Here is a 57,347-nt window from a genome sequence, read left to right on the forward strand (position 1 = left end):
TCAACGGTCAGCTGTCCGAGGGTGTGGCCTACCGCGCTGCGAAGCTGGAGCTGGTGGGGGAGGCCAAGTGACGCCGCAGGAGGTGATGGAGTTCGCCCCGGTGGTGGCCGGGGCGGCTCTGGCCCTGATCGTCATATGGGCCGTGTGGCTGCTGGTGCGCTATGTGCGTGCCGACAAGATGACGCGCGAAAGCATGCGACAGGCGGTGCGGGTGCGCCGTCGCTGGCGTCGGCTGGCTCCGATGGCCGGTCTGTCGGTGACCGACCGGACCCCTCCCGCCGTGGTGGTCTCGCCCGACGGGAAGGTGCCCAAGCCCCGAGTGCTGGTGCCCAAGATCAAGGTCAGCGCCGATCGGTACGGCGTGCTGGTCCGCGCGGGATGCCTGCCCAAGGTGGGCTTGGCCGAGTTCCAGAAGGCGGCCCCGTATCTGGCCGACGATTGGAGGTGCACGCGGGTCTCGGTGCAGCCGGACAAGCCGGGGCAGCTGATCATCCGTGGTGTCCGCGTTGACCCGCTGATCGTGCCCACCGAGCACACGCCCACCGGCTCCGCCCCGGAGACGCTGACGGCGTGGAACCTGGGCTTGGACGAGTACGCACAGCCGGTGAACGTCAGCCTGTCGGATGTGCCGGGCGTGACGGTGGCCGGTCTCCCGGGGTACGGCAAGACCTCGCTGATCAACAAGTTCATCTGCGACACCGCTCCCTCGGCGGCGATTCAGTACGCCATCGCGGATGGCAAGGTGACCGCATCCCATGAGGGCGACTATGCCGACCTGGCACAGCGGGCGTTCGCGTTCGTCGGCGATGACCTGGCCGAGGCGAATGCGTTGTTCAAGCGGCTGGTGAATCTGCGGCGGGCCCGGTCGGCGGCCATCCGTGATGTGCTCGGGGCCAAGAACATGTGGCACGTCGGCCCCTCTGCCGACTGGCCGCTGACCGTGGCGATCGTGGATGAGGCACATACCTACTTCCGCGAGTACAAGGGCGCAGACCCCCAGACCAAGAAGCTCGCGGCGCTCGCTGCCGAGAACGCCCGGTTGGTCGAGGACCTGGTAAAGAAGGGCCGCAGTGTCGGAATCCTGGTGATCATCGCGACCCAGAAGGCCACGGGAGACGCCATCCCCACCTTCATCCGGGACGTGTGCCCGGTGGGCATGTCCTTCGCGCAGAAGACCGCTGAGGCAGCCGTGGTCGCCCTGGGGGAGGACATCCGGAACTGGCCGGACGCCAACCCGACCGCACTTCAGGACCCGGTCTACGTCGGCGTGGCCTCGATGGCCCATCAGGGCCGTCCCGGCTTCGCCCGCATCCGCACCCCGTACGTGGCCGACGCGGACGCGGCCCGCATCGCCACCGACACCGCCCCCTTGACCCGAGACCCTGTCGAGCTGCTGCTTCGGCGGCTGCCCGGTGGTCACAGCGGACGAGTCCTGCTCGAAAAGGCGGCCTGAGCCCCCTGGCCGCTTTGTACGCCACAACGCTCCGAAAGGAGGTGAAACGTTTTGTCTGAGGACCGGATCACTCAGCGCACGGTGACCGTGATCATGGGCATCATCGCTGCCCTGGCGTTCGTCTTCTCCTTCGGCAACGTCTGGGCCTTGGCCCGCCGCCTCGGTGTCCCCGGACCGATCGCGCCGCTGATCGCCCCGATGGTGGACCTGTCCGTCGTCGGTCTCCTGGTGGCCCTGCGCTACCTGTCCCTGCGCGGCGTCCCCGCCGAGCACATCAAGGCCGCCACCCGGCTGATGCACCTGTCCGGGCTGCTGACACTGGCCCTCAACATCGCCGAACCCATCGTCGCCGGGCACTACGGCCGCGCCGCCGTGGATGCAGTGGCCCCGCTCCTCCTCCTGGGCTGGGGAGCAGTCGGCCCCCAACTCCTGCGCCACTTCCACGCCGTGGCTCACAGCTCCCCTGAGGCAGACCCGGGCCCGATCCCGGTGGCTCCGGCCCTGGACACGCCTGCGGATCAGTCCCCGGCGGAGCCAGAGAGGGACCCGGCGCTGGTCGCCCGGAGTGAGCCTGTCCCCGCTCCTGCACCGGTGGCCACTCCTGTCCGGCCAAAGCCGGACACGTCTCCGGCGGTCACGGTGCCCGCTCCGCTGATGAATGCGGCCCGCACCATCGCCGACACCTACCAGGCCGAACACGGCGAGCCCATTACCGCCGCCCAGCTCCGGGACCGCCTCGGCGTCGCGCTGCCGCTGGCCACCGCCGCCCACGCCCAGCTCTCCGCCTGAGTCCCCCGCCGGCCGTTCCGGCAATCCGCATCCCTGCCCACCCGGGCTTGGTCCGTCATGCCCCGAGCGGCACCCGCCCCAAGTCGAGTGCCGCTCGGGGCCCTCTCTCCCGGAAGGACGCGTCACCCGTGAAAGCCCCCCTGGACCTGCGCCACGTGGCGAGCCTGGCCCTGCGGGACCTCATCCACCTCGCCCACCACCCCAACTTCGACCGCATCCAAGACCAGATCAGCCAAGTCCGCGGCTGCACCCGACCCGTGCAACTCGTCGGCTCCACCGAAACCCGCGACGCGGCGACGGACACCGTGCTCCGCTCGTACAGCACCGCCAACGAACCCACCGGGCGCCTGCTCACCGCCTGCGGCAACCGCCGCTCATCCCGCTGCCCCTCCTGCTCCCGCCTCTACGCCGCCGATACATACCACCTGATCCGGGCCGGACTCTCCGGCGGCAAGAACGTGCCGGAGACCGTCCGCACGCACCCTCGCCTGTTCGTCACCCTCACGGCCCCCTCGTTCGGGCCGGTTCATAACCACCGCACCACCGACGCGGGCGAAAGTCGGATCTGCCGCTGCGGCGAACACCACCTCGCCGACGACCCGGTGTTGGGCACCCCGCTGTTCCCGGCCGCCTACGACTACACCGGAGCCGTGCTGTGGAACGCCCACGCCGGAGCACTGTGGGCCCGCTTCACTACCTACCTCCGCCGCGAACTGGCCGCACACCTCGGCATCACCCAGAAGGCGCTGAACGCCTCCGTGCGCGTCTCCTTCGCCAAGGTCGCCGAGTACCAGCAGCGCGGCCTGGTCCACTTCCACGCCGTGATCCGCCTCGACGGCCCAGAAGGCAGCAATCAGCCTCCACCCGCGTGGGCGACCGCTGATGCCCTCACCCTCGCGATCAAGGAAACGGTAGAGCGCGCCGTAGTCACCGTGGACTCCGACGCCGTCGGCGAACGCGAACTCAAGTGGGGCAAGCAGCTCCGAATCCGCGAGATCCCGGCCTTGGGCGACGGCGAGCTGACCGACCAGAAGGTAGCCGCCTACGTCGCCAAGTACGCCACCAAAAGCGCCGAGGACTCCGGCACCGTGGACCACTCCCTGCGCTGCGCCCACTGCACCGGACGCGGCTACCAACGCGGCCCGGACGGCTTCCGGGACCTATGCGACCAGTGCGACGGCACCGGACAGTCCGAACCCATCGCGGACCTGCGCGTGCACAGCCACGTCCGCCAGATGATCCGCACCGCCTGGGACCTCGGCCACCTGCCCGAGTTCGCCGACCTCAAGCTCTGGAAGTGGGCCCACATGCTCGGCTTCCGGGGCCACTTCTCCAGCAAATCGCGTCGCTACTCCACCACCCTCGGCGCACTGCGCGACGTCCGCCGGGCCTGGCGGACCGAGCAAGCCCGCGCCGCAGACGACGCCCCCGAGATCAGCGACGAGACCACCCTCGTCGTCTCCCACTGGCGCTACCTGGCGTCTGGCTACAGCCCTGGCGAAGAACTCCTCGCCGCCCAGGTACGCCACGACATCGCGCAAGCCCGCGACGAAGCCGAACGCCGCAAGACCGAAGGAGACCCGTGGCCGTCAACACGTCACGCCCGATCCGCTCCAACACCCTGACACTGGGGGAAGTGCTCGCCGAGATCCAGATGTCGCGAGCCGCCTTTTACCGGATGCGCGCTCGTGGTCTCGCTCCTCGGTGCCTCAAGCTGCCCAACGGGCAGATCCGCGTCCGGCGTTCGGACCTCAATCGCTGGCTGGACGACTGCGAGGTGCCCGCGTGCTGACGTACGACGTTCAGGTCTGGAGCATCCGCAAGCGAGCGAATCGAGCCAAGCCGTACCAGCTCCGGTGGCGGGTCGGATACAAGCCGCACTCCAAGAGCTACACCCTCAAGGCTCAGGCGGACGGTCGCCGTGCCGAGCTGCTGTCAGCGCTGCGGCAGCGCGAGCAGTTCGACGTGGAGACCGGGCTGCCCGCCTCGGAACTGACCGAACGGAACTCCCCGACCTGGTTCGTGCACGCCTGCGCCTACGCGGCCATGAAGTGGCCCGACGCGTCGGCTAAGCATCGTGCGGGCATAGCCGACGCGCTGGCCACGATCACGCCCAAGCTGGTGACGGACGAGCGCGGGGCTCCGGACAAGAGGGTTCTGCGACGGGCCCTGTACTCGTGGGCCTTCACCTTTCGGGGCGATGGGGACGCGCTCAAGCCCCGGAACGAGGTGGAGGAGCCGCCAGCAGAGATCACAGCGGCGCTCCGGTGGATCGCGCGGAAGTCCGTGAAGGTGACCGACCTCGACACGCCTTCGGTACTCCGCACCGCCCTGGAGGCGCTGACGCTCAAGCTGGACGGGAAGCGGGCTGCTGAGAACACCATCCATCGCAAGGAGACCGTCTTCAGCAACGCCCTGCGGTACGCGGTGGAGCGTGGCGTGCTGGGGTCGCTGCCGCTGGGCAAGGTGGACTGGAAGGCGCCGGAGACAGACGACGAGATCGACTTCCGGTTCGTACCCGGCCCACGCCTGGCCAAGAGGCTGATCACAGCCGCTGGCGAGCAGGGCGAGCGAGGGAAGCACCTGCGCGCCTTCTTCGGGTGCCTGTACTACGCGGCCATGCGGCCAGCCGAGATCACCTACCTGCGAAAGTCAGCCTGCAAGCTCCCCGAGGAAGGCTGGGGCGAACTGGTGCTGTCCGGCAGTACTCCCCGGGTCGGCTCGTCCTGGACGGACAGCGGAGAGTCCTTCGATACCAGGGGCCTCAAACGACGCGCCCGGAAGGCCACCCGCACTGTGCCCATACCTCCGGTGCTGGTGCGCATGCTGCGGGAACACATCGAGACGTACGGCACAGCGGACGACGGTCGGCTGTTCCGGGCCCACCGTGGCGGTCATATCCTGTCCAAGGAGTACGGCGAGGTCTGGCAAGCTACGCGCCTCGTCGTGCTGTCAGAGGAAGAGGCCCAGACTCCATTGGCCGAGAAGCCGTACTCGGCCAGGGCCGCTGGCGTCTCGCTCTGGCTCGAATCGGGCGTGCCTCCCGCCGAGGTCGCCCGGCGGGCCGGGCACAGTATCGCCGTCCTGTTCCGGTTCTACGCAAAGGTCATCCAGCGCAATCAGCAACGCTCGAACGAGCAGATAGAACGGTCGTTGGAAGCGGCGGAGGACGAGTAGAGAGGGCACGCTGCCGACGCTGTTCCGGCCGGGCAAGCCCAAAGGAAACCTGGGCCAGCCCGGCCGGTTTGGCGCTGCCAGACGGTGCATCCGCCCCTGGGACCACGAGGGCTCAGCGCGGCGGGGCCTCTGACGGTGGTTTTGGGGTTTTACGGCTCCGGGTCCAGAGGAATGTTCAGGGTCACGAGTACGCCTGCGCGCTTGACGACGACCGGGTAGGTGGCGCCCGACCTCTTACCGCTGAGGACCGCATCGAGGTCGTTGATGGTGGGGGTGAGGATTCCCGCGACTTCGGTGATGAGATCACCGGGCAGGAGCCCTGCGGCCTCGGTGCTGCTGCCCGGATCAACGGCGAGCACTCGTACGCCTCCGCCAGGAGGGCTGGTGTTCTTGAGGTTGCCCGCGATGATGCCCTGGATGCCGGGGGTGATGTGCACGGTGAGCGGCTGGGTCGCCCCGTTCAGGGTGAAGGTGCCGCTGAAGGTCCCCCCGGCCAGCGGAGCATCAATGTCGGCGACGAGGTGGACGGTGTAGGGCCGGAGGAAGTCCCACGTGCTGGCCGAGCCCTGAGCCGTGGCAGACCTGCCGTCGGCGGCGATCTGCACGGGACACGACATCCCCGTGCATCGCAGGTCCAGCCCGGTGATGCGGGTGTACGGCGGGGCCTGGATCTGGATGGAGCTGGGCTGGTTGTACCGCTGTCCGTCCGGCGGATAGTCGACAGTCTTCTCCGGCCCGCCTGCGTCCAGGTCGGGGACGTTCTGCTGAGGGGGCAGGGAACGCACCTGAGAGGGGGCGGACGCCGCTGCCGACGCGGAGAACGCGGTGGCGGGCACAGCCGCTCCGGCTGCGAACAGGGCGGTGCCCAGGGCGAGAACACCGCATGCTCTACGGAACTTACGGATCATCAGGAGCCTTCCTGGTCGTAGGGGCCCAAATGTCCCAGCCCGAACCAGAGCGCAACTTGAGTTTCGGGCTCGGCCCACTCAACGGAGGAGGAACCATGTCCTGAGGTCCTTGATTTGGTCCACGCCTGGTCCACACGCGCTGGTCAGCGGTGGGATTCCGGCGGCACAGGGTGAGACAGCGGACATGCAGAAGGGGTGCCCCTCGACTCGGGGCACCCCTTCTGACCAGCTAGTTCGCTGACCTGCGCGGAGGCTGAGGGATTTGAACCCTCGGTGACATCGCTGCCACGACGGTTTTCAAGACCGTTCCCTTAGGCCGCTCGGGCAAGCCTCCCCGCGCCGCCCTTGGGGGCGCGGGGATCAGCCTAGCGTGTCAGCTGTCTCCCTTGCGCTGCCCCAGGGTGACGTCGACCGTCGAGGTCTTGCCGTCGCGCTTGTAGGTGAGGGTCACCTTGTCGCCCGGCTTGTGGGTCCAGATCTCGCTGATCAGGGTCGGGCCGCTGTCGATCACGGTGTCGTCGAGCTTGGTGATCACGTCGCCGGACTTGAGGCCGGCCTTGGCGGCCGGGCCGCCGGGGACGACGGCGGGGCTGCCGCCGGCACCGTTGGCGGCGATCGTGGCGCCGGCGCCGGAGTCCTTCATGCTGACCGTGGCCTCGATCACCGGGTAGACCGGCTGGCCGGTCTTGATCAGCTGCTGGGCGACGGTCTTCGCCGTGTTGATCGGGATGGCGAAGCCGAGGCCGATGCTGCCGGACTGCTGGGACTCGCCGAGGCCGCTGCCGCTGCCCGCGGACTGGATGGCCGAGTTGATGCCGATGACGCCGCCGTCCGCGTTGAGGAGCGGGCCGCCGGAGTTGCCGGGGTTGATGGAGGCGTCGGTCTGCAGGGCGCTCATGTAGGAGGCGTTGCCGCCGCCGCCGTCGCTGGAGGCGACCGGGCGGTTCTTGGCGCTCACGATGCCGGTGGTGACGGTGCCGGAGAGGCCGAAGGGGGCGCCGATGGCGACCGTGGCGTCGCCGACGACGACCTTGTCGGAGTTGCCGAGCGGCAGCGGGTTGAGCTTGGCGCCGGAGGCGTTCTTGAGCTTGATGACGGCGACGTCGTAGCCCTGGGCCTTGCCGACGACCTCGGCGGTGTACCGCTTGCCGTTGGAGAAGGTGGCGGTGAGCTTGCCGTTGTCGGCGGCGGAGGCGACGACGTGGTTGTTGGTGAGGATGTGGCCCTGCTTGTCGTAGACGAAGCCGGTGCCGGTGCCGCCCTCACCGTTGTTGCCCTGCGCCTCGATGGTGACGACGCTGGGCAGGGTCTTGCCCGCGATGTTGGACACGGAGCCGGGGGCGCGGCTCTCCGCCTTCGGGTTGCCGGCGGCGGAGACGGTGGTGGTGTCGCCGCTGTCGTTCTCCCGGTCGGCGGCCCAGAAGCCGACGCCACCGCCGATGCCGCCCGCGACCAGGACGGCGGCCAGGACGGCGGCCACGAGCCCGCGGGGCTTGCGCTCCGGCGTCGCGGGAGGGGGCGGTACGGGGCCGGTTCCCCACGGGCCGCCCGGTCCGCCGGGCCCGCCGCCCTCGGCGCCGGAACCCGGGCCGTCCGGCTGTCCGCCGTCGGAGGGCCACGGTCCGGATCCGGAGCCGGGGGCGCCGTAGCCGGGGGCACCGCCGGGGTCGCCCGCGCCGGTCGACGCGAACGCCGCCGGGGGCTGGCTGGGGGCCGGGGGCTGGGCCGGCGGGGCGGGGGACGGCGCCGGGCCGCCCGCCTGCGCCGTCTGGTCCGGGGCCGGACCTATCGGCGCGTCCGGCGCGGCCGGCTTCGCGCCCGCGGTGGGCTCGAAGTCCGGCGCGGGCGGCACCGCGGGGTTCGGGTGCGGCGCCGGAGGGGCCGGTTGCGGCCCGGCCGCAGGCGGTACGGCAGCGCCCTCGTTCTCGGTGCTCACAGCTGTCTCCTCAGGTGCACGACAGTTTTCCATGACGGCCCACGCGTACGTATTACCGTTGTCAGCTTTTCCCACAGCGCGTCAGACCGCCGTAAGGAGCGGCGGCCGTGTGGACTACCACCCTTTATCCCGGACAATTCGCCCTATCGCCATTCCGGGCAACGACAGGAAGCGGAACCTTCCACCGATGGACACCGGGCGGTGGCACCATAACTCGGTGACCTATGCGCGTTCTGACCGGGACATCCGCCCGGGTCCGCACACCGTGTCCGTCGTGGCCCACCGCGGGGCCTCCGAGGACGCGCCGGAGCACACCCTGGCCGCGTACCGCAGGGCGCTGGAGGACGGTGCCGACGCCCTCGAATGCGACGTCCGGCTGACCGCCGACGGCCACCTCGTCTGCGTCCACGACCGGCGCATCGACCGCACGTCCAACGGCCGCGGCGCGGTTTCCGGGCTGGAGCTGGCCGATCTCGCGGCCCTCGACTTCGGGTCCTGGAAGGGTCAGGCCACCGACAAGGAGGCGCCGGACCGGAACAGCCGCGACAGCACGTCCGTCCTCACCCTCGAACGGCTGCTGGGGCTGATCGCCGACGCCGGACGCCATGTCGAACTGGCTATCGAGACCAAACACCCCACCCGGTGGGCGGGCCAGGTCGAGGACCGGCTGATCCGGCTGCTGCGCCGGTACGGGCTCGACGCGCCGCCGCCCGGCGAGCCGCCGCCAGTGCGCGTCATGAGCTTCTCGGCGCGCTCGCTGCACCGGGTGCGGCTCGCGGCGCCCGCCATCCCCACCGTCTATCTGATGCAGTTCGTCCTGCCGCGCCACCGGGACGGACAGCTCCCGCCCGGGGTACGGATCGCCGGGCCCAGCATCCGGATCGTGCGCAACCACCCGGCGTATGTGACACGGCTGCAGCGCGCGGGGCACCGAGTGCACGTGTGGACCGTCGACGAACCGGCCGATGTCGAGCTGTGCGTGCGACTGGGGGTCGACGCGCTGATCACGAATCGCCCTAAACGGGTGCTGTCCCAACTCGGGCGCTCATAGTGGGCATTACAAGGCGTGCACCGGCGCGTTCGTTACGTATTCGATCGTGACGAGTGCGTCACACGATGCCACTTGGCCGGTTTCCGCTCCAGCCCGTCGGGGCATCCATCCCCTGGCGTGGGGCTAAGGAGGTCTCGGGGGTGGCGTTGGTGGTGGCACAGAAGGTGCCGACGTCGTCGACCATGGCCGTACCCCATGGTCCTGCGGGCGTCCACGTGGCAAGACAGTGGATGCGCAGTGATCTGGGCAGGACTGGGGTATCGGATTCGGTCATAGACGACGCAGTGTTGATCCTTTCGGAACTGCTCAGCAATGCGTGGCGGCATGGCAGCCCATGGCGCTCCGACCCTGGCGGCGGGACGGTTCGCGCGGCGTGGAGCGTCGATGAAGACGATCGGGTGATGGTCGAAGTCACGGATGGCGGTGGCCCTACAAGGCCACTTCCAGCCAAACCTTCCGTCACGGCTCGCGGGGGCCGGGGGCTGAACATCATCAGATCCCTGTCCGACGACTGGGGCGTGCGCGACGGCACGGGCGAGGTCACCGTATGGGCCCTCCTGCCGGCCGACACCGGCTTCTCCGGCCGGGTCATGCTGTCCACCGATCTCGGCGCGGGCCTCGGCGCCGGTGCCGGAGCAGGCCTCGTGGCGAATCTCGACCCGCACATCGACCCGGTTATCGATACGAACATCGACACGAACATCGACACGAACATCGACACGAACATCGATCCCGACTTCGACCGCGAGCTGGGCTTCGCCGATCTGGACGAGTCGGCGTGAGCGACGCGGCGCATCTCGCCGACGAGGTTCGGCCGACGGGCTAGGCTCCCGCCCGTACGTGTAGCCGTACGACTACGACGACGTACGCGCCGATACGGGCCCGTATGCGAGCCGTACGCACAAGCCCTGAGCCGCCACGATCGGGAGACAGCCACACCATGGCCAAGAAGCGCCGCCCCCAGACGAAGGCCGCAGGAGCACGGGGCGCCACGGGCGACATCCCCGTGGTGAGTGCGCGGGAGCCCTGCCCGTGCGGTTCGGGCCGCCGCTACAAGGCCTGCCACGGCCGGGAGGCCGCCCACTCCGTCACCGAGCTGGTGCAGCGGCCCTTCGAGGGGCTTCCCAACGAGTGCGACTGGGTGGCGCTGCGCGAGCTGGTGCCCGCCGCGACCGTCCGGCTGGCCCTCGCCGAGGGCCAGCCCGAGGGCGTGCCGTCGGTCACCCTGGCGACCGTGCTGCCGATGGCCTGGCCCGCGCTGCGCCGGGACAGCGGTGCCGTGCTGGTCGGTCTGCAGAACGACACGGCCTCCGGCGACCTCAGCCGCGATCTGGCCGACACGCTGCGGCGCGCGCTGACCGCCGAGCCGGGCACGCCGGTGTCCGCCCAGCGGGTGCCCGGAGACGGTCCGCGCCTACAGGATCTGCTCGACCCGAAGGGCGCTTTCACGCCGACCCTGCACGAAGGGTTCGAGTTCTGGCTGGAGGACGCCGCGAACGCGACCGGGGAGGTCGCCGCGTCCCTGGAACGGGCCAACGCCGCCGCGATCCCCACCGCCCGGCTCACCGGTGTGGAGGCCGCCTACTGGTGCGAGACGCCGGAGAAGAACCACCTGCGCTGGGTGATGTCCCACCCGGAGGAGAAGCTGCTCGACGCGCTCGCGCGGCTGCATGCGGCGGGGGCGTCCTCACTGGGCGACAACACCCGTCTGGTGGGCTCTTTCCGGGCCCACGGGCTCACCGTGCCGGTGTGGGACCTGCCCCGCGGCATGGGCGCGGAGGAGACCGAGAAGCCCGCCGCGGAGCTGGCGGAGCGGCTGGGCGAGGCGCTCGCCTCGGACGAGCCGCTCACTCCCGAGCAGCGGCGTGCGCGGGGCGGTCTCACCAACCGTCAGGTGACGCTCAGCTGAGGGTCCGGGCGGGGCCGTCCGGGCGCCCGGACGGCGTGACCCTGCTCACAACTCGCGGGTACGGCCTGGAAATACACGTCCGGAAATCCGCGATCGAATTTGCTTAGGGCCGATCTCTTGTTACGGTTCTAAAAGCCCGGTCGCTGGTGCATCCCCCGTCGCCAGCGACCGGGCGTTTGCATGTCCGGAACCGGAACGTACGGGTCCGGTACGGGCCAACCGGCCGCGGTGCCGCGGGAGTTGCCCCCGGCCGCAAGGTACGCAGGCGGGCCTCGGGCCGACGCCACCAGGCCGCCGAAGATCACCCGAACGCACCACACGCGGCGAGGCCGGTGGCCGCGCCGCGTGCGCCGTTGTCGTATGTGGTTGACAAATTTCGCCGACGCATGTGACGAGGGCGGCGAACGCCGGGGTCAGTGGCGGCGAACGCCCGGGTCAGTAGGCGAGCCGGCTGCCCCCGTCGGGCGCGCTGCTGCTCGCCTCGACGAGCGCGTCCACCACGGTGGCCACCTCCGGCAGCCAGGGCCGCCCGCGGCGGCGCTGCGGCGCCCGCTCCCAGCGCACCCGGCCAAGACCCGTCTGCGACGGCGGCAGCGCCAGATAGCCGCCCTCGCCGTGGAACCGCAGCGAGCTGGGCACCCAGTCCTGGCGGTTGAGGAGTTCACCCAGCTCTTCGAGGGAGTACGGGGCCACCAGCAGCGACCAGCGGGTGGGCGTGGCGACCACCGGGCCGAGCCGGATGCCCGCCCGGTCGAAGGCGGCCAGCGCCCGGGCCCCGGCGACCGCGGGCAGGCTGAGCGCGCACGGGGCCGTGCTGCCGGTGGCCAGCAGGAGCGGCGCACCGGGGCGGTTGGTCCACCACCAGCGCACCATGCGCGGATCGGTGGTGGCCGCGAGGAGAACGGGGTCGAAGGGGTGCCCGCCCGGCACCGCACACTCCGGGTCGGGACAGCCGCAGACCCGCATACGTCCGCCGCCGGACTGGAGGCCGATACCCGGCAGGACGGGCCACTGCCACTCGGTGGCGCAGGTGAGCGCCGCGCGGAGCAGCGGCGAGCGTGCGCCGCGCCGCAGCGAGAACTTGCGTCGCCTTCCGAGGATCTCGCGCATGAGCGCTCGTTCCTTTCCGTTAACGCCGAGGGCTGTATCCGTTCGCACTACATGGCACTTCACATGGCACTACGTGGCGCTGTGGGGCATCGTTCGGCCACTCACAGCACATGGATCACAAGTCACTGCGCGTACAAGGCAGCGCATCACGCCGCGGGCCGAGCGTGGAACGTGGCGAGGGGTGGCGCGCGCATGGCGCTTACCGTCCTGGGTGGTGCGTTTCCTCGCCACTCGGGGAGGGGCGCGGCCGTTGTGGTCTATGACGCCTGGACCGGCCACGGGGTTCCGGGGCGGTCCGAACTGCCCCAGGCCCTCTCCGAATGTGTACCCGCCGCGATGGAGACGACGCGCTGTCGAATGACGTCAGTCGACCTCAAATTGGCTGCGTAGCGACTCTTTTTCGGCCAAGTTCAATTCCCCACAGACACTAACAAGACCACCGGGACAATGCTGGACATCGCCTCTCCCGTACGTGTACATCTGGAGACAGTAGCGGCACAGTAGCGGCGCAGCATGACAGGGGGTTTGCGATGCTATTGAGCAAGCTGGGCGCGGCGGGTGAAGGCAGTGGTCCATGAGCTCGCCCCATCCGCCGAAAGTGGCTGAAATCGATTCTTCCCTCCCCGCACCCACGCAAACTGCCGATCCCATCAGCCCACCCCTCGCCGCGCCGGAACCCGGGGTTCAGGACCGGCTCGCCGGGTGGGTGTCGGATCTCACGACGCTTCACGAACTCACCGAGCGGCTGGTCCATACCAGCACCCTCGATGACGCGCTGCGGGAGCTGCTGCGCGCGGGCGCCGCGCTGGTGGGCGCGCAGCGCGGGCTCGTCGCGCTCGAACCGGCGGACGGGCAGGGCCCGGTGACCACCGTCGGCCTCGGCCTCGGCCGCGCCGACCTCGGCCAGATCGAGACGATCCCGGGCAGCTCCGCGCCCGGCGGCCATCTCCTCGACGGGCTGCCCGAGCCGGGCGGCAAGCGGCGCGCCGAGGTCACCCACCCCGACATCGCGGGCGAGGCGGGTCTCCCTCCGCTCCATCGCGCGGTCGCCGCCCGCCTGGGGTTCGCCGCCAGCTACGCGGTCCCGCTGGACCCCTTCCCCGGCCCCGGGCCGGGACTCGCCATCGTCCCCGCCCCCGCCGCCGAGGACGCGTCCCCGGGCGCGGGCGGCCGTACGCCGCCGGGCGCGGGGCAGGGCGCCGCGCAGGGCTCCGCACCGGCCGGTGTCCCCGGCGCGGCGGGCGTGCCCGCCGGGCGGCTCGGCGCGGTCGCCTGGCTCTACGACGAACCGGCCGAGCCCGAGGAGCACCAGCGTCATCTGGTGGCGCTGTACTGCCGTTACGCCGCCGCCCACCTCATCCGGCTGATCGAGCTGACCCGGGCCCGCGCCACCGTGGCGACCGTCCGGGAGGAGCTGCTGCCCACCCGGCTGCCGCGGCTTCCCGGGGTGCGCCTGGCCGTCCGTCACCGCCCCGGCCCGCGGGGCGGCGGGGACTGGTACGACGCGCTGGCGCTGCCGGACGGCGCCCTTGGCCTCTCGGTCGGCGCGGTCACCGGTTCCGGGCCGAGCACCATCGTCGCGACGGGGCGGCTGCGGGCCTCGCTCCGCGCGTACGCCGTGATGGAGGGCGAGGATCCGGTCGCCGTGCTCTCCGATCTGGAACTGCTGCTGCGGCTCACCGAGCCCGCGCGCTCCGCGACCGCCCTGTTCGCGTACTGCGAGCCCGGGGTGCGCCGGGTGCTGCTGGCCGGGGCGGGGCACTGCCCGCCGCTGATCACCGGGGAGCGGCGTACGGAGTTCGTGGAGACCACGCTGTCCGCGCCGCTGGGCATGCTGTCCTGCTGGGAGGCGCCGAGCGTGGAGATCGAGCCCGGCTGCGGGGAAACGCTTTTGTTCTACAACGACGGGCTGCTCCACCGCACCGGTGAGCCGATGGACCGGGCCTTCGCCCGGCTGCACGCGGCGGCCGCCGGTGCCCCCAGGGCGGTGCGCGCCGACCCGGACGCCTTTGCGGACCATGTGCTGCTGGCGATGTTCCCCGGGGCCCCCGGCGACCAGGCCGAGGGGGACGCCGGCCCCGGGCCCGACGCGGGGGACGGCGCGGAGGACCTCGTCCTGCTCGTCGCCCACTTCGACTGACCGGCGGCGTCGGGGGGGCCGGCGACTGATCGGCGGCGCCCATGACGTCTCCCGGGCGTCGTACCCCGGATCTACCATGGGAGAGGTCCAGTTCGAGGAGGATGACGTGACCGAGGAGCCCACTCCTGACGCCCCGGAGACCCCGGAGGCCGAGGAGCAGCCCATCAAGCAGCGGAAGAACGGCCTCTACCCGGGCGTTTCCGACGAGCTTGCCGAGAGCATGAAGTCCGGCTGGGCGGACACCGAGCTGCACGACCTGAGCCCCATCGAACAGGCTCCGGACACGGCCCGCCGCCGTGCCGCGCTCTCCGCGCGGTTCCCCGGCGAGCGCCTGGTCATCCCCGCGGGCAACCTCCGCACCCGCTCCAACGACACGGAGTACAGCTTCCGTGCCGCGACCGAGTACGCGTACCTCACCGGCGACCAGACGGAGAACGGCGTCCTGGTGCTGGAGCCGGACGCGGGCGGGGGCCACAAGGCGACGGTGTACCTCCTTCCGCGCTCCAACCGGGAGAACGGCGAGTTCTGGCTGGACGGCCAGGGCGAGCTGTGGGTCGGGCGGCGGCACAGCCTCGGCGAGGCCGAGCAGCGCTTGGGCCTGCCCGCCAAGGACGTACGGGAGCTGGCCGACCAGCTCGGCACCGCGACCGGCCCGGTGCGCGTCGTGCGCGGGCATGACGCGGGGATCGAGGCGGCGCTGACCGACAAGGTCACCGCCGAGCGCGACGAGGAGCTGCGGGTCTTCCTCAGCGAGCAGCGCCTGGTCAAGGACGAGTTCGAGATCGGCCAGCTGCAGCGGGCCGTCGACTCGACCGTCCGGGGCTTCGAGGACGTGGTGAAGGTCCTCGACAAGGCGGAGGCGACCTCGGAGCGCTACATCGAGGGCACGTTCTTCCTGCGCGCCCGCGTCGAGGGGAACGACGTCGGCTACGGCTCGATCTGCGCCGCCGGACCGCACGCCACCACCCTCCACTGGGTGCGCAACGACGGCCCGGTCCGCTCCGGCGACCTGCTGCTCCTCGACGCCGGGGTCGAGACCACCACCCTCTACACCGCCGACGTCACCCGCACCCTGCCGGTGGGCGGCAGCTACACCCCGCTCCAGCGGAAGATCTACGACGCGGTGTACGAGGCGCAGGAGGCGGGCATCGCCGCGGTCAAGCCGGGCGCGAAGTACCGCGACTTCCACGACGCCGCCCAGCGCGTCCTGGCCACCAAGCTGGTCGAATGGGGCCTGGTCGAGGGCCCGGTCGAGCGCGTCCTGGAGCTGGGCCTGCAGCGCCGCTGGACACTGCACGGCACCGGCCACATGCTCGGCATGGATGTGCACGACTGCGCCGTGGCCCGCACCGAGACCTATGTCGCGGGCACGCTGGAGCCCGGCATGTGCCTCACCGTCGAGCCCGGCCTCTACTTCCAGCCGGACGACCTGACCGTGCCCGAGGAGTACCGGGGCATCGGTGTCCGGATCGAGGACGACATCCTGGTGACGGAGGACGGCAACCGCAATCTGTCGGCCGGGCTGCCGCGGTCCGCCGATGACGTCGAGGCGTGGATGGCCCGGATCATCGCCCAGCGGAGCTGAGGCCGAAGGCGAGGCGGGGGGAGCGGCGGGCGCCGCTCCCCCCGCTGTCATTGACCGCCGATAGAGTCCGTGCCCATGGCGGAGTCATGGGTCGATTCGGCGGAGGCCCTGGGCAGTGACCTGCATCTGGAGCTGACCGGGGCGGGCGGCCGCCGGGCCGCCCTGATGCGCGCGCTGCGGGACGCCATCCGGAGCGGGCGGCTCGCCCCTGGCACCCGGCTGCCGCCCTACCGCTCGCTCGCCGCCGACCTCGGGGTCGCCCGCAACACGGTCGCCGACGCGTACGCCGAGCTGGTCGCCGAGGGCTGGCTCACCGCCCGCCAGGGCTCGGGGACGCGCGTGGCGCCCCGGGCCGACCCGCCCGCGGCCCGGCGGACCGGCCGTCCTGCCGTACGGACCGACAGCGCCCGCGGCGTCAACCGCGCCGACGGTGGCCGGGAGACCGCCCCGCGCCCCGTCCACAGCCTGCTCCAGGGCCGGCCGGACGCGGCCGCCTTCCCGCGCACCGCCTGGCTGGCCTCGGCCCGGCGCGCGCTGACCGCCGCGCCCAGCGAGGCGTTCGGCCCCGGCGATCCGCACGGCCGCCCGGAGCTGCGCCGCGCCCTGGCCGACTACCTCTCCCGGGCCCGCGGCGTGCGCACCGCCCCGGACCGGATCGTGATCTGCTCGGGCTTCGCGCACGCCCTGCGGCTGCTGAGCGGAACCCGCGCACTGCGCCACAAGGCGGCCGTCGAGGCGTACGGCCTGGACTTTCACCGTTCGCTGCTGGCCGCCGCCGGAATCCGGACGGTGCCGCTCCCGCTGGACGAGGACGGCGCCCGCACCGAGGAGCTGGCCGCCCGCCGGGACCTGCGGGGCGTGCGGGCCGTACTGCTCACCCCGGCCCATCAGTTCCCGACCGGCGGGCCGCTGCACCCGGAGCGGCGCGCCACGGCCGTCGACTGGGCGCGGGCGGGTGGCGGGTTGATCGTGGAGGACGACTACGACGGGGAGTTCCGCTACGACCGGCGGCCGGTCGGCGCCGTCCAGGGCCTCGACCCCGACCGGGTGCTGTACGTCGGCTCGGTCAGCAAGAGCCTTTCGCCCGCCCTGCGGCTGGGCTGGATGGTCCTCCCGGACGCGCTGGTGGACGAGGTGCTGGCCGCCAAGGGCGAGCGCGAGGGGTGGGCGAGCGCCCTCGATCAGCTGACGCTCGCGGACTTCCTGGAGTCCGGCGGCTACGACCGCCACGTACGCCGGATGCGCCGGCGCTACCGGCGGCGCCGCGACCAGCTGGTGGCCGCGCTCGCCGAGCGCGCCCCGCACATCCGGGTCTCCGGCATCGCCGCCGGGCTGCACGCCGTCCTGGCGCTGCCGCCCGGAACCGAGCGCTCCACCGTGCGGGCCGCCGCCTCGCACGGGCTCGCCCTCGACGGGCTGGCCGGCTACCGCCACCCCGATGCCACAGGACCGGCCCATGACGGCCTGGTGGTGGGTTATGCGACCCCGCCCGATCACGCGTTCGCGAAGGCGCTGGACGCGCTGTGCCGGGCGCTGCCGCCCGGTGAAAACCCCCGGTGAGACCCTCGCGGACCCCGGGGAGTCCGGTGGGAACCCCCGGTGAGCCCGGTGAGGGGTGACGCGCGGCTACGACGCTCTGAGCAGAGAGTCCTCGCGCCACTTGAGGATCTTGTCGAAGCTCACCACCACCCCGCCGCGGCCCGGTCGGTCGCGATAGCGGACGTGATCGGTGAGTGCCTCGATGAGAAAGAGCCCCCGCCCGTGCTCCGCGTGTGCGGGAGCCGGACTGTGCGGGTGCTGCGGCCTCGGCGCCACTGCCGGACGCCGCTCGCTCCGAGTGCGCGCCTCACGGCGCACGGTGCCACGGCCGGAGAAGCCGGGGCCCGAGTCGGTGACCTCGATACGGCAGGTGTCGCCGTCGATGAAGGCCGTGACGCGGTAGTCCCCGCCCGTACCGTCGCTGCCACCGTGCTCCACCGCGTTCGCACACGCCTCGGAAAGGGCGACCGACAGATCGTAGGAGATTTCCGGATCGACTCCGGCCGTCTCCATGGTGCCGAGGAGCAGTCGTCGTGCGAGCGGAACGCTCGCCGCCTCGCGGGGCAAATGGAGTGACCACCAGATGCTCATGCTCCAGCCTCCCGGCCGCGGCTCGACATACCGTTACGTATTGCCTGGGTCCATGGTCCGTAAGCGTCCGATTGACGTGACTCCGCTCATTCGGCGGACGCGCGCGGTAGGCGCATCGGTGTATAGGCCTGTCCCGGTGTGCGCCGGTACGCCCTACCCGCCGTAGGGAACGCGTTTACCCGGTGGGATGATGGCGCAGCCATGGCTTCCCCTGTCGCCCGTGCGGGTGCCGATCTGCGCATGCTGCGGGCCGCGGTGTTCACCGCGGTCTGTGTCGTGCTGTCCGCGGCGGGGCATGTGCTGGCGTCCTGCGCCACCGTGCCGCTGTGGACGCTCGGCGCGGGGGCCGCGGCGATGTTCGCGGTGGCGCTGCCGCTGGCCGGGCGGGAGCGGGCGCTGCCCGGGATCGCGGCGGTGCTGGCCCTGGGGCAGCTCGCGCTGCACTCCCTCTTCGGCTACGGGCAGCAGCAGGCGGCCGCCGCCGCGGAGGCCGCCCACCGCGTGGACGCCGGTGAGGGCCGCGTCATCGGCATGGCGGCGAAGCTGCTGTGCACCACGCTCCCCGGCCGCCTCGACGCGGCCACGGCGCACCGGATCGTCGCCCGGTCGGGCATCGACCCGTCGACCCTGCACTCCGCACCCGGCACCGCGGCGCCCGGCCCCGAGCACCAGATGGGCCTGACGGCCCTGCTGCCGTCGCTGCCGATGACCCTGGGCCATCTGCTGGCCGCGCTCGCCGTCGGCTGGCTGCTGCGACGCGGCGAGATGGCCGTGTGGCGGGCGGTACGGCTGTCGCTGGACGGGGCGCGCGGGGTCGCGGAGGCCGCGCTCGTACGGTCGCTGCGCGCCGCGCTGGGCCTCGGACGGACGCTGCTCGCCGGGCTCACGGACGCCGCGTCCGGCGCCGCGCCGCCCCGCCCCCGTACGGACGGGGCCGACGAGGGCGCGACGACGGCCGTCGTCCTCCAGCACAGCGTGATCAGGCGGGGACCGCCGGCTTGCGAGCTCGCGGCCTGACGCGACACTCCTCCAGCGGGACCGGAGGGTGGCCGTGCCGGCGCCGCACGCACGCCAACCCACCGATCACTCCTCATCTGGAGCGTTTGCATGAACGCCATGCGTCTTCGCCGTCTGCCGGTTCTCGGCGGCCTCACCGCGGGCGCCCTGGTGCTGCTCGCCGCGGGCCCCGCCTTCGCGCACGTCAGCGTGCAGCCGGGGCAGGCCGAGAAGGGCGGCTACAGCACCGTGGACTTCAAGGTGCCCAACGAGCGGGACGACTCCTCGACCGTCAAGCTCGAGGTCAACCTGCCCACCGACCATCCGCTCGCCTCCGTGATGCCCCAGCCGGTGCCCGGCTGGGACGTGAAGGTCACCAAGTCCAAGCTCGCCAAGCCGATCGAGACCGACGACGGCAAGGTGACCGAGGCGGTCACCAAGATCACCTGGACCGGCGGCAAGATCGAACCGGGCATGTTCCAGCAGTTCCCGGTCTCGGTCGGCCCGCTGCCCGAGGACGCCGACCAGCTCGCCTTCAAGGCGCTCCAGACGTACGACGACAAGCAGGTCGTGCGCTGGATCGAGGAGCCCAAGGAGGGCGCGCCCGAGCCCGAGAACCCGGCGCCGGTCCTCAAGCTCACCGACGCCGCCGAGGGCTCGGACGGGCACGGCTCCGCAAGCGCGGGCGACGCCAAGGGGGCGAAGGCCACGGCGTCCGATGACACGGCGAAGACCGCCTCGGAGGCGGACGGCGACGGCACCGACACCACCGCCCGGGTGCTGGGCATCGCGGGCATCGTCATCGGCGCCGCCGGAGTCACCTTCGGTGTGCTCGCGGGCCGCCGCCGCTCCGCCTGATCCGCATGATCCGCATGATCCGCATGACGAGCCGAAACCCCGCGTGACGGCATGGCGTGACCGCGCGTCCTGACCCGGCGCCGCGGTACGCCCGGCGGCGGGCCCCCGGCCCGCCGCCATCACGCACCACCGATCCGACCATCTCTTTGGAGAACAGCTCCATGCGCACCAAGATCCTGGGCTCCGCCCTCGTCGCCGCCGCCGCACTCACCCTCACCGCCTGCGGCGGCTCCGGCGACGGCGGGGACAAGGGGGACAGCGCCGCCAGCGTCTCGGGCGGCCAGAAGACGGGACAGGCGATCGTCCTGAACAACGACGCCAAGGCCAAGCCCGACCTCGTCCTCACCGACACCGAGGGCAAGAAGTACGACCTGCTCAAGGAGACCAAGGGCCACCCGACCCTGGTCTTCTTCGGCTACACCCACTGCCCGGACGTCTGCCCGCTGACCATGAGCAACCTCGGCATCGCCGCGTCCAAGCTGTCCAAGGCCGAGCGCGAGAAGCTGCGGGTCGTGTTCGTGACCACCGACCCGGAGCGCGACACCCCGCAGCGGATGCGCAAGTGGCTGGACGCCCAGGGCGGCAAGGACTTCGTCGGGCTGACCGGCGACTTCGACACCATCCAGGCCGGGGCCAAGCCGCTCGGCATCTTCATCGAGAAGCCGAAGAAGGAGAAGGACGGCAGCATCACCGTCAACCACGGCGCCCAGGTGCTGGGCTTCTCGCCCAAGGACGACAAGGGGCACTGGATCTACACCACGTCGACCTCGCCCCAGCAGTACGCCAAGGACCTCCCGAAGATCATCAAGGGGGAGAACCCGTGACCGCCGCCCGGCACCGGGCCGCCGCCGCGGCCGCCCTCGCCCTCGGCCTGACCGGCGCCCTCACCGCCTGCGGCGGCGGGGAGGGCGGCGGGGACAGCGGCGGGGGCAGCGGGGACCGCCCCGAGCTGTCCGTCAGCGGCGCCTACATCCCGCGGCCCGCGATGGCCGACATGGCGGCGGGCTTCCTGACCGTACGGAACAAGGGGGGCGGCGCGGACAAGCTGACGTCCATCACCACCCCGCTCGCCCGCGACGTCACCCTGCACACCACCAAGGGCACCCAGATGAAGCAGGTCAGCTCGCTCGACGTGCCCGCGGGCGGCCGGCTCCGGCTGTCCAGCGGGGGCGATCATCTGATGCTGACAAAACTGGCCCACAAGCCGAAGGTCGGTGAGAAGGTCGAATTCACCCTGCACTTCGCCACGTCCGACCCCATCACGATCAAAGTCCCGGTCGAGCCGATGACGTACCGTCCCAAGGACTGACAGCCGATGCCCTCGCTGACCTCCCCGACCGCCCGGCCCCGCAGCGGTGCCCGGACCGGTGCCCGGACCTCCGTCACCGCCCGGCGGCTGCTGTCGGTCCTCGGCGCCCTGTTCGCCGCGCTGCTGTGCGCGCTGAGCTTCGGCGCCGGGCCCGCGTCCGCGCACGCCGCGCTCACCTCCACCAGCCCCGGCGAGGGCGCGGTGGTGCAGTCCGCGCCGTCGGACGTCACGCTCACCTTCTCGGAGGGCGTGCTGCTCGGCCGGGACGCGCTGCGCGTCCTCGACCCCAAGGGCAAGCGCGTGGACGCCGGGAAGGCGGCACATGCGGGCGGCAAGTCCTCGACCGCGTCGGTCGCGCTGCGCTCCGGGCTGCCCGACGGCACCTACACGGTGGCGTGGAAGGCGGTCTCGGAGGACAGCCACCCGGTGAGCGGCGCGTTCACCTTCTCCATCGGCGCCCCGTCCAAGACCTCGGTCACGGCGCCGACGGGCGGGAGCGGCGACAGCACGGTCACGGCGCTGTACGGCATCGGGCGGTACGCGGCCTACGGCGGCTTCGCGGCGCTGGTCGGCGCTTGTGTGTTCGCCGGGGTGTGCCGGTCCTCCCGCCCGGTCCGGAAGGTCGCCGTCGGCGGCTGGGCGACGCTCTTCGGGTCCACCGTGCTGCTGTTGCTGCTGCGCGAGCCGTACGCCGACTCCGAGGGGATCGGCAAGGTCTTCGACCTCGGCGGGCTCGGCGACGCCCTCGACACCAAGCCGGGCGCGGCGCTGCTGTCCCGGCTGCTGCTGCTCGGCGTGGCGGCGGTCTTCCTGGCCGTGCTCTTCGGCTCGTACACCCGCCACACCGAGGCGGAAGAAGAAGACGCGAAGCGCCGCCAGGACCTCGCCTTCGGGCTCGGCTTCGGCGGTGTCGTCGTCGCGGTGGGCCTCGCCTCGACCTGGGCGATGGCCGAGCACGCCTCGGTCGGCATCCAGCGGCAGCTGGCCATGCCGGTCGACGTGATCCACCTGGTCGCGGTCGGGGTATGGGTGGGCGGTCTGGCCTCGCTCGCGGTGACGCTCCGCGCGGGCGTGCCGATCGAGCGGGCGGCCGTGGCCCGCTTCTCCCGGCTCGCGTTCGGCTCCGTCATCGCCCTGGTCCTCACCGGGCTGTACCAGTCGTGGCGGCAGGTCGGCTCGTGGAAGGCGCTGACCGGCACCGACTACGGGCGGGTGCTGCTGGTCAAGGTGGGCCTGGTGGCGGTGCTCGTCGGCATCGCCGCCGTCTCGCGCCGCTGGACCGCCCGTCTGGCGGATGCCACGGCCTCCGCAGACGTCCCCGCAGACGTCTCCGCTGAAGCGGAAGACGAGGCCGGGAGCGCGGAGAAGGGCCGGGTGACGGCGGAGGCGGGGGCCCGGACCGGGGCCAAGGCGGTGGTGAAGGCCGGGCAGCCGGTCCGTACCGGCGCCGCCGGGGCCGGGTCCGGAGACGACTCCGGCGAGGACGCCGGGGAGGGCTCCGGTGGGGACTCCGACGAGGGCTCGGACGGGGGCTCCGTCGAGGGCTCCGGGGCCGACGACGATCCCGTACGCACCGCCCAGCTCGCCCGTCAGCGGGCGGCCAAGGACAAGACCGCCGCCCGGCGGGAGCGCGACGCCGACCCGCAGCGCAGCGGGCTGCGCCGCTCGGTGATCGCCGAGACCGTCGTGGCCGCCGTGCTGCTCGCGGTGACCACCGTGCTCAGCGGCACCCAGCCGGGCCGGGCGGAGACCGGGAAGCCCGCGGCGGCGGCCGCCGTGGACCCCGGAGGGCTGAACGTCGACCCGGTGAGCGTGGAGATCCCGTACAACACCGGCCCCAAGAGCGGCCGCGGCAAGGCCATCGTCATGCTCGACCCGGCGCTGCCCGGCGACAACGCGCTCAACGTCTTCATCAGCGACTTCGCCGACCGCCCGATCGACGTGCCGGAGGTGAAGGTCTCCCTGACCCTCAAGCAGAAGGGCCTCGGCCCGCTGTCGATGCCCCTCAAGCACCGGTCCACCGGGCACTGGAGCGCCCAGGGCGTGCAGCTCCCCATGCCCGGGAAGTGGCTCCTCTCCCTCACCGTACGTACCTCCGACATCGACCAGGTGACGGAGACCAGGAACGTGAAGATCGCACAATGAGCACTCAGCAGGCCCCGAAAGCCCCCGAAACCACGCAGGACCAGCAAGCACCCCCGTCCGGGGTGTCCCGGCGCCGTCTGCTGGGCACGGCCGGCGCCGCGGGCGCGGCCGGGCTCGTCGTCGGCGGGGCGGCCGGCGCGTACGCCGCGGAGGCGACGCGGGACACGCCCCGGCCGCTCAGCTCGGTCGGCTCGACGACCGTCCCCTTCAACGGCGAGCACCAGGCGGGGATCACCACCCCGCTGCAGGCCCACGGCCATCTCGCCGCCTTCGACCTGGCGCCCGGTGCGAACCGCCGACAGGCCGCCGCGCTGCTGCGCCGCTGGTCGAGGACGGCGCGCGAGCTGGCCGAGGGCAGGACGCCGCCGGACGATACGGGCATCGCGCTCGACGCCGGACCGTCGTCCCTCACCGTCACCTTCGGCTTCGGCCGCTCCTTCTTCGGCAAGGCCGGGCTGAAGGACCGGCTCCCGGAGGCTCTCGCTCCGCTCCCCGACTTCGCCTCGGACGCGCTCGACGCGAAGCGCAGCAACGGCGACCTGTGGATCCAGATCGGCGCCGACGACGGGCTCGTCGCCTTCCACGCGCTGCGCGCGCTGCAGCGGGAGGCCGGGGACACGGCCCGGCTGCGCTGGCAGATGAACGGCTTCAACCGCGCCCCCGGAGCCACCGGCCACCCCATGACCGTGCGCAATCTGATGGGCCAGGTCGACGGCACGAACAACCCCAAGCCGCACGAGCCGGACTTCGACCGGCGGATCTTCGTCCCCGGCAACGGGGACCCGGCCTGGATGGCGGGCGGCTCGTACGCCGTGGTGCGCCGGATCCGGATGCTGCTCGACTCCTGGGACAACCTCTCCCTGGAGCGGCAGGAGAAGGTCATCGGCCGCCGCAAGTCGGACGGGGCGCCGCTGTCCGGTGGCACCGAGACGACCCCGGTGCGGCTCGACAAGATGAACGCGGACGGGGCGCTGGCCATCGGCGGCGCCGCCCACGTACGGGTCGCGGCCCCCGAGTCCAACCAGGGCGCGGCGATGCTGCGCCGCCCGTTCTCGTACCACGACGGCTTCCGCGACGACGGGGCGCCGGACGCGGGGCTGCTGTTCGTCGCCTGGCAGGCGGATCCGATGAAGGGGTTCGTGCCGGTGCAGCGGAAGCTGGACCTCGGGGACGACCTGTCCCGGTTCCTGCGGCACGAGGCCAGCGCGCTCTTCGCGGTGCCGGGCGGCTGCGCCCCGGACGGGTACGTGGGTCAGGCACTCTTGGAAGGGTGAGCGAGGGACGAACCGCTTCGTCCCCGGCCGCCGCTGGGTATCGTGGCGGCTCTCATACGATCACAGGGAGCCACCGTGATGTCGGCCAGTCAGTATGCCTACCTCGGCCCCGAGGGCACCTTCACCGAGGCCGCGCTGCGGTCGCTGCCGGAGGCGGCCACGCGCGAGCTGGTCCCGATGGTCTCGGTGCCCGCGGCGCTGGACGCCGTGCGCAGCGGGCAGGCGGCGGCGGCCCTGGTCCCCATCGAGAACTCGGTCGAGGGCGGGGTCACCGCGACCCTCGACGAGCTGGCCACCGGCGAACCGCTGACGATCTACCGCGAGGTGCTGCTGCCGATCAGCTTCGCGCTGCTGGCGCGGCCGGGCACCACGATCTCGGACGTCAAGACCGTGACCGGGCACCCGGTGTCCCAGCCGCAGGTCCGCAACTGGCTCGCGGCGAACCTGCCGGACGCCCTGTGGGAGTCGGCGGCGTCGAACGCGGACGGCGCGCGGCTGGTGCAGGAGGGGCGCTACGACGCGGCGTTCGCGGGCGCGTTCGCGGGGCCGAAGTACGGCCTGGAGCCGCTGGTCACCGACATCCACGACGCGCAGAACGCGATGACCCGCTTCGTGCTGGCCGGCCGCCCGGCCCGGCCCGCCGCCCGGACCGGCGCGGACAAGACGTCCGTGGTGATCTGGCTGGGCGACGACCACCCGGGCGCGCTGCTGGAGCTGCTGCAGGAGTTCTCGGCGCGCGGCGTCAACATGATGCGGATCGAGTCGCGCCCGACCGGCGAGGGCATCGGCCGCTACTGCTTCTCGGTGGACTGTGAGGGGCACATCACGGACCGGCGGGTGGGGTCGGCCCTGATGGGGCTGCGGCGGATCTGCCCGAAGGTGCGCTTCCTGGGCTCGTACCCGCGTGCCGGGGTGGACGCGGCGGATCTGGCTCCGCTGCGCCACGGCACCTCGGACGAGGCGTTCGCGGAGGCGGCGGAGTGGCTGGCCCGCTGCCAGGACGGGCGGGGCTGATCCCGGCCGGAAACGATGCGCCCCGGTCCGGTCAACGCCGGGCCAGGGCCGTCACCGTGGAAAAGTTATCCACAGGCTCGGCTCCGCGCTGGGGACAAGTCGACAACGCCAATCCGGCAATGTCGACACATCACCACAGTCACCTCATCGACTTACATCACCGGACATTACACATCTGTCACCGCAATTCCCTTGATCCGCTCTTTGGAGTGAGGGATTCCTCTCTAAAAGAGTGTGTGAACGCGGTTCGACAGGGGAATCCATCGCCGAGCACTCGGCGGACTAAACGATCACCGCGACATCCACAGATCTCACACACAGGCTGTGGATAACCCGTGGGTATCCCAACAGGCCTGTGGACAACGAAACGCCAACTCACCCCGCACACAGGGGAAGACAGTCATCTCTTTGCCCCTTTTCGGGGAATGCGCACGCATTGCTTGACGTCGATCCACACAGGAATTCCCAGGTTTTCCCACAGCCCTAAATGGGGGCAAAAAGGGGCACACCGGAATATCGCGTCGAGCCCCCGAGGTCACACCGGTAACCTGGGGGGGTGATTGACCTTCGCCTGCTCCGTGAGGACCCCGACCGTGTGCGCGCCTCCCAGCGCGCCCGTGGAGAAGACGTCGACATCGTCGACGCGCTCCTGGCAGCCGACGAGCGGCGCAGGTCCTCCAGCGTCCGCTTCGACGAGCTGCGCTCCGAACAGAAGGCGCTCGGCAAGCTCATCCCCAAGGCGTCCGGGGACGAGAAGGCCGAGCTGCTGAAGAAGGCCGGTGAGCTGTCCGCCGCGGTCAAGGCGGCCGACGCCGAGCAGGACGCGGCGGCCGAGGAGACCCAGACCCTGCTGCGCCAACTGGGCAATCTGGTCCACCCGGCCGTCCCCGTGGGCGGTGAGGACGACTTCACCGTCCTGGAGACGGTCGGCACCCCGCGCGACTTCGCGGCCGAGGGCATCACCCCCAAGGACCACCTGGAGCTGGGCGAGCTGCTCGGCGCGATCGACACCGAGCGCGGGGCCAAGGTCTCCGGATCGCGCTTCTACTACCTCACCGGCATCGGCGCGCTGCTCGAGCTCGCGCTGGTGAACGCGGCGATGGCACAGGCCACAGCGGCGGGCTTCACCCCGGTGCTCACCCCGGCGCTGGTCAAGCCGAAGGCCATGGAGGGCACCGGCTTCCTGGGCCAGGCCGCGGAGGACGTCTACCACTTGGACAAGGACGACCTCTACCTGGTCGGCACCTCCGAGGTGCCGCTGGCCGCGTACCACATGGACGAGATCCTGGACGCGGAGCAGCTGCCGCGGCGCTACGCGGGCTTCTCCTCCTGCTTCCGCCGCGAGGCCGGGTCGTACGGCAAGGACACCCGGGGCATCTTCCGGGTGCACCAGTTCGACAAGGTCGAGATGTTCGTCTACACGACGCCGGAGGAGGCCGAGGCCGAGCACCAGCGGCTGCTGGAGTGGGAGAAGCAGTGGCTGACCTCGCTGGAGCTGCCGTTCCGGGTGGTCGACCTGGCCTCGGGTGACCTGGGCTCGTCCGCGACGCGGAAGTTCGACTGCGAGGCGTGGATCCCGACCCAGGAGAAGTACCGCGAGCTGACCTCGACGTCCAACACCACCGAGTTCCAGTCGCGGCGGCTGTCGATCCGGATGCGCGAGGGCAAGAAGGTGCGTCCGCTGGCGACGCTGAACGGCACGCTGTGCGCGGTCACCCGGACCATCGTCGCCATCCTGGAGAACCACCAGCAGGCCGACGGTTCGGTGCGGGTGCCCGAGGTGCTGCGGCCGTTCCTGGGCGGGCGCGAGGTTCTGGCGCCGGTCGCCCGGTGAGCGCCGGCACCCTTCCGTATCGCCTGGTCGCGACGGACCTGGACGGGACCCTGCTGCGTTCCGACCACACCGTCTCGGCCCGTACCCGCGCCGCGCTCGCCACCGCCACCGCGGCCGGGGCCGCCCATATCGTCGTCACCGGGCGCACCGTCCCGGTGGCCCGGCACATACTGGACGACCTCGGCTACGAGGGGCTCGCGGTGTGCGGCCAGGGCGCGCAGCTCTACCACGCGGGCGAGCACCGGCTGCTGACCTCCGTCACGCTGGACCGCCAGGTGGCCATGCTGGCAATGGAGAAGATCGAGGCGGAGACCGGTCCGCTGCTGCTGGCCGCGGCCCGCGACGGGCTCGACGGCGAGGTGCTGTTCGGCCCGGGGTACCGGGTCGGGCACGGGGAGATGCCGGTCACCTCCTTCAGCGACCCGGACGAGGTGTGGTCCGCGCCCATCAGCAAGCTCTACATCCAGCACGCCGAGCTGGGCGACGACGCGCTCGCGGACGCCGCGCGGATCGCCGCCGGGGGTCTGGTCGGGGTGACGATGGCGGGCGCGGGGCTGGTGGAGCTGCTGCCGCTGGGGCTGACCAAGGCCACGGGCCTCTCGCTGGCCGCCCGCAGGCTGAAGGTGACGGCCGCGGACACCATCGCGTTCGGCGACATGCCCAACGACATCCCGATGTTCGGCTGGGCGAAGCACGGGGTCGCGATGGCCAACGCGCACGACGACCTGAAGGCCGTCGCCGACGAGATCACCGCCTCCCATGACGAGGACGGCATCGCCGTGGTGCTGGAGGGGCTCTTCGGCTGAGCCTTCGGCGGATGACGCGTGACGACGGGCGGCCCCTGGCGGGCCGCCGTCGTCATTTCTCATGCGGGGTCCGGCTCAGCCCAGGTTCTTCACGGCCTGGTAGTAGGTCCACGCGGTGCCGTCACAGGCGGTCTTCTTGGAACCGGTGTAGGCGGTGCACACCCGCTTGAGGTCCTCGTAGAAGGCGCTGTCGAGACGGGCCTTGTTGGCGTCGAAGATGCCGAGCGCCTTGTGGTTGCGGTACCCGAAGTCGTGGCGGGCGCACGAGGTCTGGAAGGGGAAGCCGAAGGGGTTGTCGGGCGAGCTGCTGCAGTAGTCGGTGGACCAGTCGAACGCGTACGCGGCCCACGCGCCCTGGTTGCCGCGGGCCGCGAGCCAGGTGTTGTAGCTGGCGGCACTGGTCTGGGTCCAGCTGGCGAGCACCTGCGCCTTGTCGGCGGGGACGGCCTCGGCGGGGGCGGCCAGGGCGACGGTGGCGGCCGCGGTGACCGCGGTGGCGGCAAGACTCGTGGCGAGACGACGCATTTCGGGTTCCCTCCGTTGGTTGCTGACGGCAGCTCAAACCGCCCGTGTGGGACACGGGTTACGGACGGTGTGAGGTGGCGCACAACCAGAATTCGGCAGGTTCCTGACAAGCGTCAAGATCTAGACAGGCGTATGGATGAACAGAGTTCGACCAACGGAGGTTCGGAGGTTCCTCCAAGTGGACCGGAAAAACGGCCAGTTCACACGGCCGGTTCGGGCTTGCGCTTCGGCCTGGCGGTTCAGGAAGGAAGGCGCGACGGGTCGCGCGGCGTCGGGGGCAGCGGCCCCGGCCCCTTGATCCGGCGGATGATCGGCGAGGTCTCCATATGCCGTACCGCGGGCAGCGCGGCGATCCGCGTCGTCAGATAGGTGTACAGCGCGGAGACGCCCTCGCACACCACGGTCGCCATCAGGTTGCTGGGCCCGGTGGTCGCGCACGCGAACGCGACCTCGGGGTGGTCCGCGAGCGCCTGGCCCGTGGCGGCCAGATCGGAGGGCGGCACCGACAGCCACAGCACGGCCGTGATGTCGTACCCGAAAATGCGCTGACGCTGATCGACGTCGAAGTACAGCGTGCCGTCGGCGCGCAGCGCGGCGAGCCGGCGGCGTACCGTCGACTGCGACCAGCCGGTGGCGGCGGCGAGTTCGGCCAGCGGCGCCCGCCCGTCGCGCGCGAGGACCGCCAGCAGCTTCCGGTCCTCGGCGGTCAGGACCCCGGCGGAACCACCGGGGTGGTCCGCCCCGGGGGCGGCGAGCCGTGTCGCCTGCTCGGGGCTCAGCGCACCGGACTTGTTGACCAGACCCAGCGCACCGCCGAAGAACTGGTGCAGGACACAGTGCGCGCTCACCCCCGTCACCCGGGGCGTATGGGGCAGTTTGCGCAGCAGCAGCGCATCGCTGTCCTGGCCGGACGCCGCCCGCGTCGTCGCGACGACCTCGGTCCCGTCGGACAGCACATGCACCCAGGAGGTGTCGGTGCGGCGGGCCAGCGCCTCGGCGACCGGCACCGCGGCGTCCGGCAGGCACTGCACCCGCACCATCCACGCCACCTCGCCGACCGCCATGGGATCGGTCAGGCCCAGCACCCGGATCGCCCCCGTCGTCCGCAGCCGGGTGTAGCGGCGCGCCACGGTCTGGTCGGAGACGCCCAGCACCTCGGCGATGCGGCTGAAGGGGGCCCGGCCGTCAAGCTGGAGGGCATGCACCAGCGCCCGGTCCAGATCGTCGTACGCGTCGGATTTCACCGCTCAAAGCTAGCCGGTGTCGGATAACGCCACCAGGCCCGGGCCGGCTGGAGGTGGAACCGGCACCTTGGCGACGGTGAGGGCCGCGGGGCCACGGCGACGGGCCGGCCCCCCGGTTACCTCTCGGAGATTCCCCATGCGCAGCACATGGTGGCCACTGGCCGCCATCACACTCGGCAACTTCATGCTGCTGATCGACGTGACCATCGTGAACACCGCGCTGCCCCAGGTGGCGCACGGACTCGACGCGTCCTTCACCTCCCTGCAGTGGGTGATGGACATCTACGCGCTGGCGCTCGCCGCGCTGCTCATGGTGGCCGGTTCGGCGGCCGACCTCTTCGGACGGCGGCGGCTGTATCTGCTCGGCCTCGCCGTCTTCGCCCTCTCCTCGCTGATCTGCGGGCTCGCCCCCGACGCCGGGGTGCTGATCGCCGCCCGCGCGGTCCAGGGCGCCGGGGCGGCGGCCATGTTCGCCACCAACACCCCGCTGCTGATGGCCACCTACACCGGGCGCGCCCGCGGCATCGCCTTCGGGGTGTGGGGCGGTACGAGCGGGGCGGCCGCGGCGGTCGGCCCGGTACTGGGCGGTGTGCTCACCGAGTACGTCGACTGGCGGGCCATCTTCCTGGTCAACCTGCCGCTGACGGCGATCGCGGTGTGGATAACGGTCCGTACGGTCGGCGAATCACGCGGTGCGCCGGGGGCGCGGATCGACTGGCCGGGCGCCGCCTTCTTCACCGCGTGCGCCGGTGCGCTGACGTACGGACTGATGCGGGGCGGCGAGGAGGGCTGGTCCGACACCGGGGCGGTCGTCGCCCTGGCCGGTGCCGCGCTCGCGCTGATCGTCTTCGTCGCGGTGGAGCGCGGGACCCGGCAGCCCCTGCTCGACCTGCGGCTTCTGCGCCGCCCGCCCTTCGCGGTGCTGATGGCCGCGGCCCTGCTGCTCCAGGCGGCGGCCTTCCCGTACCTCACCTACGCCGGGCTGTGGCTGCAGTCCGTACTCGGCATGAGCCCGGTACGGGCGGGGCTCGCGGTAACACCGATGGCGGGCGTCTCGCTGGTCGTCGGAGCGGTGGGCGGGCGCCTGCTGGAGAAGGTCGCGCCGGGGCGCACGCTCGGCGGCGGACTGCTGCTCGTGGGGGCGGGCGCGCTCGTCAACGCCACGCTGGTGGACGCCACTTCGGACTGGACGGCCTTCGCCCCCGGCCTGGCGCTCGCGGGTCTCGGCATCGGCCTCGCCATGCCGGTCCTGGTGTCGGCGGCCCTCGGCGCCGCCCCGCCCGAGCGGGCGGGCATGGCCAGCGGCGCGGTGAACACCTTCCGCCAGCTGGGATACGCGCTCGGCATCGCGGTCCTGGGCACGGTCTTCTCGTCGCGGGTACGGGACGTGGTCACCGACAGCGGCACCGTCCCGCCGCAGGCATCCGGCCGGGCGGCCGACGCCATCAGCGGCGGCCACGCCGACGCCGTCATCACCGCCGCCCCGCCGGACCACGCGGCCGCGGCCCGCACGCTGGTCCACGAGTCGTTCGCCTCCGGCCTCGACCGGATCTGTGTGATCTCCGGCATCACGGCACTGACGGCGGGCCTCCTCGTCCTCGCCGTCGTCCGCGGCCGCCCGAAGCCCCCGGCCCCCGCCGGGCCACGGGCCGAACCGTCCCCGACGGAGCCGGTGGCGGCATGAGCGCTCCGGAAGATCGGCGGTAGCCACCGCCTGCTCGGTGGGCCGGCGCCCGTCCGGCCCACCGAGCAATGTAGGTGGCATAGGCATCTAGATTGTAGGATGACTGGGCAACCGGTTGAATCGAGAATGGAGCTACAGGACATGGCCTTGCGTGCCGCCGGGCGGCAGTCGCTCGTCGACACCGTCGTGGAGCAGTTGCGCGCACAGCTCGCCGAGGGCGAGTGGCGGGTCGGCGATCGCGTTCCGACCGAGCACGCGCTCGCCGAGCAGCTCCAGGTCGGCCGGAACACGGTCCGGGAGGCGGTTCGCGTCCTCGTGCACGCCGGGATGCTCCAGGCCAGGCAGGGCGAGGGCACCTTCGTGATGTCCACCACCGACCCGGCCGAGGTCATGCGGGACGTACGGCGCGCCGGGATCCGGGACGTGCTGGAGCTGCGCATCGCGCTGGAGGCCGAGGGCGCCCGGCTCGCCGCGCTCCGGCATCAGCCCGACGATCTGGCGCGGATGCGCGCGGCGCTGGCCTCGCAGGCGGCCTTCGAGGACGCCGAGGGGCAGCCGGAGTCCGGCAGCCATGAGTTGTACGCGGCGCATGACGTCGCGTTCCACACCGCCGTGGTCGACGCCGCGCACAACGCCGCGCTGAGCGCCACGTACGGCTGGTTCAGCAGTTCGGTGCGCGATGCCCTGGTGGCGTCGCTCGGCGACCGCGAGATGCCGCGCATCGAGCCCGGCGACCACCACGCCCTCATCGACGCCATCGCGTCGGGCGACCCGACGGCCGCCGAGGACGCGGCGCGGGCCCTGCTGGAGACGCCGAAGCGCGCCGTCGAGACGCTGCTCGCCAACGACTGAACCCCACCCCACCACTCCACCACCCCACACCACCACGGAACGGAGCTGTCCTTGTCACGCCCGCACACCCCCGCCCCCGAGGCCGAGGCCGAGCCGCTGCTCGTCGACGCCGAGACGGATCTGCGGCCGACCCCGGAGGTGGCCGCCGCCCGGCGCACGCTGCGCGCCCACCCGGCGCTCGTCCTGGTCGGCATCGTGCTGGCATCCCTCAACATGCGCGCCTCGCTCGCCGGGGTCTCCCCGCTGCTCGGCGAGATCAGCGGGGACTTCGGGCTGAGCGCGACCACGGGCAGCCTGGTCACCACGATTCCGCTGATCTTCATGGGGGTGGCCTCGCCGCTCGCGCCGCGGCTGGCCCGGCGCTGTGGCACCGAGACCGTGCTGCTGGCGGCGCTGGTGCTGCTGGGCGGCGGGATCCTGCTGCGCGTCGCGCCGCCGCTGGTCGCGCTGTTCGCCGGGTGCGCCCTGGTCGGCACCGGGATCGCGCTGCTGAATGTGCTGATGCCGGGCCTGATCAAGCGGGACTTCCCGGACCGGGCGGCGGCCATGACCGCCCTCTACACGACCGCGATGATCGCCGGAGCGACCGCCTCCGCCGCGGCCGCCGTCCCGCTGGAGAAGGCGCTCGGCGGCTGGCGCGGCTCCCTCGCCTCCTGGTCGCTGCTGGCCGCCGTCGCGGCGGTGCTGTGGCTCCCGCAGGCGGTGCTCGCCCGGCGCGGCACGCACCACGGCCAGGCCGCGGCGACACCGGTCCGGACCGGGGACGGCAAGGGGGACAGGGGCACGCTGTCCCGTTCGCCGCTGGCCTGGCAGGTGACGCTGTTCATGGGGCTGCAGTCGCTGATGGCGTACGTCACCATCGCCTGGATGCCGACGATCCTCACCGACCACGGCATGGACAAGGCCACCGCCGGTCTGGTCTTCGCCTTCAGCACGCTGGTGCAGATGTCCGGTTCGTTCGTGGTGCCGCTGCTGGCCGGGCGGATGCGCTCGCAGCGGCTGCCGGCGGTCGTGGTGGCCGGACTGATGGCGGCCGGGGTCACCGGGCTGCTGCTGGCCCCGGTGGCCGGGGCCTGGGCCTGGGCGACGCTGATCGGTGTGGGGCAGGGCGGCACGGTGGGGCTCGCGCTCACCTTGATGGTGCTGCGGACGAGGGATGCCCACACCTCGGCGCGGCTGTCGGGGATGGCGCAGACCTGGGGTTATCTGCTGGCCGCCGCGGGCCCGCTGGCGCTCGGCGCGGTGCACCAGGCCACGGGCGGCTGGACGCTGCCGCTCATGCTGATGCTCGCGGTGTGCGCGGCGCTGGCCCTGCTGGGGCTGGGCGCGGGGCGCGACCGCAAGATCGCGTCCTGACGCCGACACAGCGTGGCGGCGGTCGTCACGACGACCGCCGCCTCGGGGGGGTACCGGCCGCCTCGTCAACCGAAGGCGGCCGTAGGTGACGTGTCGCGCTCACTCCTCCCCGGCGAGGGTGAGGGAGCGCATCTTCTGTCCCGCATACCAGGTGGCGGCCCCGGTCACGACGATCAGCAGGATGACGCCGGTCGTGAGGCCCACGTCCGAGGTGACCGCCTCGTCCGTGATCTTCTGGGCGATCGCCAGCGACCACTGCTGGACGCTGAGGGTCTTGGCCCCGGCCACCAGGCTGCCGAAGAAGGCCTCCCAGACCAGGGCGTAGACCAGGCCGAACACGACCGCGTGCCGGGTGATCGTGCCCAGCAGCAGGAAGATCGCGCTGTAGGCGACGGACGCCACGGCGGCGGCCACGGCGTAGCCGACCGCCATGTTGTGTCCGTTGCCGTTGAGGATGAAGCCCGCCAGCAGCGTGGGCAGGGCCGAGAAGGCGACCGTGACGCCGATCGCGACGATCAGCTTGGTGACGATGATCGTGGGCCGTTTCACCGGCTTGGCCAGCAGATAGATGACCGAGCCGTCGTCGATCTCCGGGCCGATCGCCCCGGTCCCGGCGATCACGCCGATCAGCGGGACCATGGTGGCGATCGCGAAGCCGCCCAGGAGGGAGTTGGCGGTGGAGTCGTCGACTCCGGTGAGCATCCGTACGGCGAGCGAGATGACCACCAGCAGGGCGGGCAGCAGGAAGAGGATCAGCGCGCGGCGGCGGCCGAGCAGGGCTCGGTAGGTGAGCCGGGCGACGGTGGGGTGGTAGAGCGCGGGCATCGCAGGGGCTCCTTTCAGGCCGCGACGAGGTAGGAGAACACGCTCTCCAGGGACTCGTCGGAGGGCGAGACCGTGAGGAGCCTGATGCCCTGTTCACGGGCGACGCGGGGCAGCAGTTCGGTGAAGCGTGTGAAGTCGACGGCCTGGATGTGGAGTCCGCCGTCGGCGCCGTCGCTCGCGTCCACCTGGATCCCTGCGGTCGACGGGTCGGCGATGAGGGCGGCGGCGAGCGCGCGGTCGTCGCTGGACCGTACGAGATAGCGGTGCGGACGGTCCGTCATCAACCGGCGGATCTTGCGGAAGTCGCCGGAGGCGGCGTGCCGTCCCGCGACGATCACCTCGATGTGCGAGGCCAGTTGCTCGACCTCCTCCAGGATGTGCGAGGAGAACAGCACGGTGCGGCCCTCCGCGCCCATCCGCCGCAGCAGCTCCATCAGCTGCATCCGCTGGCGCGGGTCCATGCCGTTGAACGGCTCGTCGAGGAGCAGCACCGACGGCTCGTGGACCAGGGCGGAGGCCATCTTCACGCGCTGGCGCATGCCCTTGCTGTACGTGGAGATCTTGCGCGCCCCGGCGTAGTCCATCTCGACGGTGTCGAGCGCCTTGCGGGCGGCGGCGCGGGGGTCGGGCAGTCCGTGCAGTTCGGCGTTGGCGATGACGAACTCGCGGCCGGTGAGGAAGTCGTACATCCCCTCGCGCTCGGGGACGATGCCGATGTGGCGGTAGGCCTGCTCGTTGCGCCAGATCGCGGCGCCGTCGAGGGTGACGCTGCCGGTGGAGGGGGCCAGGAAGCCGCCCATCATGTTGATGAGGGTGGACTTCCCCGCGCCGTTGGGGCCGAGGAGCCCGGTGACCCCGGGGCCGATCGTCATGGTCACGTCGTTGACGGCCACGACGTTCCCGAACCAGCGCGAGACGTTGTCGATGGCGATCGTGGTCACAGCCCGACCTTTCGGTAGCGGCGCAGCAGCAGCCCGAACGAGCCGGCGATCAGGCCGAGGAGGACGAGGACGTAGACGGCGCCGGGTCCGGCACCCGGGCCGAAGCCGCCGGGGAACGAGGAGCTGGCGCCGAGGAACGCGGTCTGCACCCCGTCGATGATCGTGATCGGCGAGAACAGTCCGAGCCAGCGCACCGGTCCGGTGGCGTCCTGGGCGAACGCGATGGCCTGGACGGTGGACACCGCGCCGTAGGAGATGGTCAGCACGGCGATGACGGCCGCGACGCCGAAGCCGCGCCGCGGGGTGGCCGCGGCGATGACCAGGCTGATGCCGGCGAAGAGGAGCGAGAGCAGACCCACGGAGACCAGTCCTTGCGCGAAGCCCTTCGTCTGGTCGGCGAAGTCGAGCTTGGCGAGCAGGGCCCCGGCGTACAGGATCACCAGGGGCGAGGCGGTGAGCAGGAAGAGGGCGGAGGCCATGGCGCCGAACTTGGCCACCACGTAGTCCACCGTCTCGATCGGGCGCGAGAAGTAGAGCGGGATGGTCTTGAACCGCAGATCGCGGGAGACGGCCTGCGGCGCCTGGGCGGCGATGTACAGGCCGATGACCGCCTGGAGCATGATCGCGTAACGGGTGTACTCGACCGGGAGCTTTTTGAGGTCGGTGGCGATGGCGACCGAGACGATGATCGCCGCGGGCACGCACATGACGGCGAACAGCAGCATCGGCGCGACCTTGGACTTCGCCGAGCGGCCGAGGCCGTAGGCGCCGCGCAGGCTCTGCGAGAAGAGCGAGCGGCGGGCGTACGCACGGCCGAGCCGGGGGCCGTCGTAGTGGCGGTAGCCGATGTTGTGAATGACGTCGGCGCGCTGCTGGGGCACGGTCTCAGACGGCATCGACGGCACCTCCGTTTCCCTTGCTGGTCGCGTGTCCGGTGCCTTCGGTCCCGCCGCCGCTCTCGCCGTCGCTTTCGGAGCTGAAGATCTCCGCGATGCGGTGGCGGCGCTGTTCCATGCGGATCAGGCCGAGGCCGAGACCGGCGATGGCGTCCCGGACCGTGTCGTACGTCTCCTCGCCCGCGACGTCCACGAGCAGCAGATGGTCGGAGGCCGGTGCCCCGTCCGCGCCGCGGCGCGCGGGCGAGGCGGTGAGCCCGGCCCGGTCCAGGGCGGCGCGCAGCGCGGCGGTGCCGTCCGGGTGCTCGTCGGTGTCGGTCACCTCGACCGCGAGGGAGGCCGTCACCTGGGTGAAGTCGCTGGTGGAGCTGGAGCGCAGCAGCTTGCCGCCGTCGATGACGACCACGTGGTCGCAGGTGCGCTCCAGTTCACCGAGCAGATGCGAGGTGACCAGGACCGAGATGCCGAAGTCGGTGTGGATACGGCGGATCAGGCCGAGCATGTCGTCGCGGCCGACCGGGTCGAGGCCGTTGGTCGGCTCGTCCAGCAGGACCAGCTTCGGGTCATGCACCAGCGCCTGGGCGAGCTTGACGCGCTGCTTCATACCGGTCGAGTAGCCGCCGATGGGGCGATATCGCTCCTCGTACAGCCCGACGTGGCGCAGCGTGTCGGCGGTGCGCTCGCGGGCGGCGGACGGCGGCAGCCCGGACATGCGCGCCATGTGGACGACGAACTCCGTCGCCGACACATCCGGCGGCAGGCAGTCGTGCTCGGGCATATAGCCCACGCTCTCGCGGATGGCGCTGCCCTCGGTGGCGACGTCGAGGCCGAGGACGGCGGCGCGGCCCTCGCTGGCGGGGGACAGCCCGAGCAGGATCTTGATCAGGGTCGACTTGCCGGCGCCGTTGGCACCCACCAGGCCCGTGACGCCCGGTGTGATGTCGACGGACAGCCGGTCGAGCGCGGTGACCCTGGGGAACCGCTTGCTCAGGCTTTCGGTGGCGATCACAGTCACGTGTTCGACGGTAGTGGTGTGAGCCACAGTCCACGTCACCCCAGACGGCTGGATTTCCCTACTCCTCGGGTCTGACACCCCCGTAGGGGGGAGGGGGTGCCGTTACGGCGGCGTCCTGGGGCTTCACGCCCGGGCGGCGTCCGGGGCGAGACGGGCCCGGGCGCGCTCCGGGTAGCGAGCGGTGAACAGGACCGGCAGGACGAACCCGGCGGCCTGCACCACCAGCGGCACCCAGCTGGCCAGACCGGCGGCCACCGAGGCGGCCAGCGCCGCGGCGGTCAGGGTGAAGGCGACCGCCCAGACCGAGGAGATCACCACGTTGATCCGCCGGAACACGGCGGTGTGCCACACCTCGCGGGGCGCCTGCCGCCGGGCGATACCGGTGGTGAAGGGGTGCCCGACCGCAAGCGTCGCCCAGGCGGTGACGGCCAGCCAGCCCATCGACAGCCCTCCGCCGTACTCCTTCAGACCGCTGTCGGGGCGGGCGAAGGCCCAGACGGTCAGCGCCGCGAAGAACAACACCGTGCTGGCCTCCAGGATCAGGGCGTCCGCGGCCACCCCCTCCCTGCGGTACTGGACCAGCAGCCAGCCGCCCAGCACCAGCCCGGCCAGCGCGCCCCACTGCCAGCCCAGCGTCGACACGACGGCGAAGGCGATCCATGGGGCAAAGCCGCGCAGGTAGGTCAAGTCCGCTCCCCGTTGGTCGCTCGTGAGTCCCGCCGACGAGGCCCTGACGAGCCGCGGCGCCGGCCCTGTTGACTCAGCGCGTGCCCCCGGCGGCCATGGGGAAACCCCCCGCGGGCGTCAGAGCCCGGGCGCGCCCCACACCGGGAACCATCGGCTCAGGTCCTGCTCGATCCGCAGATCGTCCCCCAGCAGCGCCCGGGCCTGGAGTTCCAGGGCGTTGTCCCGCTTCTCGGCGGCGCCCGGCAGCGGGGCGAAGGGATAGAACGTGCCGCGCTTGTACAGATAGACCAGCGCGAGCGAACGCCCCGCCGCCTCGTGGAACCCGAGCAGCGAACACAGCAGCTGCGGGCCGAACCCGCCGTCCTGGAGCAGCGTGTTGACCGCGTGCAGGTCGTTCACCAGGGCCGCCACGTCGTCCGGCGGCTGCCGGGCCAGCAGCCAGGTGTAGCCGTATCCGTCCTGGCTGAACTCCACGGGCACCCCGCCCCGGTCGGTGTCCGCGTCCAGCAGCTCCCGTACGTCCTGCTGGAGTCGGCCGAAGGCGCCGCCCTCGACGCTCGCGAAGCAGACCGACCCGAGTCCGGTCGGGGTGAACCCGGCCCCCGCCTCCAGGGTGACGGCGGCCGACGGCAGCCCGAAGAGCTGGTCGAGGTCGGGCCGTACGGGCTTGCTGCGGCCGAGGATGATGTCGAGGAGTCCCACGCGCCCTCAGCTCCTCCCCGGCTGGCCCAGCTGGGCGGCGATGCGCCCGAGCTGCCCGAGCCGCTGTTCCAGCGTCGGGTGCGAGGACAGCAGCCGGCTGAGGCTCTCCCCGGAGAGGGCGGGGGCGAAGAAGAAAGCGTTGAACGGCTCGGCCTTGCGCAGATCGCGGGTCGGGATGCGGGCCATCTGCCCGGTCACCTTGGTGAGGGCGGCGGCCAGCGCCGAGGGGCGGCCGGTCAGCAGGGCACCGGCCCGGTCGGCGGACAGCTCGCGGTAGCGGGACAGCAGCCGGGTCAGCAGAAAGCTGATCGCGTACACGACGGCGCTGACCAGCGGGATCAGCAGGACCGCGATGCCCACGTTGTTGTTGCGGCTGCTGCGGGACAGCCCGCCCCACAGGGCCGCCCGGGTCATGATGCCCGCCAGCACGCCGAGGAACGACGCGATGGTCATGACCGCCACATCGCGGTGCGCGACATGGGACAGCTCGTGGGCGAGAACGCCTTCGAGCTCGTCCGGCTCCAGCCTCCGCAGCAGCCCCGTCGTCGCGCACACCAGCGCGTTCTTCTGGCTGCGGCCGGTCGCGAACGCGTTCGGCACATCCGTGTCGGCGATCGCCACCCGCGGCTTCGGCATGTCGGCCAGCGCGCACAGCCGGTCCACCGCGCCGTGCAGCTCGGGCGCCTGCTGCGGGGTGACCTCCCGGGCGCCCATGCTGAACGCCGCGATCCGGTCGCTGAACCAGAACTGCGCGATGAACAGCCCGCCCGCGATGAGCAGGATCAGCGGCCAGGCACCGCGCAGCAGCGCGATCAGCACACCGACGAAGACCACGTAGAGCAGGCCGATGAAGAACATGGTCACGACCATGCGGGTGGTCAGCCCACGGTCGGGGGCATAGCGGGTACGCGGCATGGGTGCCTCCACAGTCACTGCGGCAGCGGGAGCCTCTACACCCGATTCTGCTCCTCATTCCGGCCTTCGCCGCATTCGCGGCGTCCACGGAATTCCCGGCATACCCGCCGGAACCCGGTGTCAGAGGGCGGCGACCCGCTCCGCGCCCTCCGTGGCGATCTTCTCGAAGACCCCGGGGTCGGCCGCGAAGACCGAATCGGCGATCGGCCAGTGCAGCACGATCTCGTCGATGCCCAGCCGCGCGTGCTCGCCCGCGAAGTCGACGAAGGCGTCCACCGAGCTGAGCGGACGGGTGCCGTCCGGGGTGAAGCCGGTGAGCAGGATCTTGTGCGGCTCGTCCGCGTCCCGCCCGGCGTCGGCGCACGCCTTGCCGAGCCGCTCGATCTGGCGGCCGATGGCGGCCAGCGAATCGGCGGGCGTGCCCGTCTCGAAGAGCTTCGGGTCGCCCGTGGTCACCCACGCCTGCCCGTACCGCGCCGCCAGCCGCATCCCGCGCGGACCGGTGGCCGCGACCGCGAACGGCAGCCGGGGGCGCTGCGCGCAGCCGGGGATGTTGCGGACCTCGCGCGCGCTGTAGTGCTCGCCCTCGTAGCTCACCACGTCGTGCGTCAGCAGCCGGTCGAGCAGCTCGACGAACTCGCCGAACCGGTCCGCCCGCTCCCGCGGCGTCCACGCCTCCTCCGTGCCGCGCAGCAGCGCCGTCGCGTCGAAGCCCGAGCCGCCCGCGCCGATGCCGAGCGTGACGCGCCCGCCGGAGATGTCGTCCAGCGAGATCAGCTCCTTGGCGAGCGTCACCGGGTGCCGGAAGTTGGGGGAGGTGACCAGCGTGCCCAGCCGCAGCCGGGAGGTCGCCGCGGCGGCCGCCGTCAGCGTCGGCACCGCCCCGAACCAGGGCCCGTCGCGGAAGCTGCGCCAGGACAGGTGGTCGTAGGTGTACGCCGCGTGGAAACCCAGCTCCTCGGCGCGCCGCCATAGCTCCCTGCCGCCGTCGGCCCAGCGGTGGACGGGCAGGATCACGGTGCTCACTCGCATGGCGTCGAGCCTAAGCGGTGCCGGTGACAGCGGCGCACGGCCCGGCCCCCGGAGGGCCGCTCATGGGTGCGGTCGAGCGCCCTTCCCGCACCCATGAGCGGCCCATGCGGGAGGATGGTTGCCGTGACTCCAGCGATCGAGCAGCCCGAGAACCCGGCCCCCGGCCGTTCCGCCTCCGCCCCGCCCCGGCCCCGGCTGATCGCCACCGACCTCGACGGCACGCTGCTGCGGGACGACAAGACGGTCTCCGACCGCACCGTCGCGGCGCTCGACGCGGCCGAGCGGGCGGGCATCGAGGTGTTCTTCGTCACCGGCCGCCCGTCCCGCTGGATGGACGTGGTCAGCGCCCATGTGCACGGGCACGGCCTGGCGATCTGCGCGAACGGCGCCGCCGTGGTCGACCTGCACCAGGGCGGGCTGCTGGTCGAGGTCCGCCCGCTGGCCGCCGACCGGGCGCTCGCCGTCGTGGAGGCGCTGCGCCGGGCCGCCCCCGGCACGTCCTTCGCGGTCGAGCGCAGCGGCGGCATCTTCTACGAGCCGGAGTACCCGCCCTTCCACCTCGACCCCGGCGCGATCATCGCCCCCGCCGAGAAGCTGCTCGACGACGGCTTCCAGCACGCCGACACCCCGGTCCTCAAGCTGCTCGCGCACCACAAGGAGCTGGCCCCCGACGCCTTCCTCCGGCTCGCCCGCACCGTCGCGGGCGACCACGGCGACTTCACCCGCTCCAGCCCCTCCGCCCTGCTGGAGGTCAGCGGGCTGGGGGTCAGCAAGGCCTCCACCCTGGCCATGTGCTGCGCCGAGCGCGGCATCGCCGCGGAGGAGGTCGTGGCGTTCGGCGACATGCCCAACGACCTGGAGATGCTGACCTGGGCGGGTACCTCGTACGCGATGGCCAACGCCCACCCGGAGGTGCTCGCCGCGACCACGCACCGCACCGGCGCCAACACCGAGGACGGCGTCGCCGCGGTCATCGAGCGGATTCTGTCCCTGTGAGAACCGGAACCGCCCCCGGCGCCGTGCGGCCGGGGGCGGTCGTGTCCGACCGGGGTCGGTTCACCAGAAGATGACGGCGTACCCGTTGCCGCCCGTGGTGCCGTTGTCGCCCGCGGTGCCCGGGGCGGTGCTGGCGCTGGCGTCGCCGCCGGCGCCGCCATTGCCGCCCGCGCTGGTGTTCGTCAGGGGGAGCCCCACGATGCCGTCGACCGCGTCGCCGCCCTCGCCGCCGGTGAGTCCGGACTCACCGCTCTCACCGGTCCGGTTGACCACGTAGATGCTGTTGCAGGCACCGGTGCCCCCGGTGCCCCCGGTGCCCGGCGTACCCGGGGTCGCACCGGTCGCTCCACCGCCGGCGCCGCCACCGAGACCGCCGCCGGCGATGAGCTGGGTACCGCTGAGGGAGGCCAGGCTCGTCGCGCCGCCGTTACCACCGGCCGTACCCGTGCTGCCGCTCGCGGTACCACCGGCACCGCCGGGACCGGCGGTGCCGCCCGTACCCAGGTCGACCGTGTAGGTGGCGAACGGCGTGACCGGGATGACGCACCAGGTGAAACCGCCGGCCCCGCCGCCACCGCCGGTGCCGCCCGCGGCGGCGCTGCTGGCGCCGCCACCGCCGCCACCGCCGCCGCCCGCACCCCAGGCCTGGATGTGCACCGAGGTGACCCCCGGGGGCGGCGTGAAGGTGCCGTCCGCGGTGAACTCCTGCACCCCGTGAATGATGGTCGGCGGCTTGGGGTGGCCTCCGCCGGTCATCGGGCTGTCACTCGCCTGGGCGGGCGCCATGGTCAGCAGCTGGCTGGAAATGGCCGCCGCGGTCGCGACGGAGGCGAAGAAGACCCGACGGCGCGTCCGGGAGCGCTGAGGAGTAGGACTCTGGCTGTTCACGTGATGACTTCCTTCCCCGCAAGAAGCTGTCGCGGAGTGTGGAGGGATACGGAGGACCGAGCGGCCCGCGAGGCTCATCCCATCCGCGGTTCCGGAAGCCCGCATTCTGACGGACCGATAGTTGGACCGCGTAGGTGAGGAGTTGGGCCGCCCGGGCGATGTACGCCCTACAACGGCACCTGCCAGACCACCGTCGTGCCGCCCCCGCCGGACCCGCTCTCCGCTCCGAGGCCCGGCCCGTAGGTACTCGACCCGCCCAGCGCCTCCGCCCGCCGGGCCAGGTTCGCGAGCCCGCTGCGCCGCCCGCCCGCCGGAACGCCCACCCCGTCGTCCGCGACCGTCAGCCGCACCGCCGGGCGCCCGTCGGCGAGCCGCGCCGTCACGTCCACGACCACCTCGATGCGCGTCGCCCGGGCGTGCCGGAAGGCGTTGGACAACGCCTCGCGCAGCGCCGCGACGAGACTGCTCCCGGCCGGTTCGCCGACCTTCGTGTCGACCGGGCCGATGAAGCTGAGCGACGGCTGGAAACCGAGCGGCACCGCGGCCGCCCCCACCTCCCGCAGCACCCGGGTACGCAGCCCGGACGGCGCGCTCTCCGGGCCCTGCTGCAGCGCGAAGATCGCCGTCCGTATCTCCCGGATGGTGGCGCCCAGTTCCCCGGCGGCCCGCTCGACCTGTTCCCCCACCTCCGGCGCCGGCGCGTGGCGCCGCACGCTCTCCAGCAGCATCCCCGTGGCGAACAGCCGCTGGATGACCAGATCGTGCAGATCGCGGGCGATCCGGTCCCGCTCCTCCAGCACCGCCAGCCGCTCCCGGTCGCGCTGCGCCTCGGCGAGCACCAGCGCGACCGCGGCCTGCGCCGCGAACTGGAGGGCGAGCCTGCGCTCGGTGGCGGTGAACGGCCGGGCGCCGGGGTCGCGCGGGGTCGCGAGCACGCCCAGCACCCGGTCGCCGCCGCTCAGCGGCAGCATCATGTTCGGCCCGTAGCGGCCCAGGACACCGGCGACCGGGCGGGGTTCGGCGGCCGGGTCGTCGATGAACACCGGCTCCCCGGCCAGCAGCCGCGGCACGGCCGGGGACCGGGCCGGGACGACCGTGCCGAGCAGCGCGGCCCCCCGCGGCGGGTCCGCGGCGTCCACCGCCACGATCTCCAGCCCGCCGGCCGCCTCCGGCACCAGCACGATGCCCGCCGCCGAAGCGGCCAGATGACGCGCCTTCTCCGCCACCACCACCAGGGCGTCCTCGGCGTCGCCGGACAGCAGGGAGTGGGTGACGGCCACCGAACCGTCGATCCACCGCTCCCGCTGCCGGGTCGCCTCGTGGAAGCGGGCGTTGCCGATGGCGATCCCCGCCTCCGTCGCCAGCACCTTGACCAGGTGCAGATCGGGCACGCTGAACTCCCCGCCGTCCCGCTTCTCGGCGAGGCACAGATGGCCGAAGGCCTCGTCCCCGACCCGGATCGGCACCCCGAGGAAGGACCGCGGCAACGGATCGGCCGGCAGCACCCCCGCCCCCGCGGACCGCCCGGCGAGCAGCGAGCGGCAGCGCGCCCGGTCCGCCTCGGTCACCCCGTAGGTGATGACATCGGCGAGCCCCTGACCCGCCGCGTCGTTCACGCCGATCGCCGCGCACCGCGCGCCCGCCAGCTCGGCCGCGGTCTCGGCGATCCGGTCGAGGACCACGCGCAGCTCCAGGCCGGTGCCGATGGAGCGCATCGCCTCCAGCAGCCGCGGTACGCGCGCGGTCAGCTCGGTGGACAGCCCCTGGAGCCCACGCGTCGCCTCCGCGGCGATGTCCAGGGGGTCCGGTGAGGGTGCCGAGGCCGCCATGGTCCGAGCCTATTTTTTCCCCGCCCGATCCGCCTCCGGGGCAGTGGCTCGCCCGTCAGGCGAGCGCCACGCGGGGTGGTCCGGCCTCCGCGGCCTCGCGCTCCAGCATGCGGCGGAACGGCCCGTCCGCCGCGGCCAGTTCCGCGTACCGGCCGCGCTGCACCGCACGGCCGCCGTCGAGCACGATCACCTCGTCGACCGCCTCCAGGCCCGCGAGCCGGTGGGTGATCAGCACGGTCGTACGTCCCCGGGTCGCCGTCAGCAGGTCGGCGGTCAGGGCGTCGGCGGTCGGCAGGTCCAGGTGCTCGGCGGGTTCGTCCAGCACCAGCACCGGGAAGTCCGCCAGCAGCGCGCGGGCCAGCGCGAGCCGCTGCCGCTGGCCGCCGGAGAGCCGGGCGCCCAGCTCGCCGACGTGGGTGCCGAGACCGTCCGGCAGCCCGTCCACCCACTCCAGCAGCCGCGCGGCGGCCAGCGCCGCGCGCAGCTCGTCGTCGCTCGCGCCGGGGCGGGCGAGCCGCAGGTTCTCCCGCAGCGAACTGTCGAAGATGTGCGCGTCCTGGGCGCACAGCCCGACCAGCCGCCGCACCGCGTCCCCGTCCACGGCCGCCGCGTCCCGGCCCGCCAGGGTGTACGTACCGTCCTCGGCGTCCAGGAAGCGCAGCAGCACCTGGGCCAGCGTGGTCTTGCCGGAGCCGGACGGGCCGACGACCGCGACCCGGCGGCCCGGGCGCAGCTCCAGGTCGAACCCGTCCAGCGCGCGGGTGCGCTGCCCCGCGTGGCGCGCCGACAGCCCGCGCACCACCAGCGGGAAGGCCGACCGGGGCGGTTCCTCGGTGCCGCCGTCCCGTACCGGAAGCGGCGCGTCGATCACCTCGTACACCCGCTCGGCGGCCCGCCGCACCCGCTGCCGGTGCTGCACCGCGAGCGGCAGCCCGGCGACCGCCTCGAAGGCGGCCAGCGGCGTCAGCACCACGACGGCCAGCCACACCCCGTGGATCCGCCCGTCGGCCACCGCCCCGACCCCGGCCCACGCCGCGACGGCCACGGTCAGACCGCAGACGAGGGCGGACAGCCCGGCGCCCGCGCCGGTGGCGGCGGCGCCCCGCCGCGCGATCCGGGTGAGCACCCCGTCGGCCCGCCGCACCGCGTCCAGCCGGCGCGGCAGCGCACCCGCCACCGTCAGCTCGGCGGTTCCGGCCAGCAGATCCACCACCTGCGCCGACAGCGCGCCGCGCGCGGGCGACAGGCGGCGCTCCGCGCGCCGGGCGAGCGCGCCCGACACGGCGGGCACCACGGCCCCTGCCACCAGCAGCCCGACCGCGAGCACGGCCCCGGCCCCGGGCAGCACCCAGGCGGTGAACGCGACCGAGGCGGCGCTCACGACCAGCGCCGCGCCGACCGGCAGCAGCCAGCGCAGGAAGTAGTCCTGGACGGCGTCCACATCGGCCACCAGCCGGGAGAGCAGATCCCCGCGCCGGGTCTCCCTGAGCCCCGCGGGCGCCAGCCGCTCCAGCCGCCGGTAGACGGCGACCCGCAGCTCGGCCAGCACCCGGAGCACGGCGTCGTGCGAGACCAGCCGCTCGGCGTAGCGGAAGACGGCCCGGCCGATCCCGAACGCCCGCGTCGCGGTGACCGCCACCATCAGGTACAACACCGGAGGCTGCTGCGACGCCCGCGCGATCAGCCACCCGGATACGGCCATCAGCCCGACGGCGCTCAGGAGCGCGAGGCTCCCGAGCAGCAGCGCGAGCCCGAACCGCCCCCGCCCGCCCCGCGCGGCGCCCCGCACCCGCCGTAGCGCACTGGACGCGGCGGTCGGCTCCGCCGAGGTGTCCGGGCTGCCCGCCGCCGCCTCGTACGGCACGGCGGGCGCGGCCGCGTTCGCCGCCTCCGGGCGCGCCTCGGCACGCGCGGGAGCAGCCGTCCGCGCGGCGGCCGTGCCGCTCCCGCCCTCGGCCGGGCCCGCGGCCCCCGGCAGGGCGATGACGCGGTCGGCCAGCGGCAGCAGCGCCGGGCGGTGGACGACCAGGAGGACCGTGCGGCCCTCGGCCAGCCGCCGCACCGCGTCGACGACCGCCGCCTCCGTCGCGCCGTCGAGGTTCGCGGTGGGCTCGTCCAGCAGCAGCACCGGACGGTCGGCCAGGAAGGCGCGGGCCAGGGCGATCCGCTGGCGCTGGCCCGCGGACAGGCCCGCGCCCATCTCGCCGAGCCGGGTCCCGGCGCCCTCCGGCAGCGCGGAGACGAAGCCGAGGGCGTCGGCCTGCCGCAGGGCGTCACGCACCGCGGCGTCGTCGGCGTCGGGCCGCGCCAGCCGTACGTTCTCCGCGATGGTCCCGGCGAACAGATACGGACGCTGCGGCACCCAGGCGATCTGGCGGCGCCAGCTCTCGGGGTCGAGCGACGCGAGGTCGCGGCCGCCTGCCAGCACCCGGCCCCCGGACGGTTCGGCGAAGCCCAGCACGGCGTTCAGCAGGGTCGTCTTGCCCGCGCCGCTGGGGCCGGTGATCGCCACCGTCTCGCCGGGGCGTACCTCGAACGAGACCGGGGCCAGGGAGGCCGCGGCGCGCCCGGGGTGACGGACGGTCAGCCCGTCGACCGTGAGCGCGGCACCCCGGGCGTCGGACGCGGGGAGCGTACCGGCGGCGGCCGGTTCCCGCTCCAGCACGGCGAACGCCTCGTCCGCCGCCGCCAGGCCCTCGGCCGCCGCGTGGTACTGCGCGCCCACCTGCCGCAGCGGCAGATACGCCTCGGGCGCGAGGACGAGCACCATCAGCCCGGTGTACAGGTCCAGTTCGCCGTGGACGAGCCGCATGCCGATGCCGACCGCGACCAGCGCGACGGACAGCGTGGACAGCAGCTCCAGGGCGAAGGAGGACAGGAAGGCGAGCCGCAGCGTCTTCAGCGTGGCCCGCCGGTAGTCGGCGGTGATCGACCGGATCGCAGCGGCCTGGGCCTTGGCGCGGCCGAAGACCTTGAGGGTCGGCAGTCCGGCGACGACGTCGAGGAAGTGGCCGGACAGCCGGGACAGCAGCCGCCACTGGCGGTCCATCCGGGACTGGGTGGCCCAGCCGATGAGCACCATGAACAGCGGGATCAGCGGCAGGGTGGCGACGATGACCACCGCCGAGACCCAGTCGGCGGTGACGATCCGGGCGAGCACCGCCGCCGGGACCACCACCGCGAGACCGAGCTGGGGCAGATAGCGGGCGAAGTAGTCGTCCAGCGCGTCGATGCCACGGGTGGCGAGGGTGGTGAGTTCGCCGGTGCGCTGGGAGTCCAGCCAGCCGGGGCCCAGCCGCACGGCCCGCTCCAGCAGCCTCAGCCGCAGCTCCGACTTGACCGCGGCGCTCGCCCGGTGCGCGGCCAGCTCGGTCAGCCAGGAGACGGCCGCCCGGCCCCCGGCGATCAGCGCGAGCCAGATCAGCGGCGTGGTCAGGGCGCCGGTGCCCTCGCCCCGCTGGAACGCGCCCACCACGATCTCGGCGATCAGCATGGCCTGCGCGATGACGAGCCCGGCCCCGGCGAGCCCCAGCGCCACGGACGCCGCCAGGAAGAACCGGGTCGCCCGCGCGTACCGGAGCAGCCGGGGGTCGATTGGTTTCACGTGAAACACACCACCTGAAGCATCGAGTGCGTCAGTGCGCGGCGGGGATGTGCTGGGTGCCGATGCGCTTGCGGAAGACCCAGTACGTCCACGCCTGGTAGGCCATGATCAGCGGCATCATGATGACCCCGACCCACGTCATGATCTTCAGCGGATAGGCGCTGGCGGCCGCGTTCGCCGCCGTCAGGCTCCACTTCGGATCCAGCGACGAGGGCATGACGTCCGGGAAGAGCGCCAGGAAGAGCATCGCGACCGATGCCGCGATGGCCACCCCGGACAGGCCGAACGCCCAGCCCTCGCGCCCCCGCGCGTTCATCACCAGGGCCGCGGCCAGCGCCGCCACCACGACGGCCACCGCGACCAGGCTGCGCCCGTTGCCGCTGTCGGCCTGGGTCCAGCCCAGGAACGGCAGCGCGGCGACGGCCGCGACGGGGCCGAGCCAGGCCGCGTACCGGCGCGACCGCGCCCGGATGTCCCCGGCCGTCTTGAGCGCGGCGAAGACCGCGCCGTGGAAGGTGAACAGCAGCAGTGTGACGAGTCCGCCGAGCAGGGCGTACGGGGTGATCAGGTCGCCCAGGCCGCCCACGTAGTTCTTGTCCGGGCCGATCGGCACCCCGTGCACCAGGTTGGCGAAGATCGCGCCCCACAGGAACGCGGGGAGCAGCGAGCACCAGAAGATCGTGTGCTCCCAGTTGCGCTGCCAGCGGTCCTCGGCGCGCTTGTGCCGGTACTCGAAGGCGACGCCGCGCAGGATCAGACAGACCAGGATGGCCAGCAGCGGCAGATAGAAGCCGCTGAAGAGGGTCGCGTACCAGTCGGGGAAGGCGGCGAAGGTGGCACCGGCGGCCGTGATCAGCCAGACCTCGTTGCCGTCCCACACCGGCCCGATGGTGTTGATCAGCACACGGCGCTCGGTGCGGTCCCGGGCGAGCAGCTTGGTCAGCACGCCGATGCCGAAGTCGAAGCCCTCGAGGAAGAAGTAGCCGGTCCACAGGAAGGCGATCAGCAGGAACCAGAAGTCGTGAAGGTGCATGAGTCTCTCCGGCCGTCAGTACGCGCTCAGTACGCGAAGGTCAGCGGCTTGTCGGCGTCGTCCTCCGCGGCGGACCCGCCGCCCGGGCCGCCCGAGGGCAGCCGCAGCTTGGGGTCCTCGGCGGGCGGCTTCTCGTCGGTGTCCGGCCCGGCCTTGGCGTACTTGGCCAGCAGCCGCACCTCGATCACGGCGAGCACGCCGTACAGCAGCGTGAAGACGCCGAGCGAGATGAGGACCTCGGTCTGGCTCACCCCGGGGGAGACCGCGTCGGAGGTCTTCATCAGCCCGTACACCGCCCAGGGCTGGCGGCCCATCTCGGTGAAGATCCAGCCGAAGGAGTTGGCGATCAGCGGGAAACCCATGGTGAGGATCCCGATCCGCCAGGACCACCGGGTCAGCAGCGGGCTCATCTCGCGCGTCCTGGTGAGCATGAGCCGGGGGACCTCGTCCTCGGCGGTGCGGAAGGCGGGGTCGAGCCAGCGCTTCTTCCGGGTCGTCCACAGCCCGATGACTCCGGCGGCGAACGAGGTCATGCCGAAGCCGATCATCAGCCGGAAGCCCCAGAAGGTCATGAAGATGCTGGGGATGTAGTCCCGGGGCTCACCGCCGTAGGCGGCGGCCTCCTTCTGGGCGACGTCGTTGATGCCGGGGACGGCGTCGGTGAAGTTGCTGTGCGCGAGGAAGGACAGCGCCGCCGGGACCTCCAGCTCGACGCTGTTGTGCCCCTCGCTGACGTCGCCCACCGCGAAGACGGAGAAGGGCGCGGGCGCCTGGGTGTCCCACAGCGCCTCCGCCGAGGCCATCTTCATCGGCTGCTGCTCGAACATCACCTTGCCGAGCGAGTCACCGCTGATCGCCGTGCCCAGCCCGGCGATGACGGCCACGATCAGACCGACCCGCAGGCTGGCCCGCATCGCCCCGATCTGCTTCTTCTCCTTCGTCCCCGGTTCCTCGCCGCGGAGCTGCTTGCGCTTGGCCCGCCACAGGTGCAGGGAGGCGATGCCGACGACGAAGGCACCACCGGTGAGGAAGGCGGCGGTGAGGGTGTGGAAGACCACGACCAGGGTGGTGTCCTGGGTCAGCACCGCCCAGATGTCGGTCAGCCGGGCCTTCCCGGTGGCCTTGTCGATGGCGTAGCCGGTCGGGTGCTGCATCCAGGAGTTGGCGGCGAGGATGAAGTACGACGACAGGACGGTGCCGAGCGAGACGATCCAGATGCAGGCGCAGTGGATCTTCTTCGGCAGCTTGTCCCAGCCGAAGATCCACAGGCCGATGAAGGTCGACTCGAAGAAGAAGGCGAGCAGCGCCTCCATCGCGAGCGGGGCCCCGAAGACGTCTCCGACGAAGCGCGAGTAGTCGGACCAGTTCATGCCGAACTGGAACTCCTGGACGATGCCGGTGACGACGCCCATCGCGATGTTGATCAGGAAGAGCTTGCCCCAGAACTTGGTGGCGTGGAAGTACTTCTCCTTGCCCGTGCGGACCCAGGCGGTTTCCAGCCCGGCGGTGATCGCCGCGAGAGAGATCGTCAGGGGAACGAAGAGGAAGTGGTAGACGGTGGTGATCCCGAACTGCCATCGCGCCAGCGTCTCCGGCGCCAGAGCCAGCTCCACGTGAATCTCTCCTTACGGTCTTGCTGTGCTGCTCCCCCGAGGCGAGCTTGTGAACGTATTCACATTCACAAGCAATGATACGCACACGCCTTCGCCCCCTCCCACCTGGGGGTGGGAGGGGGCGAATGGGACAGGCTTGGGTATCCTTCGGGGTTCAGGGAGAGCCCGCCCGGCCCCTTGACCGGCGGGCCGATCAGCTCCCTGACCAGCCCCTCGGCCAGTCTCCTGACCAGTCTCTTGACAGGACAGCGTCAGCAGCGCCCGGGCACCGCGCTCACAGCTCCTTGCGGAACTCCTCGGCGGCCCGCAGGAAGAGATCGTTCGCCTCCCGCTCGCCGATCGTCACGCGCGTCCCCTCGCCCGGGAACGGCCGCACGACCACGCCCGCCGCCTCGCACGCCGCCGCGAAGTCGGCCGTACGCTCCCCCAGCCGCAGCCAGACGAAGTTCGCGTGCGCCTCCGGCACCGTCCAGCCCTGCCCGGTCAGCGCCCCGGCCACCCGCGCCCGCTCGGTCACCAGCGCCTCCACCCGCTCGCGCAGCGCGTCCTCGCTGTGCAGCGAGGCGACCGCGGCGTCCTGGGCGAGCTGGCTGACACCGAAGGGAACCGCGGTCTTCCGCAGCGCCGCGGCGACCGGCTCATGGGCGATCGCGAAGCCGACCCGCAGCCCGGCCAGGCCGTACGCCTTGGAGAAGGTGCGCAGGACGCAGACGTTCGGCCGCTCGCGGTAGAGGTCGATGCCATTGGGGACCTGATCATCCCGGATGAACTCGATGTACGCCTCGTCCAGCACCACCAGCACATCGGACGGCACCCGGTCCAGGAACCGCTCCAGCTCCGCCCGGCGCACCACGGTGCTGGTCGGATTGTTGGGGTTACAGACGAAAATCAGCCGGGTGCGGTCGGTGATCGCGTCCGCCATCGCGTCCAGGTCGTGGACCTCCGCGTCGGTCAGCGGGACCCGCACCGAGGTCGCGCCCGCGATCTGAGTGATGATCGGATATGCCTCGAAGGACCGCCAGGCGTAGATCACCTCGTCGCCCGGCCCGGCCGTCGACTGGACGATCTGCTGAGCCAGCCCGACCGAACCGGTCCCGGTGGCCAGGTGCTCCAGCGGTACGTCGAACCGGCTCGCCAGCTCGGCGATCAGCGCGGTGCAGGCGAGGTCGGGGTAGCGGTTGAAGGACGCGGCGCTGTTCGCGACCGTCTCCAGCACCCCGGCCAGCGGCGGATACGGGTTCTCGTTGGAGGACAGCTTGAAGGACCGGGGGCCGTCCCCGGCAGCCGGCTTACCGGGCTTGTACGTAGGAATCCCGTCCAGCGCGGCGCGCAGCTTGGGGCTCTTCTCACTCACCGGCAGTCCTCCTCGGCCCTTCCCTACGGCTCCGTGCGCAGGCTTCGCACACGGCAATACTGCACACCTTATGAGGATTGCCCCGCCCCGCGTACCCGCCCCGGGACGCCCGCGTATCCGCCGGAGGCGCCCGCGTACCCGCCGGGGGGAGCGCCCCGCTCAACCGCGCGCGCCGGTGGCGAGCGCCGTGGCGCGCATCCCTCGTGCAGGTGAGTTGAGACCTCTTCGAGACATCGAACAATCGCCAGGCATGGATATGCCAGAGGCGACCAGACCCCTCCCCGGCACCCCAACTGGCTTCCATTCCAAGGGAATTGACCGGAGCGCTCATGCAGAAACGTGCCTTCCGAATACCGATGGCGGAATCGCGCAGACCGGGCACTCGGGCCCTACTATCGGCTGGCCATGACAGCAGCAGGGAAGCACCAGGTGAGCCGGTCGGCCGGCCGCCGGTTAGGCAGGGCGGGCATCCGGGACGTGGCCGCCGCCGCCGGGGTCTCGATCACGACCGTCTCCGACGCGCTCAACGGCAAGGGACGGCTCCCGGATGCCACCCGCCGCCACGTCCGCGAGGTCGCCGAGCGGCTGGGCTATCGCCCGTCCGCCGCGGCCCGTACCCTCCGTACCGGCAAGTCCGGCCTCATCGGCCTGACCGTGACCACGTACGGGGATGAACCTTTCACCTTCACCGAGTTCGCCTACTTCGCCGAGATGGCGCGAGCCGCGACCTCCGCCGCGCTGGCCCGCGGCTACGCCCTCGTCATCCTCCCGGCCACCTCACGCCACGACGTGTGGTCCAACGTCGCTCTCGACGGCACCATCGTGGTCGACCCGTCCGACCACGATCCGGTGGTCACCGAACTGCTCCGCCAGGGCCTCCCCGTGGTCAGCGACGGCCGCCCGGCCGGCACCCTCCCCGTGACCGCCTGGGTCGACAACGACCACGAGGCGGCCGTGCTCGGCCTCCTGGACCACCTCGCCGAGGCCGGCGCCCGCCGCATCGGACTGCTCACCGGCACCACCACCGACACCTACACCCGGCTGTCGACCGAGGCGTATCTGCACTGGTGCGAGCGGGTGGGCCAGGACCCGGTCTACGAGGCGTACCCGGCCCACGACCCCTGTGCCGGGGCCGTCGCCGCCGACCGGCTGCTCGCCCGCCCCGACCGCCCCGACGCGGTCTACGGGCTCTTCGACCCCAACGGCACCGATCTGCTCGCCGCCGCCCGCCGCTACGGGCTGCGCGTCCCGGAGGACCTGCTGCTGGTGTGCTGCAGCGAGTCCACGGTCTACCGGACCACCGAACCGCCCATCACGACGCTCTCGCTCAAACCGCGCCGGATCGGCACCGCCGTGGTCCAGTTGCTCATCGACGCCATCGAGGGGCTCGACAGCGACCGCCCCGTCGAGCAGGTGATACCCACCGAACTGATCGTGCGGACGTCGTCCCAGCGCCGTCCGCCGCGTACGACCGTCAGCCCGCCGCGCAGCCGCGCCGGAGGATGATCTGAGAGCGACTCAAGGATGACCCGAGAAGGACCTGAGCCCCTTGGGCTTCCCCTACCAGGCCAATCCGGGATAAAAGACCGTCCAAGCGAGACCGAGTACCGATTGACGGCACCCTGGTGCGTCACAAGCCCTCACGGTCATTCCTATGATGGGCGGACGACACCGCGGACCGCCGTCGACCAGGCAAGGTCCACAAGGTGGCACGGCGGCGCGATGGTGGAGGGGTCGATGACTCAGGGGGCCGGTCTGGAAGCCACGGCAGGGACCATGGCGGCGGTGCCGCCCGTGCCCGCGTACGGGGCGTCCACGCCGCCCGGCCCGGTGCCTCCCGCACCCGCGCCCGCGCCCCTGCCGGACGGGTACACCCCGACCGAGAAGCTGCCGGTCGTGGGCCCGGGGCACACCATCGCCGACACCCGGCTGGTGCCCCCGCAGGACCGCCCGACGATCGCCCTCACCTCGGTCACCGACCCCGACGCCGACCCGCTCGCCGACGGCGAAGGACCCGGCCCGCTCTACGTCGTGGGCGACGTCCACGGCTACCACGACGAGCTGCGCCAGGCGCTCGCCGCCCAGGGCCTGATCGACGACAAGGGCAGCTGGGCGGCCGGGAACGCCCGGCTGTGGTTCCTCGGCGACTTCACCGACCGCGGCCCGGACGGCATCGGCGTCATCGACCTGGTGATGCAGCTCTCCGCCGAGGCCGCCGCCGCGGGCGGCTACTGCAAGGCGCTGATGGGCAATCACGAACTGCTCCTCATCGGCGCCAAGCGGTTCGGCGACACCCCCGTCAACTCCGGGGCGGGCACCGCCTCCTTCCAGGCCGCCTGGCTGCTCAACGGCGGCCAGCGCACCGACATGGAGCGGCTGGAGGACCATCACCTCCAGTGGATGTCACGGCTGGACGCGATGGCCGAGGAGGACGGGCATCTGCTCGTGCACTCCGACACCACCGCCTATCTGGAGTACGGCGACTCGATCGAGGCCGTCAACGACACCGTCACCGAGACGCTGCAGCGCAGTGACGCGGACGAGTGCTGGGACCTGTTCCGCAAATTCACCAAGCGCTTCGCGTTCCGCGACGAGGACGCCGGGCCGACGGCCGTGCGCGAATTGCTCGGCACCTACGGTGGGGAGCGCATCGTCCACGGCCACAGCCCGATCCCGTATCTGCTGGGCGAAGTCGGCTCGGAGGACGGCGAGGACGATGGCGCGCCCGCGGTCGAGGGCCCGCACGTCTACGCGGACAATCTGGCGGTCGCGATGGACGGCGGCGTCACCATGGCCGGGAAACTGCTGGTCGTACAACTGCCGCTCGACACCTGAGGGTGATACGGACGCCCATGGGAAAGGCCGGACGGCGCCACCGGGGTTGAGCAAATCACGAAACTTGCTGTCACCTCGCGCCGGATCGGCTCTACCATCGGTTTATCCGTCGCAGGCTCTCCTCCGTTTCCGCCCGACCGCCCGGTGAAAGCCGGCACCGAGGCCCTACGGAGTATCGGGGGATGCACCATGAAAAGCGCTCCGCACCTGTTCGCCGAAGACCGCCCGGAGTTCGAGCGGGTTCTCGACGAGGTGCTGCGTACCGCGGACCACCGACCGGACCTGAAGGGCATAGGACAGCGGCTCACCGCCGAGCAGCTGCGCACCATGGCGCTCAGCGCCTCGGCCGCCATCACCGCGTGCGCGGCCGCCGAATACCAGGATTACGTCCTCGCCCGCACCAAGCTGCGCGAGCCCGCCCCACCGAGGCCGATGGCCCAGGGCCCGGAGGACGACGGCGAGCACGCGCACTCCGCCGGGCTCACCGGCGCCGTCCTGGACGCCTCCGGCGCGGGGCTGGTCCCCATGCTCGCCGTCCTGGCCCCGGTGCTCGCCGGGACCGCCGCGATCATCTTCCTGCTCGTCGGTTATGTGCTGCACGTCCTGGATCCCGCCCCCTCCATCGCCCAGCCGATGATCACCGCGGGCTGGTTCTTCGCCACGCTCACCGCCGCGGGCATCCTGCTCGCCGCCGTCGGCCTCCTCATCACCGCCCTGCGCAACGGCTCCAGCGCGATCCGCGGCGAGGCCCTGGCCGAGCAGCTGGAAGAGGTGGACCGCGCCAGAGAGGCATGGCGGCAGGCCCTGTTGGAGCGGGGCGTGCTGCCCTTTCTGCGCGAGGCGCTGAGCAACCCGTCGGCCCCCGCGCCCTGGACCGCGCCGACGCGTTCGTCCTCGGCCTACGTCCCCGGGCACTCCGAGGCGGCGGGCCGCACCCCCCACCTCGGTTACAGCCGCCCGGGCTTCAGCACCGACGACGAGGGCCCCAGGGCCCGCCCCCGCTACAGCAGCCCGGACTACACCAGCCCCGAGTACGGCGGCCCGGAGAACCAACCGGACTAGCCCCTCCCGGTGAGCGCCAGCACCCGCGTGAACGGATCGGCCCCGGCCCCCGGGTCGGTGCCGGCCGCGAACGCCCCCGTGGCACTGAGCCCCGGCCCCGCCGGGACCAGCCACTCCAGCGCCGCCTCGGTCAGCTCCTGATCCGGCGTGAACTCCGCGCCCCGCGCCCGCGCCAGGTCCCAGGCGTGCAGATAGACGTCGCTCCACCGGATCCGCACCGCCGCCTCCCCGCTCAGCTCGCCGACGACCGGATTCCGCACGGCCCGCTCGGCCACCCCCGGTAACCCGGCGGCCCGCTCCGCCCGCGCGGCCCACTCCGCGAAGGTGTCCCCGGCTCCGGGGGTGACCTGGCCGCCCGTCAGGACGGACACCAGATGCGCATGCCCCAGGAGGACGTGCCCCACCAGCTCCCGCACCGTCCACTCACTGCACGGAGTGGCCAGCGCCCATTCGTCGTCCCCGATGCCGTCAAGGTGTGCGGCGAAGGCTTCGTTGGCGATACGCAGTGCGCGCAGGTTGTCCATGGGCTGCTCCGGAGGGCTCGTACGGGTGTTTCAGTGACAGCCCACCCAAGCACGGGCCCGCCGCCGCGACGAGGGGTCACGGCGGCGGGCCCGGGTCTCCGGCCGGCCGGTCGGGGTCAGTCGGCGATCGGCAGATAGACCCGGTTGCCCGCGGCGGCGAACTCGCGGGACTTCTCCGCCATCCCGGCCTCCGCCTCCGCCTCGTCCATCGCGTCGCCGTGCTCGCGCCGGATGTCGTGGCTGATCTTCATGGAGCAGAACTTGGGCCCGCACATGGAGCAGAAGTGCGCCGTCTTCGCGGGCTCCGCCGGAAGCGTCTCGTCGTGGAACGAGCGCGCCGTGTCCGGGTCGAGGGCCAGGTTGAACTGGTCCTCCCAGCGGAACTCGAAGCGCGCGTCGGAGAGCGCGTCGTCCCAGGCCTGGGCGTCGGGGCGGCCCTTGGCCAGATCGGCGGCGTGGGCGGCGATCTTGTAGGTGATCACGCCGGTCTTCACGTCGTCGCGGTCCGGCA

General features: G+C 72.2%; 50 protein-coding genes and 1 tRNA gene (2 of these 51 running past the window's edge). 28 read left to right on the forward strand and 23 right to left on the reverse strand.

Annotated elements, in window-relative coordinates; genetic code table 11:
- The 6 genes from ACFZCY_RS02425 to ACFZCY_RS02450 form a co-directional block, all read left to right on the forward strand.
- Positions 1-71, forward strand: partial view of a hypothetical protein gene (locus tag ACFZCY_RS02425; RefSeq protein ID WP_391168741.1) — the end only. Its footprint begins 274 nt before the window's first position; 71 of the gene's 345 nt are visible here — the last part of the coding sequence; its start codon lies beyond the left edge, outside the window; it ends in the stop codon at positions 69-71.
- Positions 72-85: 14 nt separating this feature from the next.
- Positions 86-1,453, forward strand: a complete 1,368-nt coding sequence (locus tag ACFZCY_RS02430; protein WP_391169378.1) for a cell division protein FtsK — start codon at positions 86-88, stop codon at positions 1,451-1,453.
- A gap of 51 nt (positions 1,454-1,504) precedes the next feature.
- Positions 1,505-2,242 (forward strand): DUF2637 domain-containing protein, encoded by a 738-nt coding sequence (locus ACFZCY_RS02435; RefSeq protein ID WP_391168743.1) that lies wholly within the window; start codon positions 1,505-1,507, stop codon positions 2,240-2,242.
- A 128-nt stretch (positions 2,243-2,370) separates the two neighbouring features.
- On the forward strand, positions 2,371-3,867 hold the full coding sequence (locus ACFZCY_RS02440) for a replication initiator (RefSeq protein WP_391168745.1): 1,497 nt from the start codon (positions 2,371-2,373) through the stop codon (positions 3,865-3,867).
- On the forward strand, positions 3,825-4,034 hold the full coding sequence (locus ACFZCY_RS02445) for a helix-turn-helix domain-containing protein (protein ID WP_391168747.1): 210 nt from the start codon (positions 3,825-3,827) through the stop codon (positions 4,032-4,034). Before ACFZCY_RS02440 ends, ACFZCY_RS02445 begins: the two co-directional genes overlap by 43 nt.
- Positions 4,028-5,419 carry a tyrosine-type recombinase/integrase gene (locus ACFZCY_RS02450; RefSeq protein ID WP_391168748.1) on the forward strand — a complete coding sequence of 464 codons (1,392 nt, stop codon included), beginning with the start codon at positions 4,028-4,030 and terminating at the stop codon, positions 5,417-5,419. Before ACFZCY_RS02445 ends, ACFZCY_RS02450 begins: the two co-directional genes overlap by 7 nt.
- 149 nt (positions 5,420-5,568) lie before the next feature.
- On the opposite strand, the gene ACFZCY_RS02455 is transcribed toward ACFZCY_RS02450, so the two are convergent.
- From ACFZCY_RS02455 to ACFZCY_RS02465, 3 genes are all read right to left on the reverse strand, one after another.
- Positions 5,569-6,327, reverse strand: a complete 759-nt coding sequence (locus ACFZCY_RS02455; protein WP_391168749.1) for a PDZ domain-containing protein — start codon at positions 6,325-6,327, stop codon at positions 5,569-5,571.
- Between the two features lie 247 nt (positions 6,328-6,574).
- Positions 6,575-6,661: transfer RNA gene (locus tag ACFZCY_RS02460), tRNA-Ser, on the reverse strand.
- A gap of 39 nt (positions 6,662-6,700) precedes the next feature.
- Positions 6,701-8,263: a trypsin-like peptidase domain-containing protein gene (locus tag ACFZCY_RS02465; RefSeq protein WP_391168750.1), complete on the reverse strand. Its 1,563-nt coding sequence runs from the start codon at positions 8,261-8,263 to the stop codon at positions 6,701-6,703.
- A gap of 217 nt (positions 8,264-8,480) precedes the next feature.
- On the opposite strand from ACFZCY_RS02465, the gene ACFZCY_RS02470 reads away from it, so the two are divergent.
- From ACFZCY_RS02470 to ACFZCY_RS02480, 3 genes are all read left to right on the forward strand, one after another.
- A complete protein-coding gene (locus ACFZCY_RS02470; RefSeq protein WP_391168751.1) occupies positions 8,481-9,314 on the forward strand; it encodes a glycerophosphodiester phosphodiesterase family protein in 834 nt (277 codons plus the stop codon).
- Positions 9,315-9,379: 65 nt separating this feature from the next.
- Positions 9,380-10,096 (forward strand): ATP-binding protein, encoded by a 717-nt coding sequence (locus tag ACFZCY_RS02475; protein ID WP_391169380.1) that lies wholly within the window; start codon positions 9,380-9,382, stop codon positions 10,094-10,096.
- A 158-nt stretch (positions 10,097-10,254) separates the two neighbouring features.
- A complete protein-coding gene (locus ACFZCY_RS02480; protein ID WP_391168753.1) occupies positions 10,255-11,223 on the forward strand; it encodes a DUF5926 family protein in 969 nt (322 codons plus the stop codon).
- A 435-nt stretch (positions 11,224-11,658) separates the two neighbouring features.
- On the opposite strand, the gene ACFZCY_RS02485 is transcribed toward ACFZCY_RS02480, so the two are convergent.
- Positions 11,659-12,333, reverse strand: a complete 675-nt coding sequence (locus ACFZCY_RS02485; protein WP_391168754.1) for a bifunctional DNA primase/polymerase — start codon at positions 12,331-12,333, stop codon at positions 11,659-11,661.
- A 574-nt stretch (positions 12,334-12,907) separates the two neighbouring features.
- Between ACFZCY_RS02485 and ACFZCY_RS02490 the strand changes: the two genes are divergently transcribed.
- From ACFZCY_RS02490 to ACFZCY_RS02500, 3 genes are all read left to right on the forward strand, one after another.
- Positions 12,908-14,473: a SpoIIE family protein phosphatase gene (locus ACFZCY_RS02490; RefSeq protein ID WP_391168756.1), complete on the forward strand. Its 1,566-nt coding sequence runs from the start codon at positions 12,908-12,910 to the stop codon at positions 14,471-14,473.
- A 76-nt stretch (positions 14,474-14,549) separates the two neighbouring features.
- On the forward strand, positions 14,550-16,058 hold the full coding sequence (locus ACFZCY_RS02495; RefSeq protein WP_391168758.1) for an aminopeptidase P N-terminal domain-containing protein: 1,509 nt from the start codon (positions 14,550-14,552) through the stop codon (positions 16,056-16,058).
- Between the two features lie 75 nt (positions 16,059-16,133).
- A complete protein-coding gene (locus tag ACFZCY_RS02500; RefSeq protein WP_391168759.1) occupies positions 16,134-17,618 on the forward strand; it encodes an aminotransferase class I/II-fold pyridoxal phosphate-dependent enzyme in 1,485 nt (494 codons plus the stop codon).
- Positions 17,619-17,684: 66 nt separating this feature from the next.
- Here the strand turns inward: ACFZCY_RS02500 and ACFZCY_RS02505 are convergent, their stop codons facing one another.
- On the reverse strand, positions 17,685-18,188 hold the full coding sequence (locus ACFZCY_RS02505; protein WP_391168761.1) for an ATP-binding protein: 504 nt from the start codon (positions 18,186-18,188) through the stop codon (positions 17,685-17,687).
- Positions 18,189-18,389: 201 nt separating this feature from the next.
- Between ACFZCY_RS02505 and ACFZCY_RS02510 the strand changes: the two genes are divergently transcribed.
- From ACFZCY_RS02510 to ACFZCY_RS02550, 9 genes are all read left to right on the forward strand, one after another.
- Positions 18,390-19,205, forward strand: a complete 816-nt coding sequence (locus tag ACFZCY_RS02510; protein WP_391168762.1) for a hypothetical protein — start codon at positions 18,390-18,392, stop codon at positions 19,203-19,205.
- A 90-nt stretch (positions 19,206-19,295) separates the two neighbouring features.
- Positions 19,296-20,042, forward strand: coding sequence for a DUF1775 domain-containing protein (locus ACFZCY_RS02515; RefSeq protein WP_391168764.1), 747 nt, complete (start codon positions 19,296-19,298; stop codon positions 20,040-20,042).
- Between the two features lie 161 nt (positions 20,043-20,203).
- On the forward strand, positions 20,204-20,866 hold the full coding sequence (locus ACFZCY_RS02520; RefSeq protein WP_391168765.1) for an SCO family protein: 663 nt from the start codon (positions 20,204-20,206) through the stop codon (positions 20,864-20,866).
- Positions 20,863-21,351 carry a copper chaperone PCu(A)C gene (locus ACFZCY_RS02525; protein ID WP_391168766.1) on the forward strand — a complete coding sequence of 163 codons (489 nt, stop codon included), beginning with the start codon at positions 20,863-20,865 and terminating at the stop codon, positions 21,349-21,351. The genes ACFZCY_RS02520 and ACFZCY_RS02525 overlap by 4 nt, the downstream gene beginning before the upstream one ends.
- A 6-nt stretch (positions 21,352-21,357) precedes the next feature.
- Positions 21,358-23,496: a copper resistance protein CopC gene (locus ACFZCY_RS02530; protein ID WP_391168768.1), complete on the forward strand. Its 2,139-nt coding sequence runs from the start codon at positions 21,358-21,360 to the stop codon at positions 23,494-23,496.
- Positions 23,493-24,770, forward strand: a complete 1,278-nt coding sequence (gene efeB, locus ACFZCY_RS02535) for an iron uptake transporter deferrochelatase/peroxidase subunit (RefSeq protein ID WP_391168769.1) — start codon at positions 23,493-23,495, stop codon at positions 24,768-24,770. Before ACFZCY_RS02530 ends, efeB begins: the two co-directional genes overlap by 4 nt.
- Positions 24,771-24,848: 78 nt before the next feature.
- Positions 24,849-25,784 (forward strand): prephenate dehydratase, encoded by a 936-nt coding sequence (pheA, locus tag ACFZCY_RS02540; RefSeq protein WP_391168770.1) that lies wholly within the window; start codon positions 24,849-24,851, stop codon positions 25,782-25,784.
- Positions 25,785-26,340: 556 nt separating this feature from the next.
- Positions 26,341-27,618 (forward strand): serine--tRNA ligase, encoded by a 1,278-nt coding sequence (gene serS / locus ACFZCY_RS02545; RefSeq protein ID WP_391168771.1) that lies wholly within the window; start codon positions 26,341-26,343, stop codon positions 27,616-27,618.
- Complete coding sequence (locus ACFZCY_RS02550; protein WP_391168772.1) at positions 27,615-28,424, forward strand: HAD-IIB family hydrolase; 810 nt, start codon at positions 27,615-27,617, stop codon at positions 28,422-28,424. The genes serS and ACFZCY_RS02550 overlap by 4 nt, the downstream gene beginning before the upstream one ends.
- Positions 28,425-28,499: 75 nt before the next feature.
- Here ACFZCY_RS02550 and ACFZCY_RS02555 read toward each other — a convergent pair whose 3' ends face one another.
- Together ACFZCY_RS02555 and ACFZCY_RS02560 are read right to left on the reverse strand one after the other, a co-directional pair.
- The gene (locus tag ACFZCY_RS02555; RefSeq protein WP_391168773.1) at positions 28,500-28,949 is read right to left on the reverse strand and encodes a phospholipase A2; all 450 of its coding nucleotides are present in this window, start codon (positions 28,947-28,949) and stop codon (positions 28,500-28,502) included.
- 239 nt (positions 28,950-29,188) lie between these two features.
- The gene (locus tag ACFZCY_RS02560) at positions 29,189-30,193 is read right to left on the reverse strand and encodes an AsnC family transcriptional regulator (protein WP_391168775.1); all 1,005 of its coding nucleotides are present in this window, start codon (positions 30,191-30,193) and stop codon (positions 29,189-29,191) included.
- Between the two features lie 136 nt (positions 30,194-30,329).
- On the opposite strand from ACFZCY_RS02560, the gene ACFZCY_RS02565 reads away from it, so the two are divergent.
- The 3 genes from ACFZCY_RS02565 (at position 30,330) to ACFZCY_RS02575 (ending at position 34,085) form a co-directional block, all read left to right on the forward strand.
- Positions 30,330-31,877, forward strand: coding sequence for a DHA2 family efflux MFS transporter permease subunit (locus ACFZCY_RS02565; RefSeq protein WP_391168777.1), 1,548 nt, complete (start codon positions 30,330-30,332; stop codon positions 31,875-31,877).
- Positions 31,878-32,018: 141 nt separating this feature from the next.
- Complete coding sequence (locus ACFZCY_RS02570) at positions 32,019-32,729, forward strand: FCD domain-containing protein (RefSeq protein ID WP_391168778.1); 711 nt, start codon at positions 32,019-32,021, stop codon at positions 32,727-32,729.
- Between the two features lie 51 nt (positions 32,730-32,780).
- Positions 32,781-34,085, forward strand: a complete 1,305-nt coding sequence (locus tag ACFZCY_RS02575) for an MFS transporter (RefSeq protein WP_391168780.1) — start codon at positions 32,781-32,783, stop codon at positions 34,083-34,085.
- Between the two features lie 99 nt (positions 34,086-34,184).
- Here ACFZCY_RS02575 and ACFZCY_RS02580 read toward each other — a convergent pair whose 3' ends face one another.
- The 8 genes from ACFZCY_RS02580 to ACFZCY_RS02615 all read right to left on the reverse strand — a co-directional run bounded on the left by ACFZCY_RS02580 (position 34,185) and on the right by ACFZCY_RS02615 (position 41,098).
- Positions 34,185-34,910, reverse strand: a complete 726-nt coding sequence (locus ACFZCY_RS02580) for an ABC transporter permease subunit (RefSeq protein WP_391168782.1) — start codon at positions 34,908-34,910, stop codon at positions 34,185-34,187.
- A 14-nt stretch (positions 34,911-34,924) separates the two neighbouring features.
- Positions 34,925-35,851, reverse strand: a complete 927-nt coding sequence (locus ACFZCY_RS02585; protein ID WP_055546056.1) for an ABC transporter ATP-binding protein — start codon at positions 35,849-35,851, stop codon at positions 34,925-34,927.
- On the reverse strand, positions 35,848-36,747 hold the full coding sequence (locus ACFZCY_RS02590) for an ABC transporter permease subunit (RefSeq protein WP_391168783.1): 900 nt from the start codon (positions 36,745-36,747) through the stop codon (positions 35,848-35,850). Before ACFZCY_RS02590 ends, ACFZCY_RS02585 begins: the two co-directional genes overlap by 4 nt.
- Positions 36,737-37,789, reverse strand: a complete 1,053-nt coding sequence (locus ACFZCY_RS02595; RefSeq protein ID WP_391168784.1) for an ATP-binding cassette domain-containing protein — start codon at positions 37,787-37,789, stop codon at positions 36,737-36,739. Before ACFZCY_RS02595 ends, ACFZCY_RS02590 begins: the two co-directional genes overlap by 11 nt.
- 96 nt (positions 37,790-37,885) lie before the next feature.
- Positions 37,886-38,449: a hypothetical protein gene (locus ACFZCY_RS02600; protein WP_391168786.1), complete on the reverse strand. Its 564-nt coding sequence runs from the start codon at positions 38,447-38,449 to the stop codon at positions 37,886-37,888.
- Between the two features lie 117 nt (positions 38,450-38,566).
- On the reverse strand, positions 38,567-39,151 hold the full coding sequence (locus tag ACFZCY_RS02605; protein ID WP_391168787.1) for a hypothetical protein: 585 nt from the start codon (positions 39,149-39,151) through the stop codon (positions 38,567-38,569).
- Between the two features lie 6 nt (positions 39,152-39,157).
- Positions 39,158-40,066 carry a zinc metalloprotease HtpX gene (htpX, locus tag ACFZCY_RS02610; RefSeq protein WP_391168789.1) on the reverse strand — a complete coding sequence of 303 codons (909 nt, stop codon included), beginning with the start codon at positions 40,064-40,066 and terminating at the stop codon, positions 39,158-39,160.
- Positions 40,067-40,186: 120 nt separating this feature from the next.
- Positions 40,187-41,098, reverse strand: coding sequence for an LLM class flavin-dependent oxidoreductase (locus ACFZCY_RS02615; RefSeq protein ID WP_391168791.1), 912 nt, complete (start codon positions 41,096-41,098; stop codon positions 40,187-40,189).
- Positions 41,099-41,212: 114 nt separating this feature from the next.
- Here ACFZCY_RS02615 and ACFZCY_RS02620 point away from each other — a divergent pair, with 114 nt between their 5' ends.
- Positions 41,213-42,094 carry a Cof-type HAD-IIB family hydrolase gene (locus ACFZCY_RS02620; RefSeq protein ID WP_391168793.1) on the forward strand — a complete coding sequence of 294 codons (882 nt, stop codon included), beginning with the start codon at positions 41,213-41,215 and terminating at the stop codon, positions 42,092-42,094.
- A 60-nt stretch (positions 42,095-42,154) separates the two neighbouring features.
- Here the strand turns inward: ACFZCY_RS02620 and ACFZCY_RS02625 are convergent, their stop codons facing one another.
- The 6 genes from ACFZCY_RS02625 to hisC all read right to left on the reverse strand — a co-directional run bounded on the left by ACFZCY_RS02625 (position 42,155) and on the right by hisC (position 52,415).
- Positions 42,155-42,982 carry a hypothetical protein gene (locus ACFZCY_RS02625; protein WP_391168795.1) on the reverse strand — a complete coding sequence of 276 codons (828 nt, stop codon included), beginning with the start codon at positions 42,980-42,982 and terminating at the stop codon, positions 42,155-42,157.
- 167 nt (positions 42,983-43,149) lie between these two features.
- Positions 43,150-44,811, reverse strand: coding sequence for a GAF domain-containing protein (locus ACFZCY_RS02630; protein WP_391168797.1), 1,662 nt, complete (start codon positions 44,809-44,811; stop codon positions 43,150-43,152).
- Between the two features lie 55 nt (positions 44,812-44,866).
- Positions 44,867-48,415, reverse strand: coding sequence for a thiol reductant ABC exporter subunit CydD (gene cydD / locus ACFZCY_RS02635; protein ID WP_391168799.1), 3,549 nt, complete (start codon positions 48,413-48,415; stop codon positions 44,867-44,869).
- 31 nt (positions 48,416-48,446) lie between these two features.
- Positions 48,447-49,448, reverse strand: a complete 1,002-nt coding sequence (cydB, locus tag ACFZCY_RS02640) for a cytochrome d ubiquinol oxidase subunit II (RefSeq protein WP_391168801.1) — start codon at positions 49,446-49,448, stop codon at positions 48,447-48,449.
- Positions 49,449-49,474: 26 nt separating this feature from the next.
- Positions 49,475-51,061 (reverse strand): cytochrome ubiquinol oxidase subunit I, encoded by a 1,587-nt coding sequence (locus ACFZCY_RS02645; RefSeq protein WP_391168803.1) that lies wholly within the window; start codon positions 51,059-51,061, stop codon positions 49,475-49,477.
- A 274-nt stretch (positions 51,062-51,335) separates the two neighbouring features.
- Positions 51,336-52,415 (reverse strand): histidinol-phosphate transaminase, encoded by a 1,080-nt coding sequence (gene hisC / locus ACFZCY_RS02650; RefSeq protein ID WP_391168805.1) that lies wholly within the window; start codon positions 52,413-52,415, stop codon positions 51,336-51,338.
- A gap of 405 nt (positions 52,416-52,820) precedes the next feature.
- Between hisC and ACFZCY_RS02655 the strand changes: the two genes are divergently transcribed.
- The 3 genes from ACFZCY_RS02655 (at position 52,821) to ACFZCY_RS02665 (ending at position 56,312) form a co-directional block, all read left to right on the forward strand.
- A complete protein-coding gene (locus ACFZCY_RS02655; RefSeq protein ID WP_391168807.1) occupies positions 52,821-53,921 on the forward strand; it encodes a substrate-binding domain-containing protein in 1,101 nt (366 codons plus the stop codon).
- A gap of 231 nt (positions 53,922-54,152) precedes the next feature.
- Positions 54,153-55,250, forward strand: a complete 1,098-nt coding sequence (locus ACFZCY_RS02660; RefSeq protein WP_391168809.1) for a metallophosphoesterase — start codon at positions 54,153-54,155, stop codon at positions 55,248-55,250.
- 189 nt (positions 55,251-55,439) lie between these two features.
- On the forward strand, positions 55,440-56,312 hold the full coding sequence (locus ACFZCY_RS02665; protein WP_391168811.1) for a hypothetical protein: 873 nt from the start codon (positions 55,440-55,442) through the stop codon (positions 56,310-56,312).
- Here ACFZCY_RS02665 and ACFZCY_RS02670 read toward each other — a convergent pair.
- Positions 56,309-56,836 carry a TIGR03086 family metal-binding protein gene (locus ACFZCY_RS02670; protein ID WP_391168813.1) on the reverse strand — a complete coding sequence of 176 codons (528 nt, stop codon included), beginning with the start codon at positions 56,834-56,836 and terminating at the stop codon, positions 56,309-56,311. The two genes, ACFZCY_RS02665 and ACFZCY_RS02670, sit on opposite strands and share 4 nt — an antisense overlap.
- A gap of 116 nt (positions 56,837-56,952) precedes the next feature.
- Positions 56,953-57,347 carry the 3' end of a phosphomethylpyrimidine synthase ThiC gene (thiC, locus tag ACFZCY_RS02675; protein WP_391168815.1) on the reverse strand. 1,369 nt of this gene lie beyond the right edge of the window, so 395 of the gene's 1,764 nt are visible here — the last part of the coding sequence; its start codon lies off the right edge, out of view; its stop codon occupies positions 56,953-56,955.

Source organism: Streptomyces sp. NPDC007983 (assembly GCF_042958345.1).
Lineage (GTDB): Bacteria > Actinomycetota > Actinomycetes > Streptomycetales > Streptomycetaceae > Streptomyces.

Excerpts from the sequence above, each read along its gene's own strand:
- ACFZCY_RS02475 (WP_391169380.1), top strand. The coding sequence starts at position 9,380 with ATGCCACTTGGCCGGTTTCCGCTCCAGCCCGTCGGGGCATCCATCCCC.
- pheA (WP_391168770.1), top strand. The coding sequence starts at position 24,849 with ATGTCGGCCAGTCAGTATGCCTACCTCGGCCCCGAGGGCACCTTCACC.
- ACFZCY_RS02660 (WP_391168809.1), top strand. The coding sequence starts at position 54,153 with ATGACTCAGGGGGCCGGTCTGGAAGCCACGGCAGGGACCATGGCGGCG.
- efeB (WP_391168769.1), top strand. The coding sequence starts at position 23,493 with ATGAGCACTCAGCAGGCCCCGAAAGCCCCCGAAACCACGCAGGACCAG.
- ACFZCY_RS02495 (WP_391168758.1), top strand. The coding sequence starts at position 14,550 with ATGGGAGAGGTCCAGTTCGAGGAGGATGACGTGACCGAGGAGCCCACT.
- ACFZCY_RS02490 (WP_391168756.1), top strand. The coding sequence starts at position 12,908 with ATGAGCTCGCCCCATCCGCCGAAAGTGGCTGAAATCGATTCTTCCCTC.
- cydB (WP_391168801.1), bottom strand. The coding sequence starts at position 49,448 with ATGCACCTTCACGACTTCTGGTTCCTGCTGATCGCCTTCCTGTGGACC.
- ACFZCY_RS02530 (WP_391168768.1), top strand. The coding sequence starts at position 21,358 with ATGCCCTCGCTGACCTCCCCGACCGCCCGGCCCCGCAGCGGTGCCCGG.
- ACFZCY_RS02430 (WP_391169378.1), top strand. The coding sequence starts at position 86 with ATGGAGTTCGCCCCGGTGGTGGCCGGGGCGGCTCTGGCCCTGATCGTC.
- ACFZCY_RS02565 (WP_391168777.1), top strand. The coding sequence starts at position 30,330 with ATGCGCAGCACATGGTGGCCACTGGCCGCCATCACACTCGGCAACTTC.
- ACFZCY_RS02570 (WP_391168778.1), top strand. The coding sequence starts at position 32,019 with ATGGCCTTGCGTGCCGCCGGGCGGCAGTCGCTCGTCGACACCGTCGTG.
- ACFZCY_RS02620 (WP_391168793.1), top strand. The coding sequence starts at position 41,213 with ATGGTTGCCGTGACTCCAGCGATCGAGCAGCCCGAGAACCCGGCCCCC.
- ACFZCY_RS02520 (WP_391168765.1), top strand. The coding sequence starts at position 20,204 with ATGCGCACCAAGATCCTGGGCTCCGCCCTCGTCGCCGCCGCCGCACTC.
- ACFZCY_RS02505 (WP_391168761.1), bottom strand. The coding sequence starts at position 18,188 with ATGAGCATCTGGTGGTCACTCCATTTGCCCCGCGAGGCGGCGAGCGTT.
- ACFZCY_RS02485 (WP_391168754.1), bottom strand. The coding sequence starts at position 12,333 with ATGCGCGAGATCCTCGGAAGGCGACGCAAGTTCTCGCTGCGGCGCGGC.
- htpX (WP_391168789.1), bottom strand. The coding sequence starts at position 40,066 with ATGCCGCGTACCCGCTATGCCCCCGACCGTGGGCTGACCACCCGCATG.
- ACFZCY_RS02670 (WP_391168813.1), bottom strand. The coding sequence starts at position 56,836 with ATGGACAACCTGCGCGCACTGCGTATCGCCAACGAAGCCTTCGCCGCA.
- ACFZCY_RS02665 (WP_391168811.1), top strand. The coding sequence starts at position 55,440 with ATGAAAAGCGCTCCGCACCTGTTCGCCGAAGACCGCCCGGAGTTCGAG.
- ACFZCY_RS02630 (WP_391168797.1), bottom strand. The coding sequence starts at position 44,811 with ATGGCGGCCTCGGCACCCTCACCGGACCCCCTGGACATCGCCGCGGAG.
- ACFZCY_RS02500 (WP_391168759.1), top strand. The coding sequence starts at position 16,134 with ATGGCGGAGTCATGGGTCGATTCGGCGGAGGCCCTGGGCAGTGACCTG.
- ACFZCY_RS02590 (WP_391168783.1), bottom strand. The coding sequence starts at position 36,747 with ATGCCGTCTGAGACCGTGCCCCAGCAGCGCGCCGACGTCATTCACAAC.
- ACFZCY_RS02655 (WP_391168807.1), top strand. The coding sequence starts at position 52,821 with ATGACAGCAGCAGGGAAGCACCAGGTGAGCCGGTCGGCCGGCCGCCGG.
- ACFZCY_RS02555 (WP_391168773.1), bottom strand. The coding sequence starts at position 28,949 with ATGCGTCGTCTCGCCACGAGTCTTGCCGCCACCGCGGTCACCGCGGCC.
- ACFZCY_RS02515 (WP_391168764.1), top strand. The coding sequence starts at position 19,296 with ATGAACGCCATGCGTCTTCGCCGTCTGCCGGTTCTCGGCGGCCTCACC.
- ACFZCY_RS02615 (WP_391168791.1), bottom strand. The coding sequence starts at position 41,098 with ATGCGAGTGAGCACCGTGATCCTGCCCGTCCACCGCTGGGCCGACGGC.
- ACFZCY_RS02510 (WP_391168762.1), top strand. The coding sequence starts at position 18,390 with ATGGCTTCCCCTGTCGCCCGTGCGGGTGCCGATCTGCGCATGCTGCGG.
- ACFZCY_RS02480 (WP_391168753.1), top strand. The coding sequence starts at position 10,255 with ATGGCCAAGAAGCGCCGCCCCCAGACGAAGGCCGCAGGAGCACGGGGC.
- ACFZCY_RS02455 (WP_391168749.1), bottom strand. The coding sequence starts at position 6,327 with ATGATCCGTAAGTTCCGTAGAGCATGCGGTGTTCTCGCCCTGGGCACC.
- ACFZCY_RS02580 (WP_391168782.1), bottom strand. The coding sequence starts at position 34,910 with ATGCCCGCGCTCTACCACCCCACCGTCGCCCGGCTCACCTACCGAGCC.